The organism is Acidimicrobiia bacterium (assembly GCA_040881685.1).
GTDB lineage: Bacteria > Actinomycetota > Acidimicrobiia > IMCC26256 > PALSA-555 > SHVJ01.
Genome location: JBBECS010000006.1, coordinates 1 through 43,515, shown reverse-complemented (window position 1 = coordinate 43,515; position 43,515 = coordinate 1). Strand labels below are relative to the sequence as shown.

At 68.7% G+C, this 43,515-nt stretch carries 49 protein-coding genes; 29 read left to right on the top strand and 20 right to left on the bottom strand.

Annotated features, from left to right (window positions below; genetic code table 11):
- From WEE69_02295 to WEE69_02275, 5 genes are all read right to left on the bottom strand, one after another.
- On the bottom strand, positions 1-911 hold a 911-nt coding region (locus WEE69_02295), incomplete at its 3' end, for an acetyl-CoA acetyltransferase (protein ID MEX1144120.1).
- Between the two features lie 39 nt (positions 912-950).
- On the bottom strand, positions 951-2,333 hold the full coding sequence (locus WEE69_02290) for an OB-fold domain-containing protein (GenBank protein ID MEX1144119.1): 1,383 nt from the start codon (positions 2,331-2,333) through the stop codon (positions 951-953).
- A gap of 67 nt (positions 2,334-2,400) precedes the next feature.
- The gene (locus tag WEE69_02285; protein MEX1144118.1) at positions 2,401-2,691 is read right to left on the bottom strand and encodes a hypothetical protein; all 291 of its coding nucleotides are present in this window, start codon (positions 2,689-2,691) and stop codon (positions 2,401-2,403) included.
- Between the two features lie 37 nt (positions 2,692-2,728).
- Positions 2,729-3,532: a serine hydrolase gene (locus WEE69_02280; GenBank protein MEX1144117.1), complete on the bottom strand. Its 804-nt coding sequence runs from the start codon at positions 3,530-3,532 to the stop codon at positions 2,729-2,731.
- A gap of 68 nt (positions 3,533-3,600) precedes the next feature.
- Positions 3,601-3,948 (bottom strand): VOC family protein, encoded by a 348-nt coding sequence (locus tag WEE69_02275; GenBank protein MEX1144116.1) that lies wholly within the window; start codon positions 3,946-3,948, stop codon positions 3,601-3,603.
- Positions 3,949-4,346: 398 nt separating this feature from the next.
- On the opposite strand from WEE69_02275, the gene WEE69_02270 reads away from it, so the two are divergent.
- The 5 genes from WEE69_02270 to WEE69_02250 all read left to right on the top strand — a co-directional run bounded on the left by WEE69_02270 (position 4,347) and on the right by WEE69_02250 (position 8,882).
- Complete coding sequence (locus tag WEE69_02270) at positions 4,347-4,808, top strand: hypothetical protein (protein ID MEX1144115.1); 462 nt, start codon at positions 4,347-4,349, stop codon at positions 4,806-4,808.
- Between the two features lie 66 nt (positions 4,809-4,874).
- The gene (locus tag WEE69_02265; protein ID MEX1144114.1) at positions 4,875-5,393 is read left to right on the top strand and encodes a hypothetical protein; all 519 of its coding nucleotides are present in this window, start codon (positions 4,875-4,877) and stop codon (positions 5,391-5,393) included.
- The gene (locus tag WEE69_02260; protein MEX1144113.1) at positions 5,390-6,859 is read left to right on the top strand and encodes an Ig-like domain-containing protein; all 1,470 of its coding nucleotides are present in this window, start codon (positions 5,390-5,392) and stop codon (positions 6,857-6,859) included. The genes WEE69_02265 and WEE69_02260 overlap by 4 nt, the downstream gene beginning before the upstream one ends.
- A 193-nt stretch (positions 6,860-7,052) precedes the next feature.
- Entirely contained in the window at positions 7,053-8,219 is a 1,167-nt protein-coding gene (locus WEE69_02255) for a DUF222 domain-containing protein (GenBank protein ID MEX1144112.1), read from the top strand.
- Positions 8,220-8,411: 192 nt separating this feature from the next.
- Positions 8,412-8,882: a VOC family protein gene (locus WEE69_02250; protein ID MEX1144111.1), complete on the top strand. Its 471-nt coding sequence runs from the start codon at positions 8,412-8,414 to the stop codon at positions 8,880-8,882.
- A gap of 13 nt (positions 8,883-8,895) precedes the next feature.
- Here WEE69_02250 and WEE69_02245 read toward each other — a convergent pair whose 3' ends face one another.
- Positions 8,896-9,309 carry a hypothetical protein gene (locus WEE69_02245; protein ID MEX1144110.1) on the bottom strand — a complete coding sequence of 138 codons (414 nt, stop codon included), beginning with the start codon at positions 9,307-9,309 and terminating at the stop codon, positions 8,896-8,898.
- Positions 9,310-9,372: 63 nt separating this feature from the next.
- Between WEE69_02245 and WEE69_02240 the strand changes: the two genes are divergently transcribed.
- From WEE69_02240 to WEE69_02230, 3 genes are read left to right on the top strand one after another with little or no spacing between them, the layout of a single operon-like run.
- On the top strand, positions 9,373-10,623 hold the full coding sequence (locus WEE69_02240) for a CaiB/BaiF CoA-transferase family protein (protein MEX1144109.1): 1,251 nt from the start codon (positions 9,373-9,375) through the stop codon (positions 10,621-10,623).
- Positions 10,624-10,651: 28 nt separating this feature from the next.
- Positions 10,652-11,827, top strand: a complete 1,176-nt coding sequence (locus WEE69_02235; protein MEX1144108.1) for a cytochrome P450 — start codon at positions 10,652-10,654, stop codon at positions 11,825-11,827.
- 9 nt (positions 11,828-11,836) lie between these two features.
- Positions 11,837-14,122, top strand: coding sequence for an arylsulfatase (locus tag WEE69_02230; protein ID MEX1144107.1), 2,286 nt, complete (start codon positions 11,837-11,839; stop codon positions 14,120-14,122).
- A 9-nt stretch (positions 14,123-14,131) separates the two neighbouring features.
- Here WEE69_02230 and WEE69_02225 read toward each other — a convergent pair whose 3' ends face one another.
- Complete coding sequence (locus tag WEE69_02225; protein ID MEX1144106.1) at positions 14,132-15,193, bottom strand: lysylphosphatidylglycerol synthase transmembrane domain-containing protein; 1,062 nt, start codon at positions 15,191-15,193, stop codon at positions 14,132-14,134.
- Positions 15,194-15,371: 178 nt separating this feature from the next.
- Between WEE69_02225 and WEE69_02220 the strand changes: the two genes are divergently transcribed.
- Positions 15,372-15,776, top strand: coding sequence for a plastocyanin/azurin family copper-binding protein (locus WEE69_02220; GenBank protein ID MEX1144105.1), 405 nt, complete (start codon positions 15,372-15,374; stop codon positions 15,774-15,776).
- A gap of 10 nt (positions 15,777-15,786) precedes the next feature.
- Positions 15,787-17,010, top strand: a complete 1,224-nt coding sequence (locus WEE69_02215; protein MEX1144104.1) for a CoA transferase — start codon at positions 15,787-15,789, stop codon at positions 17,008-17,010.
- A gap of 8 nt (positions 17,011-17,018) precedes the next feature.
- Here WEE69_02215 and WEE69_02210 read toward each other — a convergent pair whose 3' ends face one another.
- The gene (locus WEE69_02210) at positions 17,019-17,396 is read right to left on the bottom strand and encodes a cupin domain-containing protein (GenBank protein MEX1144103.1); all 378 of its coding nucleotides are present in this window, start codon (positions 17,394-17,396) and stop codon (positions 17,019-17,021) included.
- Positions 17,397-17,509: 113 nt separating this feature from the next.
- On the opposite strand from WEE69_02210, the gene WEE69_02205 reads away from it, so the two are divergent.
- Positions 17,510-18,868 (top strand): hypothetical protein, encoded by a 1,359-nt coding sequence (locus tag WEE69_02205; GenBank protein ID MEX1144102.1) that lies wholly within the window; start codon positions 17,510-17,512, stop codon positions 18,866-18,868.
- 53 nt (positions 18,869-18,921) lie between these two features.
- Here WEE69_02205 and WEE69_02200 read toward each other — a convergent pair whose 3' ends face one another.
- Together WEE69_02200 and WEE69_02195 are read right to left on the bottom strand one after the other, a co-directional pair.
- The gene (locus WEE69_02200; GenBank protein ID MEX1144101.1) at positions 18,922-20,286 is read right to left on the bottom strand and encodes an NAD(P)/FAD-dependent oxidoreductase; all 1,365 of its coding nucleotides are present in this window, start codon (positions 20,284-20,286) and stop codon (positions 18,922-18,924) included.
- Positions 20,283-21,500: a cytochrome P450 gene (locus WEE69_02195; GenBank protein MEX1144100.1), complete on the bottom strand. Its 1,218-nt coding sequence runs from the start codon at positions 21,498-21,500 to the stop codon at positions 20,283-20,285. The genes WEE69_02200 and WEE69_02195 overlap by 4 nt, the downstream gene beginning before the upstream one ends.
- An 89-nt stretch (positions 21,501-21,589) precedes the next feature.
- On the opposite strand from WEE69_02195, the gene WEE69_02190 reads away from it, so the two are divergent.
- Positions 21,590-22,672, top strand: a complete 1,083-nt coding sequence (locus WEE69_02190) for an alkaline phosphatase family protein (protein ID MEX1144099.1) — start codon at positions 21,590-21,592, stop codon at positions 22,670-22,672.
- On the opposite strand, the gene WEE69_02185 is transcribed toward WEE69_02190, so the two are convergent.
- Complete coding sequence (locus tag WEE69_02185; GenBank protein MEX1144098.1) at positions 22,641-23,720, bottom strand: phosphotransferase; 1,080 nt, start codon at positions 23,718-23,720, stop codon at positions 22,641-22,643. The two genes, WEE69_02190 and WEE69_02185, sit on opposite strands and share 32 nt — an antisense overlap.
- Positions 23,721-24,062: 342 nt before the next feature.
- Between WEE69_02185 and WEE69_02180 the strand changes: the two genes are divergently transcribed.
- The 4 genes from WEE69_02180 (at position 24,063) to WEE69_02165 (ending at position 27,250) form a co-directional block, all read left to right on the top strand.
- Positions 24,063-24,311, top strand: a complete 249-nt coding sequence (locus WEE69_02180) for a hypothetical protein (GenBank protein MEX1144097.1) — start codon at positions 24,063-24,065, stop codon at positions 24,309-24,311.
- A 15-nt stretch (positions 24,312-24,326) separates the two neighbouring features.
- Entirely contained in the window at positions 24,327-25,508 is a 1,182-nt protein-coding gene (locus tag WEE69_02175; protein ID MEX1144096.1) for an amidohydrolase family protein, read from the top strand.
- A gap of 79 nt (positions 25,509-25,587) precedes the next feature.
- Positions 25,588-26,592: an NADPH:quinone oxidoreductase family protein gene (locus tag WEE69_02170; protein MEX1144095.1), complete on the top strand. Its 1,005-nt coding sequence runs from the start codon at positions 25,588-25,590 to the stop codon at positions 26,590-26,592.
- Positions 26,593-26,620: 28 nt separating this feature from the next.
- On the top strand, positions 26,621-27,250 hold the full coding sequence (locus tag WEE69_02165; protein ID MEX1144094.1) for an alpha-ketoglutarate-dependent dioxygenase AlkB: 630 nt from the start codon (positions 26,621-26,623) through the stop codon (positions 27,248-27,250).
- On the opposite strand, the gene WEE69_02160 is transcribed toward WEE69_02165, so the two are convergent.
- Positions 27,189-27,503, bottom strand: a complete 315-nt coding sequence (locus WEE69_02160) for an STAS domain-containing protein (GenBank protein MEX1144093.1) — start codon at positions 27,501-27,503, stop codon at positions 27,189-27,191. The two genes, WEE69_02165 and WEE69_02160, sit on opposite strands and share 62 nt — an antisense overlap.
- 5 nt (positions 27,504-27,508) lie before the next feature.
- Positions 27,509-27,859, bottom strand: coding sequence for a WhiB family transcriptional regulator (locus WEE69_02155; GenBank protein MEX1144092.1), 351 nt, complete (start codon positions 27,857-27,859; stop codon positions 27,509-27,511).
- A 171-nt stretch (positions 27,860-28,030) separates the two neighbouring features.
- Here WEE69_02155 and WEE69_02150 point away from each other — a divergent pair, with 171 nt between their 5' ends.
- From WEE69_02150 to WEE69_02135, 4 genes are read left to right on the top strand one after another with little or no spacing between them, the layout of a single operon-like run.
- Positions 28,031-28,432, top strand: a complete 402-nt coding sequence (locus WEE69_02150; GenBank protein MEX1144091.1) for a hypothetical protein — start codon at positions 28,031-28,033, stop codon at positions 28,430-28,432.
- Complete coding sequence (locus WEE69_02145; GenBank protein ID MEX1144090.1) at positions 28,429-29,187, top strand: SigB/SigF/SigG family RNA polymerase sigma factor; 759 nt, start codon at positions 28,429-28,431, stop codon at positions 29,185-29,187. The genes WEE69_02150 and WEE69_02145 overlap by 4 nt, the downstream gene beginning before the upstream one ends.
- A gap of 22 nt (positions 29,188-29,209) precedes the next feature.
- Positions 29,210-29,569: an STAS domain-containing protein gene (locus tag WEE69_02140; GenBank protein MEX1144089.1), complete on the top strand. Its 360-nt coding sequence runs from the start codon at positions 29,210-29,212 to the stop codon at positions 29,567-29,569.
- A gap of 27 nt (positions 29,570-29,596) precedes the next feature.
- The gene (locus WEE69_02135; GenBank protein ID MEX1144088.1) at positions 29,597-33,175 is read left to right on the top strand and encodes a SpoIIE family protein phosphatase; all 3,579 of its coding nucleotides are present in this window, start codon (positions 29,597-29,599) and stop codon (positions 33,173-33,175) included.
- Positions 33,176-33,425: 250 nt separating this feature from the next.
- On the opposite strand, the gene WEE69_02130 is transcribed toward WEE69_02135, so the two are convergent.
- Entirely contained in the window at positions 33,426-34,043 is a 618-nt protein-coding gene (locus tag WEE69_02130) for a hypothetical protein (protein MEX1144087.1), read from the bottom strand.
- 91 nt (positions 34,044-34,134) lie between these two features.
- Here WEE69_02130 and WEE69_02125 point away from each other — a divergent pair, with 91 nt between their 5' ends.
- Entirely contained in the window at positions 34,135-34,467 is a 333-nt protein-coding gene (locus WEE69_02125; protein ID MEX1144086.1) for an STAS domain-containing protein, read from the top strand.
- On the opposite strand, the gene WEE69_02120 is transcribed toward WEE69_02125, so the two are convergent.
- A complete protein-coding gene (locus tag WEE69_02120; protein ID MEX1144085.1) occupies positions 34,452-34,766 on the bottom strand; it encodes a hypothetical protein in 315 nt (104 codons plus the stop codon). The genes WEE69_02125 and WEE69_02120 overlap by 16 nt on opposite strands.
- A 185-nt stretch (positions 34,767-34,951) precedes the next feature.
- Here WEE69_02120 and WEE69_02115 point away from each other — a divergent pair, with 185 nt between their 5' ends.
- A complete protein-coding gene (locus WEE69_02115; GenBank protein MEX1144084.1) occupies positions 34,952-35,323 on the top strand; it encodes a hypothetical protein in 372 nt (123 codons plus the stop codon).
- Positions 35,324-35,370: 47 nt separating this feature from the next.
- Complete coding sequence (locus tag WEE69_02110; protein ID MEX1144083.1) at positions 35,371-36,132, top strand: SDR family oxidoreductase; 762 nt, start codon at positions 35,371-35,373, stop codon at positions 36,130-36,132.
- On the opposite strand, the gene WEE69_02105 is transcribed toward WEE69_02110, so the two are convergent.
- Positions 36,129-36,581, bottom strand: a complete 453-nt coding sequence (locus WEE69_02105) for a nuclear transport factor 2 family protein (protein ID MEX1144082.1) — start codon at positions 36,579-36,581, stop codon at positions 36,129-36,131. The two genes, WEE69_02110 and WEE69_02105, sit on opposite strands and share 4 nt — an antisense overlap.
- A 39-nt stretch (positions 36,582-36,620) precedes the next feature.
- Between WEE69_02105 and WEE69_02100 the strand changes: the two genes are divergently transcribed.
- Positions 36,621-36,812, top strand: coding sequence for a ferredoxin (locus WEE69_02100; protein MEX1144081.1), 192 nt, complete (start codon positions 36,621-36,623; stop codon positions 36,810-36,812).
- On the opposite strand, the gene WEE69_02095 is transcribed toward WEE69_02100, so the two are convergent.
- Positions 36,809-37,600, bottom strand: a complete 792-nt coding sequence (locus WEE69_02095; GenBank protein ID MEX1144080.1) for an enoyl-CoA hydratase-related protein — start codon at positions 37,598-37,600, stop codon at positions 36,809-36,811. The genes WEE69_02100 and WEE69_02095 overlap by 4 nt on opposite strands.
- A 53-nt stretch (positions 37,601-37,653) precedes the next feature.
- Here WEE69_02095 and WEE69_02090 point away from each other — a divergent pair, with 53 nt between their 5' ends.
- Positions 37,654-38,631 carry an enoyl-CoA hydratase/isomerase family protein gene (locus WEE69_02090; GenBank protein MEX1144079.1) on the top strand — a complete coding sequence of 326 codons (978 nt, stop codon included), beginning with the start codon at positions 37,654-37,656 and terminating at the stop codon, positions 38,629-38,631.
- 92 nt (positions 38,632-38,723) lie between these two features.
- Here the strand turns inward: WEE69_02090 and WEE69_02085 are convergent, their stop codons facing one another.
- A complete protein-coding gene (locus WEE69_02085; protein MEX1144078.1) occupies positions 38,724-40,103 on the bottom strand; it encodes an ATP-binding protein in 1,380 nt (459 codons plus the stop codon).
- A 3-nt stretch (positions 40,104-40,106) separates the two neighbouring features.
- Positions 40,107-40,784 (bottom strand): response regulator transcription factor, encoded by a 678-nt coding sequence (locus WEE69_02080; GenBank protein MEX1144077.1) that lies wholly within the window; start codon positions 40,782-40,784, stop codon positions 40,107-40,109.
- 61 nt (positions 40,785-40,845) lie between these two features.
- Between WEE69_02080 and WEE69_02075 the strand changes: the two genes are divergently transcribed.
- The 4 genes from WEE69_02075 to WEE69_02060 are packed head-to-tail and all read left to right on the top strand — an operon-like array spanning position 40,846 to position 43,290.
- Complete coding sequence (locus WEE69_02075; protein MEX1144076.1) at positions 40,846-41,730, top strand: 3-keto-5-aminohexanoate cleavage protein; 885 nt, start codon at positions 40,846-40,848, stop codon at positions 41,728-41,730.
- Positions 41,727-42,143, top strand: a complete 417-nt coding sequence (locus WEE69_02070) for a pyridoxamine 5'-phosphate oxidase family protein (GenBank protein MEX1144075.1) — start codon at positions 41,727-41,729, stop codon at positions 42,141-42,143. The genes WEE69_02075 and WEE69_02070 overlap by 4 nt, the downstream gene beginning before the upstream one ends.
- Positions 42,143-42,502 carry a pyridoxamine 5'-phosphate oxidase family protein gene (locus WEE69_02065; protein MEX1144074.1) on the top strand — a complete coding sequence of 120 codons (360 nt, stop codon included), beginning with the start codon at positions 42,143-42,145 and terminating at the stop codon, positions 42,500-42,502. Before WEE69_02070 ends, WEE69_02065 begins: the two co-directional genes overlap by 1 nt.
- Positions 42,499-43,290 (top strand): enoyl-CoA hydratase/isomerase family protein, encoded by a 792-nt coding sequence (locus WEE69_02060; GenBank protein ID MEX1144073.1) that lies wholly within the window; start codon positions 42,499-42,501, stop codon positions 43,288-43,290. Before WEE69_02065 ends, WEE69_02060 begins: the two co-directional genes overlap by 4 nt.
- 39 nt (positions 43,291-43,329) lie before the next feature.
- On the opposite strand, the gene WEE69_02055 is transcribed toward WEE69_02060, so the two are convergent.
- A partial coding sequence (locus tag WEE69_02055) for an EamA family transporter (protein MEX1144072.1) occupies positions 43,330-43,515 on the bottom strand: 186 nt, incomplete at its 5' end.

Here is a 43,515-nt window from a genome sequence, read left to right as displayed (position 1 = left end):
GCGAAGCCGAGGTCCTCGTAGATGAGCAGCTCGGCCGGGGTGAAGCAGTCGTGCACCTCGGCCATCGCGATCTGTGAGCGCGGGTCAGTCACGCCGGCCTGCTCGTACGCGTCGTTGCCGCACTGCTCGATCTCCGGGAAGTGCGTGTAGTCGTAGTCGGGGTCGCTGTTGCCGGTCGCGTCACCGGCGATGAACTGGATCCCCTTGATGTACAGCGGCTTATCCGTGTACTTGTGCGCGTCCTCGGCCCGCACGACGATCGCCGCGGCGCTGCCGTCGGCCACACCCGAGCAGTCGTACACACCCAGGCCACCGGCCATGAGCGGCGCCGAGCAGATCGTGTCCATCGACACTTCCTTGCGGAACTGCGCCCGCTCGTTGCGCGCACCGTTCTGGTGGTTCTTCCATGCGATGCGGGCGAGCACCTCACGCATCTGCTCGTCGCTCACGCCGTACTTCTTGCCGTAGGCCGGCGCGCACATGGCGTACATCGCCGCCGCGGCGAGCGTGCGGTTGGTGCCGTCGGTGGACGGGCCGCCGCCGCTGGCGAGGCCCTGGTAGCCGGGGTCCTTCACCTTCTCGACGCCCACGGCCATCGCCACGTCGTACGCACCCGAGGCCACGGCGTACGACGCGTTGCGCAGCGCCTCGGAGCCGGTGGCGCAGTAGTTCTCGACCCGGGTGACGGGCTTTCGCATCTGGAGCGGGCGGGAGAGCGTCTGCGCGCCGCTGCCCATCGCAGTGCCGAGCCAGAACGCGTCGATGTCGTCCTTCGAGAGCCCGACGGAGTCGAACGCCTCCTTGGTGGACCACAGCAGGAGCTCGTCGGTGCCCTTGTCCCACTGCTCGCCGAACTTCGTGCAGCCCATGCCGACGATGGCGACCTGGTCCTTGATGCCGTGCGAACCCACGATGGCGCTCCTTATGTACCTAGACCCATAACCAGTGTGTCACCCGCCGCGGATGGGGCGGGCCTTCCAGAAGTAGTTGTGGATGCCGTCGCTCGTGAAGAGCTTGCGGAAGGTCAGCTCGAGCCGGTCGCCCATCTTCAGCTGCGAGGCGTCGACGTCGCAGAGCTCCAACGCGGAGCGGGTGCCGTTGTCGAAGTCGACGACGGCGTAGACGATCGGCGGGCTCGGCGAGTAGGCGATCCGGTCGATCGTGAAGGTGGAGATCGTCCCCTCCACGTCGGACATCGGCACGGCCTCGGCGTCGGCCTGGTGCGGTGGTGCGTGGATCTCGCCCTCAGCGTCCTTCGACCCCACGAACGCGTACTTCCACTCGGTGCGACGGCCTGCGGCCGCGGCCGAGATGCGCGACGGCTCGGGCCGCCGGGGCCCTTCCACCTGCACCCAGTCGCGCCACGACAGGTACTTGCCGTAAGCCACTTGGCCCGACGCCGCGATCTGCGTGGCGATCGTGCGCGCCGGCTTCCACTTCTTGATGGCGTCGGTGGTGCGGAAGATCAGCGCGTCGGCGCCGTCGGCAAGAGAGAGGACGGCGATCACCTTCCCGGGCTCGGCGTTCTCGAGCACGCTCGTGAGCAGCAGCGCCGGGTGCGCGGTGCCGGTCCAGCCGACCGTGGCGTCGAGCGCGTCGACCACCTTCTCCTTGTCGACACCGAGGCGCGGCGTGATTGCCCGCACCGCCCGTGCGTGCGGGCCCGTCACGATGAGGTGGTCCACGTCACCGGCCGAGATCTCCGCGTTCTTCAGCCCCGCGGTGAACGCCTGGTCGCCGAGCGGGAGGTACTTCGTCTCGCCGTAGCGCTCCTCCCAGCTCTTCGAGCGCTTCTCGCCCGGGAGGCGCCAGTGGTCGATGAACTCTTCGGTGGCGGTGCCGATGCCGATGAGCTCGGCGATCACTGCGCCCGCGGCGTCGGAGCCCACGAGCAGCGCGGCGGCGCCGTCGCCGCCGGCCGACTCGTCGGCGCTGGTCGGCATGCCGCCACGCAGGTCGCTGCTCACCACGAGCGCAGGGCCGGGCGTGGACAGTCCCGCGAGCAGTGCGCCGATGCCCGAACGCACCGAGCCCATCGCGTCGAACGCGAGCACGTCGGAGTCGAGACGTAGCGCGGCGTGGATGGCGGTGGCGTTCGTCTTGTCGAGGTACGCCGGCTCAGCAGTAGAGAAGGTGACCGCCCGCGGCGTGACCCCTCCGGCCGACTTCAGCGCCAGACGCGACGCCTCCACACCCATGGTGGTGGTGTCCTCGTCGTAGGAGGCGACCGCCCGTTCACCCTTGCCGCCGCCGGCGCCGAAGGTCTCTTTGATCTGTCCCCGGTCGAGCCGCCAATAGGGGACGTAGCCGGCGGCACTCAGAATCCCTTGCATCCACTCTTCCTGTCGCTGGTGGGCCCAGGGATTCTATGACACTGGCGTCACTCTCTCTTCTTGGCGGCTAGGTGTGCGCCTCGTTCTGGACCTCGAACGCCCACATCTGGGGCGGGCCCGGGAGGCCCTTGTCGCCGAGGTCGCCGAACGCGGGGAGGAGCGTCCCGTCGCGGAACTTCTCCCAGGCCGCCTTGGACTCCCACGTCGCGCACACCATGAACCCGTCGCCGGTCTCACCCGCGCTGCGGTGCGTCTGCCCGGGCGGCAAGCCGCTGGACCCTGGGTGCACCTTCTCCGCGGTCGCGTCGTACTGCGCCTTGGTGCCGCCCTTGAAGTAGTTCACGATCCCGTACGCCATTCGGGTCCCCTCTCTCATCGCTTCTCGTCGCCCGACCTTAGGGCGACCGACCCCAGGCGTCGAAGAGCAGCTCGCCGATGCGGCTGAAGGCAAGCGGCGCGGCGTCGTCGGGACGACTCGCGAGGTCGGTCTGGTCGGCCGCCATGGCGGCCACGATCCACGACGCGTTGGGCGTCTCGAAGAGGCCCGAGTCGGTGCACGTGCCCATGCCGTTCCCGGGCTTGTTGTAGACGCGCAGCGGCATCTCGATGTCGACGTCGCTCGCGTCGGCCGCGTGGGGAAGCCGACGCGGAAGTGAGATCTGGTTCTGCTGCCGGAACAGGATCGCCTTCGCGGGCTCGTCGAGGAATGTGAACGCCTCCGCGAGATCGCGCGGCGTCGCCGTTGCGAACGCCTCGCCGGCCATCGCATTCTCGACGGTGATCGACGGGTTCAGCTGCGCCGACTCGAGCCCGAGCTCCTTCATCGCCGCGTTGACGGTGTTCTGATCGCCGATCTGCTGCAGCAGCATTGCCGTCGCGACGTTGTCGGACACGATGATCATCAACCACGCCAGATCGTCGAGCGTCGGCTGGATCCCGGCGCCGAGGTAGCGGAGCACGCCAGTGCCCCAGTACCGATCGTCGTCGGTGAGCGCGACGCGCTGGGCCGGATTGCAGGCCCCGGACGCCACGAGCTGCCGGTAATACAAGAGGATGAAGACCTTCGCGGCGCTCTCGGTGTTCATCACTCGATCGGCGTTCACATCCACGGTCTCGCTCGTGCCGAGGTTGCGCGCATAGATCCCGAACGTGCCGAGCGCGTCGTCGACGATCGCTTGCACCTGCTCCTGCACGGACACGGGCATCCCTCCGGCGTCGGATGGCCCGTGATTCTGCCCGGTGGTGGTGCGACGCGCCGGGGCTACAGCTAGTGACCCTTGAGCTTCTGCCCGAACGTGATGAGGTTGCCGTCGGGGTCCTTGATCTGCGCGAGCCGCATCGGAGGGTCGGCTTCGATCTCCTCGAGCGTGAGGTCGCGAGCCGCGAGCTCGGCGATCTGCTCGTCGAGGCCGTCGACGCCTAGCGTGAGGTACGAGGTACCGGCGCGCTCTGCGTCCTGGAACACCTGGAGCCAGCCGTCGTCGGTGACCTTCCACTCGAGGAGGACTCCCATCGGGTTGGTGTCGGCCGGTCGTCCGAAGAGGCGCTCGTAGAAGCGCTGCGACTTGTCGGGATCGGAGACCGAGACCACGGCGAGCACAGTGGTGACAGGCATCGTCAACTCCTCTCTCTTGCGTCCCCTCGCGATACCCAATCTCGGCACTCGTATCCCTCAGTCCTTCCGCCCGACCTCCTGCACCAGCCAGCCGTTGCCGTCGGGATCATTGAAGGTCATGAACGTTCCGTAGTCGGCGCGCTGCGGATCGGGACCGGCGTTGGACGCCTCCCGCCTCGAAATGAAACGGCTCGCTCGCGTCCACGCCGCGCTCGACTCGCCGGGGCAGGGCCCGCCGGCCTTTGCCGGCCCTCCATGCCAGGCCAATCCCAGGCCAACCCTCGGCCAACAGAACCCAACAACGGCCTCAAGACGCCATCGCAGGGCGCCGATTCCTCTTCCTGAGAAAACCGGGCATCCGGGGGCGGGGGCGCGGCTCAACAGGGAGGCAGGAAACAATGTCCCGCAAGCGCAAGGCTGCACTCGTCGCGGTCGTACTGGCCCTTGCCACTGGAACCGGTGTCGCGATCGCGCTCTGGAGCGCGTCGGGGACCGGGACCGGCCAGGCGAAGGCCCTCACGGCTCACACGATCACGGTGAACGCGAGCACGGGAGCTGCGGATCTCTACCCGGGATTCACCGGCGGCGACCTGTACTTCACGCTCACCAACTCGAACCCATACGCCGTGACGTTCACGTCCATGACGGCGGGCACAGTGACGTCGTCGGACTCGACGGGCTGCCCGGCCAGCAACGCGACGGTCGGCAACGCCTCGGGCCGGAGTCTCAAGGTGGCGGCGAACTCGACGAGCGGCCAGCTCTCGATCGCCGACGTGGTGAGCCTGGCGAGCGGCGCGCCCAACGGCTGTCAGGGCGTCACGTTCAACGTGTCGATCACGTTGAGCGGCTCGCAGGACTGACCGTTCGGTCGGTGCGCGTGGCCGGGTGACCGGTCACGCGGCCGCCGCACCGAGGACGTGTCACTCATGCGCGCCGTCATGCGACTCGCCGGTTCTCTGTTCGTTGCCGTGCTCGCCGCGGCTGCGTTCGGCGCGCCCGCGAGCGCCTCCGTCAGCGCTGACAGCGTCCCGATCAGCGGTGAGGTCGACGGCTTGTACCCCGGTGGCACGGTGACGCTCGTCGCCAAGGTCACGAACCCGTTCCCGTTCGCGATTCGGGTGACCTCGGTCGACGCGACACCGGCTGAAGCGGGCGCCTGTCCCGCGTCGATGCTGAACGTGACCAGATCGAGCAGGGATGTCGTGGTCGAGCCGGGAGCGACGGCTGGCGTGCCGCTCCAGGTTCACCTCGACCGCAACGCGGGCGATGCCTGCCAGGGCGCGACGTTCACCGTCGCTTTCACCGGCACCATTGTCGAAGCGGTCGCGGGGTCGAGCACGCTGCCCACCACCGGCGGCTCGATCGAGGGACCGCTCCTTGCGGGGAGCGCGCTCGTTGCGCTCGGGCTCGCGCTCCGCCGGCGCGCGCGACAGGCGGCCCGATGAAGCGCCGGCTGATCCCCCTCGCGCTCCTCGTCGGCTCGGTGGCGTCGGTCGCGCTGACGACGGTCGTCCTCGCCGCCTGGACCGCCACGACCGCAACGGGCGGCGTGTCCGGCGCTCGGGCCGCCACGCTTCCGGTGGGCAACACCCCGACCGCGACGAACGCGGGCGGAGCCAGCGTCACGGTGGCATGGACCGCGACCACGCTCCCGGACGGCACCGGCGTTGCCGCCTACGTAGTCCGCGCCTACAACGCGACGAGCGGCGCGGCGAGGGCGATCGGCGCGGATTGCGACGCCGTCGTCGCTACCACCTGTACGGAGACGAGCGCGCCGGACGGCAGCTGGCAGTACTCCGTCGAGCCGCACCAGGGACTGTGGGGCGGCGCCGAGAGCGCGAAGAGCAACACGGTTGTGGTCGACACCACGGCACCGACCGTCGCGATCACGTTCCCTGTTGCCGGTGGGGCGTATTCCTCCGCCGGTTGGAGCAGCGGATGCGCCGGCCAGATCTGCGGCACCGCGGCCGACGCCGGCACCGGCGTCGAGTCCGTGGCGGTCAGCATCCGCGCCCCGAACGGCAACTACTGGAACGGCACCGCTTTCGCCAGCAACACCGAGGTCCTCCTCCGCGCCAGGGGCACCACCAGCTGGGCGCGCTCGTTCCGCGCCACGAACTTCGCGAGCGACGGCATCTACACCGTCCGCGCCGTCGCCACGGACAACGTCGGCCTGACCGCCGACGCCACCACCACGTTCACCCTCGACACCGTGCAGCCCACGGTCGCGATCGCCTTCCCCGGAAGCGACGGGGCCTACGACGACGCGGGATGGACCGCCGGCTGCTTCGATCAGATCTGCGGCACGGCCGCCGACACCGGCTCCGGCCTGGCGTCGGTCTCGCTCAGCATCCGCAACGCGATTGGCAACTATTGGGACGGCGCGGCATTCGCGAGCAACACCGAGGTCCTCGTGCCCGCCACCGGCACCACGAACTGGGCCCTCGCGTTTCCGGCCGCCAACTTCCCCGCCGACGGCGACTACACCGTGCGCGCCGTCGCCACCGACAACGCGGGACTGACCGCCGAGGCGACGACGGCCTTCACCATCGACAACACACAGCCGACCGTTGAGATCGCGTTCCCCGAAGAGAGCGGGATCTACGACACCGCGGCCTGGGATGCCGGCTGCAGCTCGCGGATCTGCGGTACCGCGGCCGACACCGGGTCGGGCGTCGCGTCCATGGCGGTCAGCATCCGGGACGACAACAGCGGCAACTACTGGGACGGCACCGCCTTCAACAGCTCCACCGAGATCCTCCTCCCCGGCGACGGCACCACCGACTGGTCCTTCGCGTTCGCCGCCAAGGACTTCCCGGCCGACGGCGACTACACAGTCCGCGCCGTCGCCACCGACCGGGCCGGGAACACCGCCGAGGCCAGCGCCACCTTCACCATCACCAACGAGTAGGGCCAGCCCTCCATTGGAGACCGGGCCTGGGTCCGGTGGCAGATTTCCGCCTGATCGCTAGGAAGCTGCCAATCCCCCAGATCCGGCCTTCTGGACTTGACAGACCGAACATATGTTCGATAGGGTGCTTTTCGAGCGTCCCACTTCCCTTCACTTCCCCCGGTCCGTGACCACCCGTCCGCGGGGAGGTGCCATGTTCAAGGAACTCGACGCTCACATCGCCGCCATCGAGGAGGTCGTGCGGGGCCTCGAGCCGCGGCTCCTCGATGCCCGGGGCGCGGTGCGACTGGTGGAGCGGTTCGCCAAGGTGCAGCACCTGGGCGCGGCCGGCGCCGCCCTCGCAGCCCAGCGGGTCGACGAGACCGGTGCGTACCGCGAGAGCGGAGCGCGCTCAGCGGGCGACTGGTTGGCCCGCAAGGTGGGACTGCCGGTGGCCGCGGCGTTCCGAGCGCTCGAGACGGCGGAAGACCTCGCCGCGCTCCCCGCCACGAACGCAGCATTCCGCGCCGGAAAGCTCTCCGACGTCCAGGCGCACGAGATCACCGGCGCCGCGCGCAAGGACCCGAGCGCCGAAGCCGAGCTTGTGGCCGCCGCGCAGCGCACCTCGCTCAAGGGCTTGAAGGACCGGTGCCGTCGCGTTCGCGCCGGGGCAGAGGCCGACGACGCCGCGTGGGCCCAGCGCCTTCACGACACCCGCTCATTGCGCACCTGGATCGATCCCGACAGCGCGACGTGTGGCATGTGGCGGATGTCGCCAGACAAGGGCGCCGAGGTCAACGCGGCGATCGATGCCGAGACCGACTTGATCTTCCGCGAAGCGCGCGCCGCGGGCTGCCGCGAATCGCGTGACGCCTACGCCGCTGACGCGCTGTACGCGCTGATCACCCGCGGGCCGCGCAAGGCCACCGGTGCGACCTTGGTGATGAGCGCAGCGCTCGCCGAGCGCGGCTACGCGTCGCCCGGCGAACGGTGCGAGATCCCCGGCGTTGGGCCCATCCCGGTCGCCATCGGTACACGGATGCTGGCCGCCGCCAAGGTCCGCGAGGTTCCGGCCGAGTCGTCGGCGCTGCCCGACTACTCGTCAGGCCGGCGCTACTACCCGCCGTGGCTCGTCGCCTGGCTCGACCAGCAGTATCCGGTGTGCGGCGTCGAGGGGTGCGACCGCGACTTCCTCCTCGAGACCGACCACGTCGTGCCGCTCAGCGAAGGCGGCCGCACCGAGGTCGACAACCTCTGGCGGATCTGCTGGTACCACCACGACCTCAAGACCAACCGAGGCTGGAAAGCCACCGGCAGCCCGCAACAGTGGGAGCTCGTCCCACCCGACCGCGTCGGGCCCGGCGATCGGGGTCCGCCATGACGCACGGGAGGGCGAGCGGCAGCAATGGGCGGGTTCCGGTCTCCGGACTTCGAGGCCAGCCTCACCCGCAACACCGGGCCTCAAGGACCCCACCTCCCTTCGCGGAGAACGCGCTCTTGCCAAGCACGTGGTGCGGGGGTTAGGTTCCCGAACGTACGTTCCCCCACCCCATCTGGCACGAGGAGGCTCGCCATGGCCGTACATCCGATTCCCGAGGGATACCCCCGGGTCATCCCCTATCTCGCGATCGACGGCGCCGCGAAGGCGCTCGACTGGTATACGAGCGTCCTCAGTGCCACCGAGCGCGTGCGCATGGAAGGTCCCGGCGGCACGGTCGGCCACGCCGAGATCGAGATCGGTGACGCGGTGATCATGCTCGCCGACGAGTTCGAGGACATCGGGCACCTGAGCCCGAAGAAGCTCGGCGGCACGCCGGTGTCGATCTGCCTCTACGTCGAGAGCGTCGACGCCGTGTTCGCCAAGGCGATCAAGGAAGGCGCGACCGAGATCCAGCCCGTCGAGGACAAGTTCTACGGCGACCGCTCCGGATCCTTCAAGGACCCGTTCGGACATAGCTGGAACATCATGACGCACGTCGAAGACGTGCCGCCCGACGAGATGGAGAAGCGCGCGGCCAAGGCTATGGAAGAAATGTCCGGATAGCGGGCTGGTCCGGCTAGATCCCCGGGACGGGCGCGGAGGAGGTCACGGTCCAGCCGCCAGGTCCGTTGACGAGCGTGAGCTCCTCCGCGAACTCGGCGAACGCCGGACCGATGCCGTAGGTCGCGTTCGTACCGTCGTTCGCGCGCACGACGGAGCACCACTTCCCCACGTCCGTCTCGAGATCGGTGCCGGCACAGTCGCCGGCGTACTGGTTTCCCTGCGCCTCCACGTACGCCCGGATCGCGTCCTCCGGGGTCGCGAAGCCCACCGCTGGAGTGGTGGTGGTCGTGGTCGTCGTGGTGGCGGCCGCCAGGGTGGTGGTAGTCGTCGCTGAGCGCTTCTTCTTCGTGTGCTTGTCGCCGTCCGTGCCACCGCATGCTGCGAGCAGCACGATCACCAGCGCTGCGATGAGCACACGAACCCGCACGTCCCTACTCCTTCAGAAAGCCTGGGGAGACTTCAGAAAGCCGCGGGGGACCATAATCAGTGCATGAGGCTGGAGGAGGTGCGCAACCCCGACGCGGCCGGGTACGGGAAGCCGCTCGACGGGGTCCGCATCCTCGCGGCGGAGCAGATGCAGGCGCTCCCCTACGGCACGCAGCTGCTCGCACGACTCGGCGCCGATGTCGTGAAGGTCGAGCACCCGACCGAGGGTGAGTCAGGTCGGGGCGCGCTCCCGGCGATGACCGACTCCACGGGCCGGCCGGCGGGGGCCACGTTCCTGCGCAACAACCTGAACAAGCGCAGCATCGGCATCGACCTCAAGCAGCCGGAGGGGCGCTCGCTCTTTCTCCAGCTGTGCCCGAAGTTCGATGTGGTCGCGGAGAACTTCAAGGCCGGCACCATGGACCGCTTGGGGCTCGGATACGCGGACGTCGCCGCGGCAGCACCCCGTGTCATCTATCTCTCTGTCTCGGGCTTCGGCAACGCGCCCAGCCAGTATTCGGGATGGCCCGCGTACGCGCCGGTCGTCGAGGCGATGTCGGGCATCTACGAGTACAAGCGTCCTCCGGGTCAACCGCCCGTGCCGGCACCTGCAGGAGCGCTTGGCGACATCGGCACCTCCCTCTTCGGTGTGATCGGTGTGCTCGCCGCACTCAGACATCGAGATGCGACAGGTGAAGGCCAGCACGTGGATGTCGCGATGCTCGACTCGATGGTCGCGATGACCGATCTCGTCACGAACTTCTGGTCGATGGGCCTGCGCGAGCAGCGCGCCAACCTCATCATGGACGGGTTCGAAGCGAGCGATGGCTGGTTCATCCTCCAGGTCGGCCGCGAGCATCAGTTCAAGAGGCTCGCCGAGCTCGTCGGGCATCCCGAATGGGTCGACGACGAGCGCTTCGCAACGCGTTCGGGCTGGGTCGAGCACCTCGACGACGTGATCCGCCCCGCGGTCGCCACGTGGGCCGGTGACATGACGAAGCTCGAGGCCTGCGCGGCGTTGAGCGACGCCGGCCTTGCCGCCGGGCCGTGCTACTCCGCGCCCGAGGTGATCGCCGATCCGCACGTCGCCTCGCACCGCATGCTCGTCGAGCTCGAGCGAACAGATTCATCGCCGGGAGAAGTGCTGGATCCGGTGTTGATCCCGGGGAACCCGGTGAAGATGTCGAAGGTCATGGATGGTCCGGATGTCCGGCCTCCAAATGTGGCCGAGCACACCGACGCCGTGCTGCGCGCCGATCTCGGCCTGGACCAGCAGGCCCTCCTCCGCCTTCGCGAAGCAGGCGTGATCGCATGACGAGCCGTCCGGGCCTTCCATGACCAGCGTGGACTTGTCGAGGGTGGACTTCGGCAGCGATCCCCTCCAGGGAGCGGAGCTCCACGAGACGCTGGCGTCGTTGCGCGAGAGCCAGCGCGTGGCGCCGGTTCGGTTCCACGGGGGCGACGCCGTGCTGTTCACACGCTTCGAGGACGTGCACGAGGCGTTCCGCGACGACCAGAAGTTCCCGGGCGGCGACTTCTACGAGTCGGCGATCGAGCCCGTCGTGGGTCGCACGTTCATCAGCATGAACGGCCGCGAGCACGACCTGCACCGCAAGCTGGCCACGCCCGCGTTCCGCTCGCGCGCCGTGTCGCAGTTCGACGAGGAAGCACTCGTTCCCCTTGCCCATGAAGTCGTCAACAAGTTCGCCGACTGGGGTCACGCCGACCTCGTCGCCGAGCTCACCACCGTGCTCCCGTTCGCGGCGATCACCCGCAAGCTCGGGGTACCGCGGCGCGCCGATCAGCAGATGCGCGAGTGGGCCGATCTCATGCTCAGCTTTCCTAGCGACCCCGAGGGCGCGGTCGGCGCCGCGAACGAGTTCTCCGAAGCACTGGGACCGTTGCTCGACGAGCGACGCGCCAACCCGGGCGACGACCTCCTCTCCGAGCTGGCGGCAACCGAGCTCGGTGGCGAGAAGCTGTCCGACGACGAGATCTGCGCCACCATCCGGCTGCTCTTCGCCGTGGGTGCCACCACCACGTCGCACGCGATGGCCAACATGCTCTGGACGCTGCTCGAGCGACCCGAGCTGCTCGAGCGGGCGCGCGAGGAAGAGTCTCTGCGCGCCGGCATCGTGCACGAGCTCCTGAGGTGGGAAGGGCCGCTCCCCACGTTGCCGCGCCTCGCAGCCAAAGACGCGCGCCACGCCGGTGCCGACATCCCCGCCGGCACGATCATGCTGTTCGGGTTGGCGTCGGCCAACCGCGATCCGCGCGTGTTCGAGGAAGACCCCGACACGTTTGACCCCGAGCGCCCGCCCGGCGACCTTCTCACGTTCGGCTTCGGACCGAAGTTCTGCCCGGGGTCGCACCTCGCGCGTCGCGAGCTGCTCACCGCGCTCACCGTCGTGCTCGAGCGTCTCCCCGGACTCCACCTCTCCGATCCCGAAGGATCCGAGCCACGCGGCGGCGTGCTCCGCCACCCCGACGCCCTGCATTGCGGCTGGGACCTGGTGTAGGAAGTCCGCGTGGAGCCAGCGGACTTCAAGGGCAAGGTCGGCCGCGACTGGCGCGACTCGGAGCCGTATTGGCCGCCAGAACCACGTCCGCCGGCCGGATCGCCGAACGTCGCGCTGTTCGTGCTCGACGACGTTGGCTTCGCCCAGCTCGGGTGCTTCGGCTCCGACCTGAGCACGCCCAACTTTGATCGGCTCGCGTCCGGCGGTCTGCGCTACGCCAACTTCCACACGACCGCGCTGTGCTCGCCGACCCGGGCGTGCCTGATGACCGGCCGCAACCATCACTCCGTCGGCATGGGTCGCATCACGGATCTCGCTCGCGGCTTTCCCGGCTACTCGGGGCGCATCCCCAAGACCTGCGGCTTTCTCCCCGAGATCCTGCGCGACGCCGGCTACGCCGCCTACGCATGCGGGAAGTGGCACCTCACTCCCCATGAAGAAGCCCATCTGGGTGGATCGCGCGCGCGCTGGCCCCTCGGACGCGGGTTCGAGCGCTGGTATGGCTTCTTCGGCGGCGAGACACATCAGTTCTCGCCCGCGCTCGCGCACGACAACCACTTCGTCGAGGCTCCCTATCGGGACGACTACCACCTCACCGTGGACCTCGCCGACCACGCGATCGAGTTCCTCACCGATCTGCGCGCGGTCGACGCCGAAAAGCAGTTCTTCCTCTACTTCGCGACGGGCGCGTGCCACTCACCGCACCACGCGCCAGCCGAGTGGATCGAGCGCTACCGAGGGCACTTCGACGCGGGATGGGACGTGTGGCGCGAGGCCACGTTCGCGCGCCAGGTGACGAACGGCGTCATCCCCGAGGGCACGCAGCTCTCGCCCCGACCGGATTGGGTGCCGGCGTGGGACTCGCTCTCGACCGACGAGCAGCGACTCGCGGCGCGCTTCATGGAGGCGTTCTCCGGCTACCTGTCGCACGCCGATGCCCAGATCGGCCGCGTGGTCGACTTCATCGAAGAGCTCGGCGAGCTCGACAACACGCTGGTGATCCTCGTGTCCGACAACGGCGCAAGCTCCGAAGGCGGTGCGCACGGTTCGATCAACGACGCGCGCTCGTGGAACATGGCCATGGCTGGAGTGAAGGAGATGGTGGCCCGCGTCGACGAGATCGGCGGCCCCACCATGCACAACAACTACCCGTGGGGCTGGACCATGGCGGGCAACACGCCGCTGCGGCGCTGGAAGCGCGAGACGCACGAGGGCGGTATCGCCGACCCCTGCATCGTGCACTGGCCCGCAGGTGTCGCCGCGCGCGGCGAGGTACGGCGCCAGTTCGTGCACGCGATCGACGTCACGCCCACGATCCTCGACGCGTGCGGGATCGACGCGCCCGCGACCATCGGTGGCATCGAGCAGCGTCCGCACGAGGGTGCAAGCATCACCGCCACGTTCGCCGACGCGTCAGCACCCACGCGCGAAACGCAGTACTTCGAGATGCTGGGCTCGCGTGCCATCCACCACCAGGGTTGGAAGGCCGTCGTGTTCAAGCCGTTGGGTGCGATGTACTCGCCCGACGACAATCCCGACATTCCCTTCGAGGACGATGTGTGGGAGCTGTTCCACGTGGCCGAGGACTTCTCGGAGTGCAACGACCTCGCAGACGAGCAACCGGAGAAGGTGCAGGAGCTCGTCGACCTGTGGTGGCGCGAGGCCGAGCGTTACAAGGTGCTGCCGCTCGACAACCGGCCGGGCATGGCGATGATGGATCCACCACCGACCGGCATCCCCGAACGCTCGCGCTTCGTGTACCGGCCGAGAAGCGGGCGCGTGCCCGAAGAGGTCGCGGTCGACGTGAAGGGCCGATCGCACACGATCACCGCGTCGGTGCAGATCCCAGAGGGTGGTGCTGAGGGCGCGCTCCTCGCGATGGGATCGATCCTCGGTGGCTACAGCCTGTTCGTCGCCGACGGCCGTCTCCAGTACGTGCACAACTTCCTCGGCCGTTCGGAGGATCACCTCATCGCCGACGCGCCGATCCCCACCGGACCCTGCGAGCTCGGCTTCGAGTTCGACAGCGAAGGGCGGTTCAAGGGAGGGAACGCACGCCTCAAGGTGAACGGTGCCACCGTTGCCCAAGGCGAGATCGCGCGCTTCACACCGGTGCGCTTCTCGATCACCGACGCCGGCTTGACGTGCGGGCAAGACGCCGGGTCCGCGGTCACACCGCGCTACCGCCCACCGTTCCCCTTCACCGGCACGCTGCACACCGTGGTGGTGGAGGTGCAGGGCGACGCCAAGCTCGACTTCCAAGCCGCCGTGGAATCGAGCCTCCGCACGCAGTAACCGGCACGCTCAGGCCGGTGCAGCGCGCGCTTTCGCGGAGCGCTTGCTCGGGTAGCGGCGGCGGAACAGGTAGCCCGCCACCGCCCCCACCGGGAGCGGCAACCAGAACGACACGAGCCGGAACACCAAGGTGCCGAGCACTGCCTCCTCCGCGCTCACGCCTGCAAGCGCGAGCGCGCCGGTGAGCCCGGCCTCGACGAACCCGAGACCACCCGGCGTGAACGGGATCATCCCGAGCGCCGAGGCGAAGACGAAGGCGAGCAACACGAGCCACGGGTCGGGAGTCGCACCAATCGCATAGAGCGTCACCAACAGCGCGAAGTACTCGAAGGCCCAGCGCCCCACCGCCGCGCCGCGCGCGGCCGGCCAGCGCTCGCCCATCGTGCGGCGGATCTCGTCGCGCTCGCGCAGGATGCGCTCGCCGAGTCCTTTGAGTGGTGTCTCGCGCGGGAACGCGTTGGCGACCTTCTCGATCGTGCTCCCGAGTCGGCAGGCGAACTGCCGCGAGCCGAGGAGCAGCGCGCCGAGCACGAGCATCACCAGGAAGAGCCCCGCGCCGAACCATGCGCCGTCGGCGAGGTCACCGGGCACGTCGATGCCCGCGATGATGATGGCAGGGAGCGACAGGAGCGGCATCGCTGCGACCGCGGCGGTGATGAGGAGCGACTGGACGGTCAGCGCGGTTGCAGCCCTGGTCGTGGGAATGCCCGCATCGCCCAGCATGCGCGCTTGGAGCGCGGTACCGGTGGCACCGCCGCCGGGCGTCACGCGATTGAACGCGTTCCCGGCGAGCTGGGACATGGCCACGGAGAACCACTGGGTGGTCCCGATCGAGATGCGCTGGAGCATCCACACGCACAGAAAGCTCGCGGCTTCGCACGCAACCACTGCGATGACCGCGAGCGGGTGGACCTCACCGAGCCGGTCCCAGGCCTCGAACACCTCGGCCAGGCTCGGAGCGAACACATAGAGGCAGATGCCGGTGATGGCGAGGAGCGCGATGCGGCCCCAGCGCGGACGAAAACCCGCCGCCGCGGGGTCGGTCGCGGTGCGGCTCGACACGGCGCCCACGCCCTCGACCGTAGTGCGCCGACGCCGGGCCTGTGGCCTGCGTCACGGAACACCAGAGCGGCCCCTGGGCGTTTCCTGGGCAGAGCCAAGCGGCACAGTTGGAGACCACCAAGGCGCGATCGGTAGCGTCCCGTCACCCCCGACGCGTCACCCCGAAGATGAAGAAGGATGGTGTCCGGTGAAGGCGTTCCGCAGGATTGCAGCAGCCGCTCTGCTCATGCTGGCGCTGGGAACGCTCGCGATCCTTCCGTCCGGAGCGCAGACACCTACGGACCCTGCCGGTGCAGTCAAGAAGGTCAAGGTCGGGGACAACTACTTCAAGCCCAAGAAGGTCACGGTCCTCGTCGGCGACACCGTGAAGTGGAAGTGGGTCGGCACGGCCATCCACGACGTGGTCTCGGGCAAGGAGAACCCCGAGAAGTTCAAGTCGAAGAAGTTCGCGAGCGGGAAGTTCAAGCACGTGATGGTTCTACCGGGCGCCTACAAGATCGTGTGCACGCTGCACCCGGGCATGGACATGAAGCTCACGGTGACGCCGGCACCACCGGCACCCACGACCACGCTCGCGCCGCCGGCGCCGTAGCCGACCGCGCATGACAGGACTGCTGGGGGGCGTCCGGGTCATCGAGAGCTCGCTGCTCGGGCCGGCCGCGATCACGTTGCACCTTGCCGATCTCGGCGCCGAGGTGATCAAGGTCGAGCCGCCTCAGGGCGACTACGTGCGCCGGATGACGTGGCCGATCGTGGAGGGCGTCTCGCTGATGCACCTCCACATCAACCGGGGCAAGCACAGCCTCGCGCTCGACCTGCGCACCCCCGAAGCGGTCGAGGTGTACCTCGACCTCGTGCGCAGCGCCGACGCAGTGGTCGAGGCGATGCGGCCGGGAGCGCTCGAGAAGCGCGGGCTCGGGTACGAGCGCCTGCGCGAGGTCAACCCCCGCATCGTGTTCTGCACGATCTCGGGCTACGGCATGACCGGCCCCTACAAGGACATGCCGAGTCACGGCATCGCGTACGACACGTGGGCCGGGCTCGTGGAGCCCGCGTACGACGACGAGGGCTTCTGTTACATGCCTGAGCACCCGTCGATGGGGATTCATGCGGGCCCGTTGTTCGGCGCGTTCGGCATCCTGGCCGGCATCGTGCGCGCCCGGGCGACGGGCGAGGGCTGTCGGATGGAGATCGCGCAGTCCGACGCCGCGGCGTACATGGACTGGTACCGGAGCGAGACGTGGCGGGCGTACGAGCGGCCGGAGTCAGAGGTCACGGGCAACCCGACCGACAACTTCGAGCGGCGCGCGCCCGGCACCGCCGGGATGCGCGAGGGGGTCCGGTACCAGATCTACGACACCGCCGACGGCCATGTGCTGTTCATGGCGTCAGAACGCGAGTTCTGGGAGAACTTCTGTCGCGGCGTCGGGCGAGCCGATCTGTTCGAGCGTTGGCCGGGAGAGCAGTACGCCGACCACGCACGCAACAACCGCGAGCTCCAAGGCGAGCTGCGCGACATCTTCAAGACCAAGACGAGCGACGAGTGGATCGCGTTCTCGAACGAGGTCAACACGCCGATCGCGCCGGTCAACACACCCAAGACGATCGCCGCCGATCCGCAGTTTCAAGCGCGCCTGCCCTGGATCTCCCAAGACCGCCTCGGCGCGGACGAGCTCCCCATCCCGATCAAGGTGATCGACGACGAGCAACCGGTGCCCGAGCACGCGCCGACCGTCGGTGAGCACACCGACGACGTGCTCGCCCGGGTGCTCGGCTACGACGAAGCGCGCGTCGCGTCGCTCAGAGAATCCGGCGCTCTCGGCTAGTTCCGGAGCTAGTGCGTCGCGTAGTCGATCTCGCCGGCGTCCTTGCACCCGACGGCGAAGCAGAAGCAGTGGATCGGCGCGTGGTCACTGATCGGGCGCAGGCTGTGCACCTTGTCGGGCGGGATGTAGATCAAGTCTCCTTGTGAGACCTCACGCTCTTCGCCGTCGATCGTCATCATGCCGCGGCCCGAGGTGACGTAATAGAACTCGTGCGTCGGATGCGTGTGCGGGAAGACCTGCTCGCCGCCCTTCACCTCGAACTCGTTGGCCAGCTCGAGGTACCCGCCGTCGGTGATGTCCTTCATCTCGCGCGGGTTCACGAGCCACCACACCGGAACCGTCCCGTTGTGCTCGACGACCGGCGCCACGTCTTCGATCGACCTCACGTCCAAATTCCCGCTCCTGGCCTTGTGGGCCGGGCCGCTCGGGCCCCGGCTCGCTGCGGCGCAGGATACCTGCGCCACGGACGCTCGCCTTGGGCGCTGCGTAGGCTCCGAAGGTGACGCCGCGGATCACGATCATTGGTGGGGGGAGCACGCACTGGACGCCGCGGTTGCTGTGCGACTTCGCCAACACGCCGTCACTCCACGACGCCGACGTGGTGCTCATGGACCTCAGCGAGTCTGCTCTGCCGCGCATGCTCGACGTTGCGGCACACATCAAGCAGAACCGGCCCGGCATCGGGCTCTCGGTGACCGCGACCACGGATCTCGACGCCGCGATCGACGACGCCGACTTCGTGATCACCGCGTTCTCCGTCGGTGGCTTCGCCAGCATGAAGCACGACCTCGACATCCCGTCCAAGTACGGCGTTGACCAGACGGTCGGCGACAGTGTGGGGCCAGGCGGAATCTCTCGGGCGCTGCGCAGCGTGCCGGTGCTGCTCGACATCGCACGCGCCATCGAGCGCCGCGTCCCCGACGCGCTGCTGCTCAACGTGACCAACCCGCTCTCCGCGCTCTGCCGATCCGTCACCCGCGAGACCGGCGTGCAGACGGTCGGGCTGTGCAACGAGATGGTCGGCTGCAAGTTCGTGATGAGCCTGCTGCTCGACACCGACCTGCGCGCCGTCGATCCCGTCGTCGCCGGCGTGAACCACCTCCCCCTCGTCACCGAGATGCGGTTGGGGAAAGGCGGCAAGGAGGATGGCTTCGCACAGCTCCGGGAGCTGTGCGACGACGAAGACAAGCAGCGTGAGCCCGTGTGGATGACGCCGCCCGCCGGCATGCACTACCGCAAGGTCTCCGACGGCCCCGAATGGACGAAGGCCGACGTGATCGCGGGCAACGCCGTCAAGCTCGAGCTGTTCCGCCGCTTCGGCGTGATGCCGGGATCGTCAGACGTGCACGTCGTCGAGTTCTTCGCCGGCTTCCAAGACGTGGACGTCTTCCACTACGGGCTGGACGGCCACATGGCCGACAAAGAGGACGACGACGCGTACGTCGACGGGCTGCTCGCCAACGACGAGATCACGACCTTTCCGTCAGGTGAGCTCGTCGCCGAGCTCATCGACTCGCTGATCACGGGCGTCCCGCTCCCGCTGCCCGTGAACCTGCCGAACCAGGGCCAGGTCGAGAACCTCGCGCACGACGTGATCGTGGAGAGCATCGGGATGGCCGAAGGCGGGAAGGTTCGGCCGCGCGACCAGGTGCAGGTGCCGTCCGTGCTCGGCGAGCAGCTCCGCCGCGTGGCTGCCGCGGAAGAGCTCACCGTCGAGGCCGCCGTGACCGGCGATCGCACGAAGGTGCTCGAAGCCATGCTCGCCGACCCGGTCGCCGGCTCCCTCCCGTACGACGACGTCGTGTCGATGACCGACGAGCTCCTCGAGGCCACCAAACCCTGGCTCCCCCAATTCTGAAGGTTTTGGCGTCGATAGCTGTCGGTATCCGACAGTTGCGACGCCAAAGCGGTTCAAGCGCTGGCGAGATCTCTCAGTGCGTCTTCGATGCCTCTGTGGAAGGTGGGGTAGGCGTAGATCATCCCGCGGAGGTCTTGGGTCGGGATCTTCGCTTGCACGGCGAGCGCGAGCAGGCCGAGCACTTCGCCGCCCCACGGTCCGGCCGACGTCGCGCCTACGAGCACGCCACGGTCAGCGTCCTCGACCAGCTTGATCACGCCCTCGTTGCCGACCTTGTGCATCCAACCACGCGCCGATGAGGGGACGGATGCGGTCCCGGCGCGCACGCGGATGCCCGCGCGACGCGCGTCGGCTTCACTCAGGCCGACCGAGCCGACCTCGGGGTCGGTGAACGTCACGCGCGGAAGTGCGTGGTAGTCGGCAGGCGCGTGATCTTCGCCGAGCATGTCGGCAACCGCGATGTCGGCCTGGTACACGGCGATATGGGTGAACATGCCCTTGCCGGTGACGTCGCCGACGGCCCAGATACCTTCTCCCGCGCGCAGGTGGTCATCGACCTCGGCGAAGTGCGCCGACTCGTCGAGCCCGGCCTTGCTCGCGCCAAACGCCGCCAGATCGGCCCGCCGACCGGTCGCCACCAGCAGCCGCTCACCGGAGACCTCGGTGCCGTCCGAGAGCTCCACCACGGTCTGCCCGTCAGCGCGCCGGACCGCATCGGCGGAGACGCCAGTCCGCAGCTCGAGTCCCTCCTTGGCGAGCACCTCGTTGATGAGGTCGCAGACCTCGGGCTCTTCGCGTCCGAGCAGCCGGTGCTCTCCCTCGACCACCGTGACCGCAACACCAAAGCGCGCAAACGCCTGCGCGAGCTCGAGCCCGATCGCGCCGCCACCGAGGACGACGAGCGACGCGGGCAACGTCTCGGTCATGACGGCCTCGCGGTTCGTCCAGGGCTCCACGTCGGCGATCCCGGGGATCGGAGGGATCACCGCGGCGGAGCCGGTCGCGATCACGACGGCTCGGGTCGCCTCGAAGGTCTGGTCACCGACGGTCACTACGTTCGGCGCTTCGAAGCGCCCCGCACCCCGGACGAATCGGCCGCCCTGGTGCTCGAATCGTTCGACCGCCACGCGGTCGTCCCAGCTGTCGGTGGCTTCCGACCGGATGCGTGCCGCGACCGGCGACCAATCGGGTGTGACCGTGCTCGTGCCCGCCACGCCAGGGATGCGCCGGCCTTCGGCGAGCAGGTTGGCGGCGCGCACGATCATCTTCGTGGGAATGCAGCCCCAGTAGGGACACTCGCCGCCGACGAGGTCACGCTCGATCCCGACGACGGACCAACCGGCCTCGGCCAAGCGACCACCGACCCGTTCGCCCCCCACGCCCAAACCGAGCACGACCGCGTCGACGCGTTCGCTCACCTGCGCAGGCGAACCGGCAGCGACTTCAGCGCGTTGTTGAGGTTCGAGCGTTGCCGGCGCGGCTCTCCGATGAGCTCGACCGTGGCGCCGCTGTCGAGCAGCTCCTCGAGCCACACGCGACCTTCGAGCCGCGCGAGATGCACACCGAGGCAGTAGTGCTCGCCGATGCCGAACGACAACTGGGTGTTCGGGGTCCGCCCGATGTCGAAGCTGTCCGGCGCATCGAACACGTCCTCGTCGCGGTTCGCCGACGTGTAGATCATTGCGAGCTTCTCGCCCGTCTTGATCTCCTGACCCCGCACGGTGGCGTCGGCCGTCGCGGTGCGACGGAAGTAATGGAGGGGGTTCGCGTAGCGCAGGATCTCCTCGAGCGCAGACGGGACGAGCGAGCGGTCGGCGCGCAGCCGTTCGAGCTGGTCGGGATGCTCGAGCAGCGCGAGCAGTCCTGACGAGATCATCGTGCGGGTCGTGTCGTTGCCGGCGGTGACGAGCTGGACGAAGAAGTACCCGAACTCGAGATCGGTCATCGGCTGCCCGTTCACCTCGGTCGCGAGGAGCAGGTCGCCGAGGTCGTCACGGTCTCGGCCGCGTCGCGCCTTGGCGAACTCCATCCCGTACATCGCCATGCTCACCGAGCCGTCGTTGCCGCTCTCCGCTGCATAGCCGCCGGGATTCACCTCGGGGTCTTGGCCCCCGGTCATCATCTCGGCCCACCGGTTGATCTGAGGCCGGTCCTCGGGCGGGATGCCCATCATCTCGCCGAAGACCTCCGACGGCACGAGCGCCGCGAGGTCGTGCACGAACTCGACCTCGCCCGCCTCCAGGCCCTTGGCCACCAGGTCGCGGCAGATCGTGCGGATCCGCTCCTCGAGCTGGCCGATCTGGCGCGGCCGGAAATGCGGATACACGTTCTTGCGCAGCTCGCTGTGGCGAGGCGGATCCATCATCAACAGCATGTTCTTGGTCTGCTCGAGCTGTTCGGGCGGCTGGTCCTCGAGGACCACGCCGCCCACCTCGGCCGAGAACACGAGCGGGCTACGCGACACCTCCACGACGTCGGCGTGCTTCAGAACCGCCCAGTACCAGGTGCCATCGGGCATCTCCTGGCGGAACACCGGGCACTCGCGCCGCAGGTACGCGAACACCTCGTGCGGCGGCGCGTCGACGTAGCCATCCGGGCTGTAGAGGTCGATGTGCTCACGGGTCAGCGCCATTCGCCGACCGTTCTAGCCTGCGAAGTCATGGAGATGAAGCGGAGGCGTGGCCGGATGGCCGGGACGCCGGAGCGGAATCGACCGTATTGATGACGCCGCGCTCCGAGCTGCCCACCCGAGTGGTGTTCCTCGTGCTGGACGGGTTGCCGCCGGCGGTGGTCGGGGCCGACCTCACCCCCACGTTGTTGGAGTGGGCGGGCGCGTCCGGCACGGCGCCGCGAACGGTCGAGGCCGTCCTGCCAGCGAGCACGTACGCCAACCACGCGACGTTCGCCACCGGGGTGGAGCCGGCGCGGCACGGGATCGTCGGCAACCACGTGCGCGGTGACGACGGCCGGTTCCGGCCCGCGGCGCAGCTCGGGCCGAGCGGGCCCACCCTGTTCGAAGCCGCGACCGCGGCCGACCGCCGCTCCGCGCTCGTGGTCGGCGACCAGGAGCTCGTCGGTGTGATGGGTGGTCGCGGCGCGAGCGAGCACTGGCCGCACAACGGCGTGGTCCCCGATGGCGTGGCGCTCGACGCGCACGGCTACCTCGACGACACGGTCACGCTCCCGCAGATCCTCGGAGCGCTCGCGGGCGACGCCGACCTGGTGGTGGCCCATCTCAACAGTCCCGACACCGCCGGCCATGTGCACGGTCCAGACGCGCGTGGCGCCCGCGACGTGTACCGCGCTGTGGACGCGTCGTTGGCGGAGATCCGCGCCGCGATCGAAGCGCGTGCGGCTGACACGGTCACGATCGTGGTGAGCGACCACTCCATGGAGCCCGTGACGATCGACGAGCCGGTCGACCTCACCGACGCGCTCGACGGCACGGGACTCGAGTGGTTCCCCGAGGGCACGGCCGCACTCGTCTACGGCGACCATCCCGACGCGGACCGCGTGCTGCGGGACGCGCCCGGCGTCGACGGATGGCGGGTGTTGTCGCCCGGAGTTCGCATCGCGTGGGCCGAGCCCGGACGCTGGATGTGCTTCACCGGCGTCGGCAGCGAACCCGGCATGCACGGCAGCCCGCGCTCCGCACTCCAGCTCGGCGCCGTCCTCGGCTCGCACCCAGCGGTGCATGACATCGACTCCCGAGTGACGGTCGGCGGCTTCGACGCCCGCTCGTGGGCACCGACCATCGCGGCATTGCTCGGGTTCACACCCCTAAGCGGTCTTCGAGGATCGTGACGGTATCGAGGTCCTCGATCGACGCGGTTGCGCGACGCATGCCGCCCTGGCCGATCTTCGCCGCCTGCCACCGGTTGCCGACGGCCGCCGTGGACGTGGCCGACACCCACGAGTAGGTCGCGTACAACCGGTACTGCTCCCACGCCGTGTCGGCGTCGAGGACAACGCCGCCCTCGGCAAGTGTGGCGAGGTAGCGCGCGACCCATTCCTTCTCGTGCCCGCGCCGGATCTCCGCCGGGATCGAGTTGCAGAGCACGTACGACACGTCGCGCATCCCGGTGCGACGGTCGAGCATCGCCCAGTCCAGGAAGCCGACCTTCGTGCCGTCAATGAACAGGTTGCCGAGGTGCGGGTCGCCGTGGATCAGCGTCGGCGTTCCCTCGTCCAGCACGTCTTCCATGATCCGAGCCGCATTCGCCATGTAGAGCTCGGCGAGGCGGCGAAACGCGCTCCCCATCTCGTCGCCGAACTGCTCGAGCGCGAGACCGATGTAGCCACCGCCACTGCCCTTGGGCACGTTGCGACCGGTTCGCCCGCCGTTCGTGACCCACACGAGGTCGCCTCCCTGTTGCAGGCGCGGGCTGTCCCAGAACGGCGCGTGCAGCCGTGCGAGCTCTTCGACGAGCGAGCCACCCCATTCGGCCACGTCGTCGTCGCCGGGACGCGGGAAGCGGCAACCGACCGCCGCGAGGTCTTCGATCACCATCACGTAGCGCCCGTCATCGTCGACGGCCGCGTAGTGCACAGCAGGGATGCGCAGCACGATCTCCTGCGCGAGGTCACGGTAGAAGAGCGCCTCGGCCACGCCGAGCCCGGCCATGTCCACGAACTTGCGCTGCGCTTCGTCGAACGGCGGGAGCTTCACGAAGAGCGACGGCGGGAACGCGCCGTCATCACCGGCCGCGTACGTCACGCCCACCCGGGCGCGTCCGGTGGTGCCGGAGTGGCGATCGAGGACCTCGACCCCGGTCACACCCGCTCCGAGCGCGGCACCCAGCCACTCGGGCGTGACGTCGTCGACATCGACGGGGATCGCCGGGTCCAACATCGGCGCAGCGTATGCGCCGGCAGGATTCATGCGCCCTGGCCCGTCCTCGAAAGATCGCCATCAGGCCAGGCCGTGGAAGCGAACATCGCCGCAATGGTCACGGCGAGGTTCCTCCGGAGCGCGCCCGTCGCCACGAACGGCTTCACGATCAACTACACGGCGAGTGACGGCACGTGACGTCCACGCCGGCCTGCAGCACCCTGTAGCCAACTCCGCTCCAACCCAGCAGGTAGGGCCTCGGCCGGCGTCAGCGTCCTATGCGAGAATCGCCCGCCGCCGATTCAGGAGCACCGATGCCGCAACGCCGCTTGGTCGTCGCCGCGCTCGCCCAACGACGACGGCGTGCACGCGGAGGGCATCGACGCGATCGTCGAAGGGCTCCTCGACCAACCAAAGGTGAAGGTCACCGTGGTCGTGCCGGCAGAGGCGCGTGGCGTGGTGGAAGTGCCAATCGCCACCGCCGGCGACGACGTCAACGCCGTACTCCAAGCGGAGGCGGTTCATTGCGACTCGACCCTCGAAGATCCGGCCGACGATGTGGAAGCATTCAACAATGGGTTCGTCACGCTGACCGACGTCCCCGCGGATTGAGCTGGAGGTTCCACGATGGCGACAGCCAAGACCATCGACTACAAGGTCGTCTCCACCGACGGGCACGCGCTGGAGTCGCCGGACATGTGGGAGAAGTACCTCCCGAAGAAGTTCCACGACATCATGCCCAAGCTCGTGAAGGACCCGAAGGGTGGCGATGCGTGGGAGCTCGTGCCCGGCGCGCCGCCGATGGCCATCGGCCTCGTGACGAACGCCGGTGAGTGGGGCAAGCGCTACGAGGATCTCGAGTGGTACGGCTCGTCGTACGACAACATCCGCGCCGGCGCGTTCGACGGCAAGGCGCGTCTCGAGGAGCAGGACATCGACGGGGTGGACGCCGAGGTGCTCTACCCGTCGCAGCGCACGATGAATACCTTCATGGGTCAGCCCGACGATGAGTACCACCTCGCTGGCGTGGACGCGTACAACCAATGGATGCACGACGAGTTCATGGCCAACGACCCGGCCCGGCTCATCGGTCTGTACCAGACTCCGTGCGTCGACGTGGCCACGTCCGTCGCGAAGCTGCGCGAGGCGAAGAAGCTCGGGTACCGCGGCATGATCCTGTCGGCGTGGCCGTCGGGCAACCCCGACGTCTCGGACGACGACGACCCCTACTGGGCCGCCGCCGAGGAAGAGCAGATGCCGATCCACATCCACGTGGGCTTCGGTCTCGCTGGTGGACGCCAGAAGGGCGAGGCTCGATCGGCCGACGGCCCGCGCGTGCCGGAGTTCCTGACGCGCCTGCCGGACCTCAAGACGATGGGTGGCGCGGTCGCCGGTGCATCCGACTGGATCTCCAAGCTCATCTACTCGGAGATGTTCGACCGCTTCCCCGGCCTCCAGATGGTCGCCGCGGAGGTGGGCGCCGGCTGGGTCCCGAACTTCCTCGAGCACATGGACGACCACTGGTGGCGCAACCGCACGTGGACCGGCTCAGGTCTCAAGACGCTGCCGAGCGAATACTTCCGGCGGAACTGGAAGGTCACCTTCATCCGCGAGCCGTTCGCGGTGGCGGTGAGGCACTGGATCGGGATCGACAACATGATGTGGTCGACCGACTACCCGCACCACCGGCACGACTGGCCGTACAGCCGGCGCATCATCGAGGAGTCGATGGGCGGCGTGCCCGAGGACGAGAAGTACAAGATGATCTGCGGCAACGCAGTCGACCTGTACCACCTCAACGGTCGTTGACCAACCCCTCGCTTTTTGGCGTCGAGAGCTGTCGCATACCGACAGTCAGCGACGCCAAAACCATCGGTGTGAGAGCGCGATGAGGGCACTGAGGTGCAACGCGTACGGGCCGCTCGAAAACCTCGTGGTCGAAGACGTGCCCGCGCCCGCGCTCGGTCCGAACGACGCGCTCGTCGACGTGCACGCGGCCGCGGTCAACTTCCCCGACGTGCTGCTGGTCCAGGACCTGTACCAGATCTCCGCTCCGGTCCCGTTCACGCCGGGGAGCGAGTTCGCGGGCGAAGTGAGCGCGGTCGGCAGCGACGTGCGAGACGTCTCGGTGGGCGACCGGGTCATGGGGACCGGCCTGATGGGCGCGTTCGCCGAGCAGATCGCGATGCCGGCCACGTCGCTCTCGCCGGTGCCCGATGGCGTCGATCTGCGCGCGGCGGCGGCGTTCGGTGTCGTCTACTTCACCGCGTACCACTCCCTTCGCAGCGTCGCCGACGTACAGCCCGGCGAGTGGGTGGCCGTGCTGGGCGCGGCCGGCGGCGTCGGGCTCGCGTCGGTCGAGGTGGCGCGGCTGCTCGGAGCGAAGGTGCTCGCAGCAGCCTCGTCGGATGACAAGCTGCGCGTCTGCCGCGAACGCGGCGCCGACGCGGTCGTGAACTACGACACCGAAGACCTCAAGACCCGCCTGCGTGAGCTCACCGATGGCGGCGCCGACGTGGTCATCGACCCGGTCGGCGGCCCGTACGCCGAGCAGGCGCTGCGCTCCACGCGCTTCGGCGGCCGGTTCGTGACCGTGGGGTTCGCCTCGGGCGAGATCCCGCGCATCCCGCTGAACCTGGTGCTGCTCAAGGGGATGGTCATCATGGGGTTCGAGTTCCTCAGCTTCGCCCAGAAGGCACCCGAGGCCGCTCGGCGCGATCGCGAGGAGCTGCTCGCCCACTTCGCCGCCGGGCGCATCCACCCGCACATCTCGAGCGCGTATCCGCTCGAGCAGGCCGCCGAGGCGCTGCGCGAGGTCGGTGAGCGCCGGGCGACGGGCAAGGTGCTGGTCGAGCCCGAGCTGACTGATCAGACGGAGGAGAAGTCTGGCTGATCGAACGCACGTTCGATAGGCTCACCGGGTGGTCGCTCTCCAGGGCACGCTCCTCGGCGCAACCGAGCCTCGCGTCGACGACTCGGCCGCGATCGAGCGCATCGATCTCGGTGCCGGCTCGTGGATCGACCTCGCGCGCGCGTGGCTTCACGGGGCCGACACACTGCTCGACGCGTTGGTGGATTGCGTCGACTGGAGACACGGCCGGCGGTGGATGTACGACCGCATGGTCGACGACCCCCGACTCTCGCGGTGGTATCGCCGCGAGCACGAGCTCCCGCACGACGCATTCGGTCAGATCCGCGCCGCACTGACCGAGCACTACGACGTGGAGCTCGGCGGCTTCGGGCTCAACTACTACCGCGACGGCAGCGACAGCGTGGCGTTCCATCGAGATCGCGAGCTGCGACGACTCGACAACACGCTCATCGCGATCGTGACGCTCGGCGCAACTCGCCCGTTCCTCGTTCGCCCTCTCGGAGGCGGCCGCTCGCGCGACCTACGACCTGGCTCGGGCGACCTGCTCGTGATGGGTGGTCGGTGTCAGCTGGCGTGGGAGCACGGCGTGCCGAAGGTCGTGCACGCGGGCCCGCGAATCAGCTTGACGCTGCGGTGGGCGAAGAACCACGGGCGATCACCGACGCCGCCGTCGGGATAGCCGCGGCAGCGCCGTCGGGCACACCGCAGATCGTCAAGCTGTTGCCCCGACTTCGCAGGAACTCGTCGAAATCGACGAGCACCATCAAGGCAGCCGAGTCCACGAACGACGAGTGCCGACAGTCGAGCGTGACGTCACCTTCGAGCTCGCGGAGCAGCCCGAGCAGCCATTCGGCGTTGTCTCTGCCGACCCTGCCGATCACCTGCGCACGCGACGACGCGCGCTGCATGGAGTCCACGGACAGCGCCGCCATCGCCGTCACACCGCCTGACGAACCGGCACGGCGCCGGTCCACTCGGCCGCTGACCAGTCGATCTGTTCGCCGCCAGAGATCGCCGCGCGATACCCGGCTTCGGCGCGCTCCTCTTCGCTCTCGCCGCCCCAGAAGCCGTACTCGTGGTTCTCGCGCGCCCACCCTCGGCATGGCTCGAGCACGGGACACGCGGCGCAGACGGCGCGCGCCTGGTGCTCCCGCCTCGCCCGCCGCTCAGGGCGTTCGTGGAACGGGGGGAAGAAGAGCTCGGTCTGACCTCGGCACAGGGCCAGCTGGGTCCACCGGAGCGCCCCGGCAAATGCCCGGCGGCCCCGAACCTGCGTTGCGGTGGGCACGTAGGTTAGGTACCCCGCCAGGGGCACCCCGAAACGCCGGAATCTCGGGCCGCCGCGGGTTTCGCCGCCACCCGGAGCGGGAAGAGATGCCAGTGTGTTTGGCGGGTTTCATTGGTCGCGGGTGACTCCAGAAGCCAGGATCGGTCGGGATTTCCCCGGCAGGAGGGGGATATGGTGACCTGGGATTCGTTCGGAGATCTCGGTGACGAGCTCGTCATGGTCATACCGCCGTACTCCAGGTACCTGCGGTCGGTCCGCCTCGTCGCCGCTGATGCCGCCGCACGGGCAGGGCTGGACTGTGAGGAGACCGAAGACTTCCGCCTCGCCGTCGATGAGCTCTGCCACACGATGATGGTCGCAACCGATCACGCCCTGCACCTGTCGTTCACCCGAACCGATGCGGGTGTGGTCGCGCGAGGTGCGACGAAGGCTCGAACCGGCACCTGGCCGGCGATGACCGAGCTCTCGGCGACCATCGTCACCGCGTTGGCCGACGCCTACGAGCTCGACCTCTGCGGTGACGAGCTGCACTTCTTCGTCCACCGGAGCCATACGGGAGCCATGACCCGATGAGAACGCCGGAAGAGCAGGCCGAGATGCTCGAACGGTTCGAGCACTACCGTCGATCGGGCGACCGCGAGCTGCGCAACGACCTGGTCCGCGATCACATGCGGCTCGCGGAAGCGCTCGCGGCCCGGTTCTCCGATCGCGGCGAGCCCCTCGACGACCTGCGCCAAGTCGCACTGGTGGGCTTGCTCAAGGCCGTCGAGCGGTTCGACCCGGCCCGTGGCGTTCAGTTCACGTCCTTCGCCACGCCGACCATCCTCGGTGAGCTCAAGCGTCACTTCCGTGACAAGGGCTGGGCGGTCCGTGTCCCACGCCGGGTGCAGGAGCTGCATCTCCAGCTGCGAGGGATCGTGGCAGCCCTCCACCAGGACCTCGGACGCACGCCGACGACTGCGGAAGTCGCCACGCACGCCGGCGTCCGCGACGACGACGTGCTCGAGGCGATGGAAGCAGGGACGTTGTACCGACTCACGTCGCTCGACTACCAGCGCCCCGACGCCGAGGAGTCCACGATCGCCACGATCGGCGACGAAGATCCCGAGCTCGAGGGTGCCGACGAGCGTCTCGCGGTCGAGCAGCTCATGGCGTCACTGCCCGAGCGTGAGCGTCAGATCGTGTATCTCCGCTTCTTCGAAGGGCTCACGCAGGCCGAGATCGCCGAACAGATCGGGATCAGCCAGATGCACGTGTCACGGCTGCTCACCCGGAGCTTGAACACATTGGGAGTGCACGCGCGCACGGTGTTGAGCGCGTCCGGATGAGGTCGAGCATCGAGGAGGCTCCATGAGCGCACCAGCACACGAACCCGAGAGCGAGACGCTTGCCACCGTTGACTTCGAGACCACGACCGGTGCAGGCGATGACGAATGGATCGTGACGGTGCACGGTGAGATCGACGTGGCGACGTCGCCGCGGCTGCGCACCGAGCTCCACGACTGCTTGGAGCGCGGTGCCCGTACGATCGTGCTCGACCTCGAAGCGATGAGCTTCATCGACTCGTCGGGACTCGGGGTGCTCGTAGGCGTTGTCAAGCGGCTGAAGGATCAACAGGGTGACACCATCATGCTCTGCAACTTGCAGGAGCCGGTTCGGCGGGTGTTCGAGATCACCGGGCTCACCGAGCTGTTCAGGATCGAGAACTGAGCTGACTCCCTCGGCGGGCGGCCCGTCATGAGGCTGCGTCGTCGCGGCACCTCCGCACGCGATCGCTTCGAGGTGGACGGGGATCTCTCCGCGGCACTCGACGACGCCCCGGTGATGGTACGGACGACCGCGCCCGACGCCACGACGTGCACGTGGTGCAACCGGGCGTGGCTCGCGTTCCGCGGTCGTCCGCTCGTCGAGGAGCTCGGTGCCGGTTGGGCCGAAGGCATCCACCCCGACGACGAGCGCCGTGTACGCGACGGGTACCGACGAGCGGTCGAGGAGCGCGCGGCGTACGGGACGGAGTACGCAGTGCGGCGGGTCGACGGTCAGTACCGAACGGTGGCCGAGCGCGGTCATCCACGCTTCGGGCCGGATGGCGAGCTGCTCGGCTTCCTCGTCTCGGCCCACGATGTCACCGACCAGCGGACGGTGCGGGCCGACCTCGAGCAGCGAACCCGCCAACGTGCGGCGATCGCCGACCTGGGTCGGGCAGCCTTGACCGGGCGCGACTTCCGCGACCTCGCCGCGGACGCGGCGCGGCTCGTCACCGATGCGCTCGCGCTCGACAGCGCAATGGTGCTGGAGATGACCCCGGAGCACGATCTTCGCGTGGTCGCGAGCCGTGGGCCGCGCCGGACCCGGCTCACCCGCTCCGGGAGCGACGAAGAGCTTCTCGGGCTTGCACGGGACACGATCGTCTTGGCCGAGCCGATCGTGATCGACGACTGGGTCGAGCATCGCCGCTCCGAGTCCGGCGAACCCGAGGGGACGCGCAAGATCCGCTCCAGCTCATGTGCACCGATCCGCAACGAGCACGGATCCGTCGGCGTGCTCTCGGCGCACAGCTCTCGGCCCGGCGACTTCACCAACGACGACGTCAACTTCCTGCGCAACGTCGCGAATATCCTCGGCGCGGCTCTCGCCCGCCAGCGGGTGGAGCACGAGCTGCGCACCAGCGAGACCCACCTGCGACTCGCGCTCGAAGCCGGGCGCATGGGCACTTGGGAGTGGCAGCCCGAGTCGGACAACGTCCGATGGTCGCCCGAGCTCTCGCTGCTGTTCGGAGTCGTGCCGGGTTCGTTCCCGGGAAGCTTCGCCGCGTACATCGAGCACGTGCACCCAGAGGATCGGGAGCTCGTCGTCAAGACGATCCGCACCGCGGTGCATAACGACACGCAGATCGAGATGGAGCACCGCGTCGTGCTCCCCGACGGAACGATCCGATGGGTCGAGGGGCGCGGCTCGCGGGTCGCCGACCTTCAGAACGCTCGCTGGATCGGCGTTGCGATCGACGTACATGAGCGCAAAGCCGTCGAGCAGGAACGCGAGCGTCTGCTGGAGCTGGAGCAACACACCCGACGAACGCTCGAAGAGACCGTCGCCCGACTCGACACGCTGCTGGAGCACTCCCCGTTCGCCTTCGCGTTCTTCGACAACGAGCTTCGATTCGTGCGTGTCAACGGTCGTTTCTCGGCCATGGATGGGCTCCCGATCCCCCAGCATCTCGGCAAACCGATCGCCGACGTGCTGCCCGACCTGTGGGATCAGGTGAGGGCCACCTTCGAGCACGTGATCGCCACCCAAGAGTCGGTGGTCGACGTGGAGGTGAGCGGGTGGGTGCCCGGAACGAAGTGGTTCGAGCGCCACTACCTCGTGTCGTGCTACCCGGTCAGGCCGGCGAGCGGCGACGTGCTCGGACTCGGCGCGGTGTTCGTCGACCTCACCGTCCGAAAGCGCCAGGAGACCGCCGCACTCCTCATTGCCCGGGCGAGCGAGCTCTTCGCCCGCACGAGCGATCTCGACGCAACGCTCGAAGAGGCGGTCCAGATCGTCATCCCCGAGTTCGCCGACTCGTGCCAGCTGTACCTGTTCGAGACCGCGTCGGCCGAACCGCGCGTCGCGGTGGGCCACGCCAGCGAGGAGACCCGCTCGCTCTTGCAGGACGCCGAACGCCGGTGGCCGCTCGATCTCACCGCCAGCCGCGCCGCGGTGGCGGATGGATCGGCAGTCCGCCTCGCGGAGGTCCCCTCCGACATGCACCGGCGATTCGCCCAGAACGAAGAGCACCTCCGCCTCATCGAGGAGCACGGCGCCACGTCAGCGATCGTCGCCCCGCTCGAGACTCGCGGCGAGGTGATCGGCCTGCTGGTTCTCAACTACACGCCCCTCTCAGGGCGCCGGTACCGGCATTCCGATCTCGGCCTGGCCGAGGAGCTGGCGCGGCGCCTTGCCCAGGTGATCGAGGCCGCGCGCCTCGAGGCGGAGGCGCTCCGCTCCCAGGAGCAGCTCGACGTGCTGGCGAGGGCAGGCGAGCTCATCGCCGTCGAGCTCAACGTCGATGCGCGCATGCGTCGCTTCGTCCGGGATGTCGTTCCCAACTTCGCGGATGTGTGCGTCCTCCACCTCCGGGACGACGAAGGCGGGTTCGAGCTCGAAGAGTTCGCAGTAGCCGACTCGGATCTGGCCGAGCCGTTTCGGGCAATCGATCGATGGAACGACCTCCCACCCGGACTGCAAACGCCGAACCGCGAGGCGTGTGACACCGGGGAACCGGTGCTCATCCCCGACGTGCGGCGCGACCGCACCCATCACTTCGCCACCCCGGGCATCGGCGCCGGGGTTCTGTCCATCCTCTGCGCCCCGCTCATCGACGAGAACGGTGACGCGTTCGGCACCATTTCGTTCATGTACGCATGGTCGGAACGGCGCTACGGCGACAACGACGTCCCGATCGCCAACGAGCTCGCTCGAAGGGCCGCGGCATCGTTCCGACACGCAGAGCGGTTCGAGCGCGAGCGCGCAACCGCGGAGACCTTGCAGCGGAGTCTGCTTCCTCAACACGTCCCGTCGGTTCCCGGCGTGGCCACGGCCGTGCGGTACCTCCCTGGCGAGAGCGAGCGCGTCGGTGGCGACTGGTACGACGTGTTCGCCATGCCGGACGGGAACGTGCTGTTCGCGATCGGTGACGTGGTCGGTCACGGCCTGCAAGCTGCTTCCTCGACGGGCCTGCTGCGCTCGGCAGCTCAGCTCGCCGCACTCGATCGCCTTCGGCCTCGGGCGATCCTCGAACAGCTCAACCGGTGGTTGATCACGTTGCCCGATGCCGACATGGCCACGGTGGCCGTTGCGATGTACGACCCGCGAAGCCGTGTCTTCCGCTTCGCGAGCGCCGGGCATCCGCCCACCTTGCGCATGCGGCGCACGGGCAAGGCGCGCTATCTCAGCGGAGCACTCGGACCACCGCTCCGTGCCGACGCGACCACCAAGTACCGCGAGCGGAGCATCCGGCTGCGCGAGGGTGACGTGCTGGTGTTCTACACCGACGGGCTCATCGAGCGCCGAGCCGAGTCGATCGACGTCGGCTTGAGTCGCCTCCGGGACGCACTCACGAGCGCGCCCGAAGACCTCGAGCTCCTGAGCGACCACGTCCTCGAGCACACCCTGCCCGAGAGCGGCCCGGCCGACGACGTCGCGCTCATGGCCATCCGGGTGACCAAAGTCGGGCCCCTGGAGCGTGAGCCCCGTCCGAGGGCGCGGCCGCGGCACCCCCGACGGAGACGCGGGGTGCGGGGCTGGTGGGCCCGCCGGCGGGCCCGCTCGTAGGGCGCCGGTTCCCGTCCCTTCGCTCCCGGTGCAGATTCGGGGTTTCGGCCCAGCGCCAAGCGGGAACATGAGCAGAGAACCGAGGCGAACAGCCCAACCTCGGGAGGAGCAGTGATCTGGTCATCGCCCCGCGGCCGGGTCGGAAGCTCCTTGCGCCTGACCTGAGGGTCGGGCTCGGCGGCCCGGCTGGACCCCCGCACCAGCCGGGCCGCTGCACGTTCGGGTGCAGCGACGCGACGTCGGTACGGCGTCAGGGCTTGAAACGGTCCAGCTCGTCGACGAGGAAGCGCGCGAACTCGTGCCTTCCCTCTTCGTTGAAGTGCAGCCCGTCGTCCTCATGCCATTCGGGGTGCCCGGCGAAGTGCCCGTCGAGATCGACGAGATAGAGGTTCGGCCAGCGAGAGTCGGCGTCCTCGAGCTCGCCGTTGACGAAGTCGCGGTTCTCGTTGAATGGAGCGGGAACATCTGTTTGCGCGTTCAGCCACAGCACCGGGTAGTCGGACGGCACACTGCCCATGATCTGGTCGATGGCGGGTCCGAGCGGCACACACAGCACCGGCGAGCAGTCATTCGTCCCCAGCTCGATGACCATCACGCCGGGCTGGGTGGACCCGGCGAACAGCGGGACTTTGTCTTGGAAGAAGGTGATGCTCCGGCCGCCATCCGCCTTGATACGCGGGTCCCATCCGGCCTCCGTGAGGGCATCCGACACCGGCAGCCTCGATCTGTCGAGCAACGAGTCGCCCACGAGCAGCACCTTCGTGTCCGCGGCTCGGAACTGAGGCGCGCAGGCCACCGAGACGACCGCGATCGCGGCGAGAAGCCCGACCCAGAGCGCGCGAGGACCATGCCTCGTTGCTGTTGTCATGGGGCCTTCATACCCGTACCGCACGGACCAGAAACGACGTCGCCCGAACGGCTGGCACGCCTCGGGAAGGCTTCCGATAGCCTGCGCCGCCATGAGGGACGGGGGCTTCTCCATCGAGTCGGCTCACGACGGCGACGCCATCGTCATCGTGGTGGCCGGCGACATCGATCTCGCGACGGCACCCGATCTCCGCCTCGAGTGCGAGAAGGCAATCGCCGCGGAGCCCGACATGGTGCGCCTCGACCTCGGCGGGCTCACGTTCCTCGATTCGAGTGGGATCAGCGTGCTCGTCAAGGCACACCACGACCTCGAGGCGCAGGGCGCCTCGCTCGTCCTGCATCGCCTGGACGACCGAACGCGCCGCATCCTCGACGTGGCCGGCCTCTCGGACTTCTTCGAACGCTCCGATCAACCCGCTCGATGAGCGGTTGACAAGAGCTTGTCCGCCGTCGCGCGCAGCAAGCTGACCGACGATCGGGTGACCGAGCCGTCACGCAATGCGCGCAGCGCGACGAGCCACGCCCGGTGCACGAGGTCACCATCGCCGTCCGCGGCCTCAGCGAGGGCCTCGAGCGCCTGATCGTGCCGGGGCGCTGACGGAGCGCGGCCCGGGTCCACCATCGACGCCCACGCAACAAGCTCCGACACGCGCGGCGAGACCATCCCCCGCGGTACCAATTCGACCTGCTCGTCCTGCCCGTTGGAGATCGCTTCGATGCTCATGGGTGATGGATACCCGTCGCCGAGGGCACGAAACCCCCCGGTATCCACCATTGCGATTGGCGGGCTCATCGTTCGGGTACATCGGACCCATCAGCACATCCACGACACCGAAGCAGGCGCGACCGGTCGGTCGCCGTTCGTCGGTCGGGGTCGAACGCCGTCCGACGTCGTATTCTCTCGCCGGGATGTCTGCGAACCACGAACAGCGCGTGACGCTAGTGGTCCCGGCGAACCCCGAGTACCTGCGATTGGCCCGTCTGGCCGCCGCCGACGCCGGGAGTCGCGCCGGGTTCAACTACGAGGAGATCGACGACCTCCGGATCGGGGTCAACGAGCTGTGCCACGTGCTGATCGGGACCGGCGCGGCCGGCACCGTGGCCATCGACTTCCACACCGAACCGAATGCGGTGATCGTCGAAGGCTTCGCCAGCACACCCGGGGCGTCCGTCGACAACGAGTTCACCGAGACCATCCTCACGCGAGTGGTCGACGAGCATGCGGTGACCGACGCCGACGACGGACGCCGATTCCGCTTGGTCAAGCACGGTCGCGTCTGATCCAGCGTCGACGGGAACGTCGCGCCAATGCACGTAACGTGTGCGCCGTGGCGACCACACTGGATCTCACCGACAAGAGCGCGCTGGTCACGGGTGCCTCGCGCGGCATCGGGCTCGCGATCTGCGACGCGTTCGCGAGCGCGGGAGCCAACGTGATGCTTTCATCCCGCAAACAGGAGGCGCTCGACGAAGCCGCGGGGACGATCAAAGGACCTGGACGGGTCGAGACGTTCGCGGCGAACGCGGGTGAGCCTGAACAAGCCGCTGCGTGCGTCGCGGCCACGGTCGAGCGGTTCGGATCGATCGACATCTTGGTGAACAACGCCGCGACGAACCCGCACATGGGTCCGGTCATCGATGTCGACCTACCGCGCTACGACAAGACGTTCCAGGTGAACGTGCGCGGCCCGCTGGTGTGGACCCAGGAGGCGTGGCGGGCGGGCATGCGCGACGCGGGTGGCTCGGTCGTCAACGTCGTCTCGATCGGTGGCCTGCGCCACGACTCGGGAATTGGCGTCTACAACGTGACCAAGGCTGCGCTCGTCCATCTCACCAAGGTGCTGGCTGCCGAGCTGGCACCTGGTGTGCGCGTGAATGCAATCGCGCCGGGTCTCGTGAAGACCGACTTCGCACGCGCACTGTGGGAGCCGGCCGAGGATCTCGTCGCCGCCACGATGCCGCTCGAACGGCTCGGTGAGCCCATCGACATTGCCGGCGCAGTGTTGTTCCTCGCCAGCGACCTTGCGTCGTGGATCACCGGGGAGACGCTGGTGGTCGACGGCGGCGCCCTGGTGGCGCAACGGCGCTAGTCGCGCGACGCAGCATTCGCCGTACCCTGCCAGCCGCCAGACGCGAAGCCCTCTGGGATCGCCTCGCGTCGCGCGAACCGCCATCGGTCGCCGTCGAGCACGAGCTGGTCACGGTACACACCCCAGTGATCGGGACCGGCCGCCGTGACCGCGAGGAAATAGCTCGTGGCGCGCGCCTCCTCGTGGGTCGGGAAGTCGATGCGCAACGAGGACACGTGGTGCCTGATGCGCCCGCCGCCCGAGGCGCTCGACGCCAAGCTCGACTTGTTGCCTTCGAGGTAGTCGGTGATCGCCGTCCGGCCCCGCCGCTCGTCGCCAGCGACGACCAGCACGCCGTCATTCGTGAAGAGGTCGGCGAGCTCAGCAGACCGACCGCTGTCCGCGCACCGCGCGTACCGAGCGATCGTGTCCTCGACACCGAGGCGGGCGGCGATCTCCCACGCGTCCATCGCCAGACCCTAGAGCGACGCCGGTAGAGTGCCCCGCTGATGAAGGTGACCGTCGACGCTGCCGCGTGCACGGGTCATGGGCGCTGCTACTCGCTCGCACCGGAAGTGTTCGAACCCGACGACGACGGCCATTCCGTGGTGATCGCGGCCGACGTTCCCGAGCACCTCCGCGACCAAGCGCGCACCGCCGCCGCGAACTGCCCCGAGTCGGCGATCACCGTCGACGACTAGCGCCATTTCCAGTCGGGGTCGCGCTTCTCGAGATAGGCCTGTCGGGCTTCGGCCGCGTCCTCGAAGCGCTGGAGACGCCCGGTGTACTCCTGCTCGGTTCGGTAGCCCTCTTTGAGCGGGAGATGCTCGACGCGGTTCATCGCTTCCTTGGCCAGGCGGAGGGCGATCGGGCTCTTGGCCGCCAGCGACTCGGCGAGCGCTCGCGCCGTGGGCATGAGCTCCGCATGGGGCACGACAGCGCGCAGCGCGCCAAGCCGGTACAGCTCGTCGGCCGGGACAACTTCGCCCGTGAAGAACATCTCGCGCGCCTTGTGCCGTCCGACCAGCATCGAGAGGTGCGAGCTGGCCCCGAGGAGGCCCACGTTGATCTCCGTCGTCCCAAAGGTGGCATTGTCGGCAGCGATCAACAGGTCGCAGCACGCCGCGAACGCGAGCCCTGCGCCGAGCGCGGGACCGTTGATCGCACCGATCACAGGCACGGCGCAATCGGTGATCGACCACATGGCGTCGCGCGCTGCACTCCCGGGATCGGTGATTCGGGTAGGTGGCGGATCCACGAGTGGCTCGTCGACGGCGCGCAGGTCGACCCCGGCCATGAACGCGCGTTCACCGACGGCAGTGAAGATCGCAATCCGAACGTCTCGGTTCTGGTTGAACGACGTGAACGCGTCTCGGATCTCGTCGAATGTCGGGCGATCGACCGCGTTCACCGGTGGGCGGTCGAGCGTGACCGTGGCCACGTGATCGGTCACATCGACCGAGATGCTGTTCGATCGCTTCGCGGCCAAGGACGCGCAACCTACATGCTGAGCCCGGTCGCCTGCTTCTAGAGTCGCTCTCCTTGGACGAGGCCGAGTTCCTCGACGCCCTCCGCTCGCCGTACGCCGCCGACGCGCTCGGTCACCCGCTCGGTGGCGCCGTGGTGGTGGAGCTCGCAACGACCGATTCGATCCCCGATTCCACCGCGCTCGGCGACGCGATGGCCTCGCTCCCGTGCGTGGTGGTCGGTGTCGGCGGCTCGCAGTCGGCGATCGGCGATCTCTGTGACGTCGTGCTCGAGCCCGGCGAACCCGCGTTGGACGCCGTGCTCGAGACCGTCCATTCGCACCCCCATACGGCGACGTCGTTGGCGATCCTGCTGCGGGGGTCTCTCGGTCGGACCCTGGGTGACGGCCTGGCGGCTGAGTCCTCGGTCTACTCGGCACTCCAGGGTGGACCCGAGTTCGCGACGTGGCGCGCGGCAACACCTGTTCGTGCGCGACCGGATGACACTCAACCCGCCGTTCGCACCGAGCGGATCGGCGAGCGCCTTCTCGTGACGCTCTCACGGCCCGACGTCCACAACGCGTTCGACGCGCGCATGCGCGACGAGCTGTTGGATGCGTTGGCCATCGCCGCCAACGACCCTTCGATCGCCGAGGTCGTGCTCGCGGGCGACGGGCCGTCCTTCTGTAGTGGCGGCGACTTGGACGAGTTCGGGACGCGTCCCGATCCAGCCACCGCACATCTCGTCCGGTTGGCGCGTAACGCCGGCCGCGCTCTCGCCGCGATGGCCGACCGTGTGACCGCGCGCATCCACGGATCGTGTCTCGGGTCCGGGATCGAGCTGCCGGCGTTCGCGAGCCGAGTCGTCGCTCATGCCGACACGGTGATCGCGCTCCCCGAAGTGGGGATGGGCCTGATCCCCGGGGCTGGGGGGACGGTGAGCCTGCCGCGCCGGATCGGTCGTCACCGCACCGCGCGGTTGGCCCTCTCGCAGCGCCCGATCGACGCGTTGACCGCGCTGGCGTGGGGGCTTGTCGACGAGATCGAGCCCTGACCGAACGGTCGCTGGGGGTGTCCGCCCCAGTTGGGGCCGCACTCGCACCATGCGCTTTCGAAGGTTGGTGCCCCGTGAGTCGAAGATGTGAGTCAGGCTGGCGCGGGAATGCGGATGCCCACGGCCGCACCGCCGTCGGGCCGATTCGCCGCAACAGCTTCCCCGCCGTGCGCGCGGGCGACCGCGGCCACGATCGCGAGGCCCAGGCCGGTACCACCGGAACCCCGCGAGCGGGCATCGTCAGCGCGGCGAAAGCGCTCGAACGCGTGCGCGAGGAAGTCCTGAGGGAACCCGGGGCCGTCGTCGAGCACGTCCACGACCACCTGGCCGTTCGTATGACGGAGGCGGGTCAGCACGGTCGACCCTTCCGGCGCGTAGCGCAGCGCGTTCTCGAGCAGGTTCTCGACGGCGCGTCGCAACAGCGCGGGCGCCACCGATGCCTCGATCGATCGGTCGGCATCGAGCTCGACGCGCACCGACCGTTCATCAGCTTCGGCCTCGAGCGAGGCGACCGCCTCCTCGAGGATCGGCGAGATTGACGCACCGGAGCGTGGCACTGCGGGAGCGTCGTCGGTGGACGCCAGGAACAGCAGCTCATCGGTGAGGCGTGCGATGCGTTCGGTCTCGCGCTGCGCCGCGATCACGGTTGCCATCAGCTCGTCGTGTGAGCGGGGCCGACGGCTCGCGAGCTCCAGCTCCGTGCGCAGGATCGCCAGGGGCGTCCGCAGCTCGTGCCCGGCGTCAGCAACGAACTGTCGCTCCCGTTCGAGCGCACTGCGCAACCGTGCCAGCAAGTCGTTCAACGTCGAGCCCAGCGCGGCGAGCTCGTCACGCGTCGCCGGAACGGGAAGCTGGGGAGAAGGATCGCGTTCGGAGATCGCAGCGGCTTGGCGGCGCATGCGCTCGACCGGTCGGAGCGCCGCGCCCGCGAGCACCCAGGCCCCGGCGCCGGCGACGATCACGACGGCGATACCACCGAAAAGCAGCGCGTCATCGACGCGATCGACGGCCTCGTTCGTGGCTTCGAGTGAGGTCCCGACAACGACGATGCGCGTGCCGCCGCTCGTGTCGGTTGCTCGAGCAAGGAGTCGGAACGGCTCCCGCTCGCGGTCGATGCCCTCCTGCACGAAGATCGTCGTCTCGGTCGCGCGGCTCGCCTCGGCGCGGGTCACGATGCGTCGTGCTCCCGCTTCGCGAGTGGTCTCGAGGAGGCGGCCCTGCCCGTCGAGAACCTGGGCGACGAGCTCGCGCGTGCGCACGAGCGCGGTCGTGCTGGCTTCGTTGAGACCGACGTCAGCGCCACCTGAAGCGTGCAAGGCGCGCGCGAGCGTGTCGGTCTGCGCGCGGAGTCCCGGATCGAGCGACTTCTCGACCCCGTTGCGAAACGACCGCTCGAAGAGCACGCCGCTGACGCCGAAGATGATGAGAGCGGCAACGGCAAAGCCCAGCGCGAGCCGGATCCGGATCGGCACGGGTCAAGCGTCCGGGGCCCGCAGCCGGTATCCAGCGCCGCGCACGGTCTCGATGTCGGCTCGACCAAACGGGCGGTCAATCTTCTTACGCAGGTAGGCGATGTACTGGTCGGCGACGTTGGAGAGGCCGTCGTACGCGAAGTCCCAGACGTGCTCCAGGATCGCGGTCCGGGTGACCACCTCACCCGGCCGGCGCATCAACAGCTCGAGCAGCGCCATCTCCTTGGGCGAGAGCGCGATCTCGGCGTCCCCGCGCCATGATCGGTGCGTCGCGGGGTCGAGCCGGAGGTCGCCGACCTCAACCACGACCGGTCGCGCACCGCTCGGGCGCCGCACCAATGAGCGCACGCGCGCCGCGAGCTCCGCAAAACTGAAGGGCTTCATGAGGTAGTCGTCGGCCCCCGCGTCGAGCCCACGAACGCGATCGTCGACCGCGTCGCGGGCCGTGAGCATGATCACGGGCGACCACCTCCCCGCTTCGCGCAGGTTGCGACAGACCTCGAACCCGTCCATCCCTGGCAACATCACGTCCAGGACGATGGCGTCGTATTCGTTTTCGGTTCCCAGCCAGAGCGCGTCGGTGCCGTCGCGGGCCACATCCACTGCATGGCCCTCCTCGCGCAGCCCCTGTTCAAGAAGCTCGGCCATGCGCATCTCGTCCTCGACCACCAACACCCGCATCCGACCAGCGTACGAGCAGTTCGTGTGAATCCGATGTGAGCCTTCGGCTAGAACGACCGTCGTGGACGAGCTGATCATCGCGGTCGGGGTCAACGAGGACGTGACCCGGGAGCAGAATCCGCACGTCCCCATCACCCCCGCGGAGATCGGTGAGGACATCGCCGCGTGCGTCGAGGCGGGCGCCTCGGTGTTCCACCTTCACGCGCGCGACCCGGAGACCGGCCGCACCCGCTACAACGACGGCGACCTCTACCGCGAGATCTTTGCGGCCGTGCGCGAGCGAACCGACGCCCTCTGCTACCCCACGTATGTCCCCGCCGGGCTGGAAGAGACGTATCGGCACGTGGTCTCGCTGGCCGAGTTCGAGACCGCACCCCTCGAGATCGGCCCGGTGATCTCCGGGTCGGCGAACATCTCGGCCCCTGATTGGAGCGCCAAGACGTTCGTGGGTGGCGAGTACGTGCTGCTCCAGTCCCACGCGTCACTGCTGTACCAGCTGGACGTGTGCCGCGAGTACGACCTGTGGGTGTCACACGACGTCTTCGAGCCGGGAGGCGTTCGGAGCGCGATTGCCGCGTGGCGCATGGGTCACTACGTCAGGCCGATGCTCCTGAAGTTCTTCATGAGCGAGGAGCGCCCATTCGGGTTTCCGCCCGAGCCGCGGTTCCTCCAGGCGTACGTCGACATGCTCCCCGACGATCTCGATTGCGAGTGGCTGTTCCTTCCCTACGGCGTGAACTACGCCGACGCGATGACGTGCCTCACCTGGTGCATCACCCACGGCGGGCACGTTCGCGTCGGCGTCGGTGACAATCCCACCGATCCTGACTACCCGCCGAGCAACCTCGAGCGCGTGCAACAGATCGCCGAGCTCGCTCGATCGCTCGGTCGTCGGATCGCGACGGTCGACCACGTCCGCGCACGCTTCGGCGGACCGCGCCGGTGAGCGTGTCGCAGGAGATCGACGAGTTTCTCGCCACCCACACGCGCACGATGCTCGTGACCTTGCGCGACGATGGATCCCCCACCGTGCACCCGATGCTCGCGCTGTGGCGCGAGGGCGCCCTCTGGTTCAACACCTACCGCAAGAGCGCCAAGACCCGGAACATCGAGCGCGACCCGAGGGTGTGCTGTCTCGTCCTCGGTGGTGACGACGACCTCGTGCCACCCGCGGTCGTCGTGCACGGCACCGCGGAGCTCATGGCACCGGGCACGCCGCTCCCAGGTGGCGACACGAGACCGGCGGTGAACCCGGCCGGCGTCTCGAGCGGCATCGTGCGAAAGGTCGCGGACCGGGTGGGCACGGCCAAGCGGATCATGTTCCGGGTGGAGCCGACCCGCGTCGGTTTCCTGGCCTGATGTCGCCGCGCGAGCCGATCACCATGGCGCCGGGTGAGGTGGACGAGTTCCTCCGCACGCGCCGGCACGTTGCGCTGGCGACGCTCGATCCCGACGGCGCGCCCGAGGTCGCGATCGCGCGCTGCCGATACGAAGACCGCGCACTGCTGCTGACGCTCGACGCGAGCTCTCCCGCGCTCGCCGCGATCGGTGCCGACGACCGGGTGTGCTGCGCCGCGGAGTCGTGTTCCAGCTACTACGAGATCCGCGGTGTGTCAGTGCACGGACGCGCCCAGCCGCGTGATGACGGCACGGTCATCGTCCGGAGCGAGCACGTGACGAGCTTCGACTTCGCCAAGATCCGCGAGCGGCCGGAATGACCGTCGACCTCGGCACGCCGTACCTCCACTTCGAGCAGCGCGGTCCGGTCGCGTGGGTCACGATCGACCGTCCGCAACGGCGCAATGCACTCACCGCCAACATGTACTTCGGCATCCGGCGCGCGGTCGACCGCGTCACGAACACCAGCAGCCTGCACGCTCTCGTGATCACCGGCACTGGTGACGTGTTCGCTCCCGGTGGGGAGCTCGGCGGTGAGCACGGTGAGGGTGACGTCGACTACGCGGCTCTGCTCGGTTCGGGCGTTTTGCCCTTCGACGCGGTCCGCAACAGCCCGAAGCCGGTCATCGCCTCGGTGAACGGGCTCTGCATGGGTGGCGGGCTCATCATCGCCCTCATGTGTGACCTCGCCGTCGCGAGTGACCGCGCGACGTTCGGCGCGCCCGAGCTTCACCGCGGCGTCGCCGACGCCTACAACGCCGCCATCCTCCCCGAGCACCTCGGGATGGCCCTGGCGCGCGACTTGTTGTTCACGGGGCGGAGGCTGTCGGCCGAAGAAGCCGAGCGTCACGGGCTCGTCGCGCGCGTCGTGCCTCACGCCCAACTCGCCGAAGAGACTGAGCGAGCCGTCGGCGACATCCTCCAAACTGCGCCGGCGGCACGCCGTGCCGTGAAGCGCATGTTGAACGCGCGCTATGGCGCGATCGACCACATCAGCTTCGACGAGTCGGTGCGCGGTGCCGAAGTCGCCGAGGGCATGGCCGCGTTCGTCGAGAAGCGGTCCCCGGCATGGGTGCCCGAGGAGTTCCGGCGTCCCGGGCGCCTCTGAAACACCCTGTGCGGATTCGTCGGCATGGTGTGTGTCTCTCTATCCGGCGGCGATGAGCGCCAAGCCGACGAGACCGAGACCAAGGCCCGCGATCTGGAGACGGGCGATCGGCTCCTTCAGCACGATCCACGCCCAGGCGACCGTGAACGCAGGACCCAGCGCCGCGAGTGGCGCAACGAGCGACGTGAGGCCCTCGCGCACCGCGAGCAGGAGGAGCGCGGTCGC

Coding starts and splice junctions, on each gene's coding strand:
- WEE69_02145 (MEX1144090.1), top strand. CDS start 28,429: ATGAGAACGCCGGAAGAGCAGGCCGAGATGCTCGAACGGTTCGAGCAC.
- WEE69_02275 (MEX1144116.1), bottom strand. CDS start 3,948: ATGCCTGTCACCACTGTGCTCGCCGTGGTCTCGGTCTCCGATCCCGAC.
- WEE69_02060 (MEX1144073.1), top strand. CDS start 42,499: ATGACCGTCGACCTCGGCACGCCGTACCTCCACTTCGAGCAGCGCGGT.
- WEE69_02240 (MEX1144109.1), top strand. CDS start 9,373: ATGAGGCTGGAGGAGGTGCGCAACCCCGACGCGGCCGGGTACGGGAAG.
- WEE69_02080 (MEX1144077.1), bottom strand. CDS start 40,784: ATGCGGGTGTTGGTGGTCGAGGACGAGATGCGCATGGCCGAGCTTCTT.
- WEE69_02125 (MEX1144086.1), top strand. CDS start 34,135: ATGAGGGACGGGGGCTTCTCCATCGAGTCGGCTCACGACGGCGACGCC.
- WEE69_02120 (MEX1144085.1), bottom strand. CDS start 34,766: ATGAGCATCGAAGCGATCTCCAACGGGCAGGACGAGCAGGTCGAATTG.
- WEE69_02135 (MEX1144088.1), top strand. CDS start 29,597: ATGAGGCTGCGTCGTCGCGGCACCTCCGCACGCGATCGCTTCGAGGTG.
- WEE69_02175 (MEX1144096.1), top strand. CDS start 24,327: ATGGCGACAGCCAAGACCATCGACTACAAGGTCGTCTCCACCGACGGG.
- WEE69_02260 (MEX1144113.1), top strand. CDS start 5,390: ATGAAGCGCCGGCTGATCCCCCTCGCGCTCCTCGTCGGCTCGGTGGCG.
- WEE69_02285 (MEX1144118.1), bottom strand. CDS start 2,691: ATGGCGTACGGGATCGTGAACTACTTCAAGGGCGGCACCAAGGCGCAG.
- WEE69_02250 (MEX1144111.1), top strand. CDS start 8,412: ATGGCCGTACATCCGATTCCCGAGGGATACCCCCGGGTCATCCCCTAT.
- WEE69_02170 (MEX1144095.1), top strand. CDS start 25,588: ATGAGGGCACTGAGGTGCAACGCGTACGGGCCGCTCGAAAACCTCGTG.
- WEE69_02195 (MEX1144100.1), bottom strand. CDS start 21,500: ATGGCGCTGACCCGTGAGCACATCGACCTCTACAGCCCGGATGGCTAC.
- WEE69_02190 (MEX1144099.1), top strand. CDS start 21,590: ATGACGCCGCGCTCCGAGCTGCCCACCCGAGTGGTGTTCCTCGTGCTG.
- WEE69_02290 (MEX1144119.1), bottom strand. CDS start 2,333: ATGCAAGGGATTCTGAGTGCCGCCGGCTACGTCCCCTATTGGCGGCTC.
- WEE69_02115 (MEX1144084.1), top strand. CDS start 34,952: ATGTCTGCGAACCACGAACAGCGCGTGACGCTAGTGGTCCCGGCGAAC.
- WEE69_02150 (MEX1144091.1), top strand. CDS start 28,031: ATGGTGACCTGGGATTCGTTCGGAGATCTCGGTGACGAGCTCGTCATG.
- WEE69_02265 (MEX1144114.1), top strand. CDS start 4,875: ATGCGCGCCGTCATGCGACTCGCCGGTTCTCTGTTCGTTGCCGTGCTC.
- WEE69_02065 (MEX1144074.1), top strand. CDS start 42,143: ATGTCGCCGCGCGAGCCGATCACCATGGCGCCGGGTGAGGTGGACGAG.
- WEE69_02185 (MEX1144098.1), bottom strand. CDS start 23,720: ATGTTGGACCCGGCGATCCCCGTCGATGTCGACGACGTCACGCCCGAG.
- WEE69_02105 (MEX1144082.1), bottom strand. CDS start 36,581: ATGGACGCGTGGGAGATCGCCGCCCGCCTCGGTGTCGAGGACACGATC.
- WEE69_02160 (MEX1144093.1), bottom strand. CDS start 27,503: ATGGCGGCGCTGTCCGTGGACTCCATGCAGCGCGCGTCGTCGCGTGCG.
- WEE69_02215 (MEX1144104.1), top strand. CDS start 15,787: ATGACAGGACTGCTGGGGGGCGTCCGGGTCATCGAGAGCTCGCTGCTC.
- WEE69_02130 (MEX1144087.1), bottom strand. CDS start 34,043: ATGACAACAGCAACGAGGCATGGTCCTCGCGCGCTCTGGGTCGGGCTT.
- WEE69_02100 (MEX1144081.1), top strand. CDS start 36,621: ATGAAGGTGACCGTCGACGCTGCCGCGTGCACGGGTCATGGGCGCTGC.
- WEE69_02140 (MEX1144089.1), top strand. CDS start 29,210: ATGAGCGCACCAGCACACGAACCCGAGAGCGAGACGCTTGCCACCGTT.
- WEE69_02255 (MEX1144112.1), top strand. CDS start 7,053: ATGTTCAAGGAACTCGACGCTCACATCGCCGCCATCGAGGAGGTCGTG.
- WEE69_02270 (MEX1144115.1), top strand. CDS start 4,347: ATGTCCCGCAAGCGCAAGGCTGCACTCGTCGCGGTCGTACTGGCCCTT.